The sequence below is a fragment of the Marisediminitalea sp. genome (assembly GCF_984433645.1).
This window is the reverse complement of the sequence record NZ_CFIDRX010000012.1, coordinates 1-46,539: the sequence shown is the minus strand read 5'-3', so window position 1 is coordinate 46,539 and position 46,539 is coordinate 1. Positions and strand designations below refer to the sequence as shown.

The following is a 46,539-nucleotide window of genomic DNA, read 5'->3' as shown; positions in this document are numbered from 1 at the left end:
TGAGTGCCCACACAGATTGTCTTGTTATAAATTGTTAAAGAACAGTGCAAACTCATTTGCTTGCTGCTTCAGAGTTCTTTTAGAACCTGCCGAAGCGGGATGCGTATAATACGCTGTTAGTTTAGAGTGTCAAGCTTTTTTCATAACTCTTTTTGAGTTTTTCCAAATCGCTTTAGGTTCCGGCTTTTGCCTTGGAGCCCCTCAGAACTGGCGCGCATTCTACATCCCTGAGAGTTTGCGTCAACACTTATTTGTAATTTTAAGGCGTTTTTATTGAAATTCTTTTTAAACGCTTATTTTCACAACAATTCTCGATTATTTAAGCATCAAAGCAAGGAATTTGTGAATCAATATTGTTCATTTTGTTATAAATGAGTAAAATTTCCGATGCAAACCTATTCTCTATAACAATATTATTAAGGTAGCATTATGAAAGTCAGCTTAATGCAATGTGTTTTGATCAGTCTCGTTCTGGCACTTGTTGGTTTCCTTTTCACTCATCAGTTTCCTTTAGATGCGTACACACCGGCAGTGGTAGCGGGTTCTTTATTAGTTAGCGGTATCGTTACACCATGGATAGCTTCGCTGTTAGCTACGAGTAAACCAGTATCATCTTCCTCTGACACAGTAATGGATGACAATGTCTCAACGCTTTACGTGGGTAACCTACCGTATAAAGCAAACGAAGATGCAGTAAAGGCCTATTTTGAAAATCATATTCGGGTTCAATCTGTCCGTTTAATGAAGGATAAGAAAACCGGAAAACGAAAAGGCTATGGATTTATTGAGGTGGTCGATGGCGATGTAGACGCTATCATCGGTCAGTTTAATGATTCTGTTTTCCAGGACAGAACATTGAAGGTCAGGCCGGCGAAAGACAAAGTTCCCGGTTAATCCTTTCCAAACTTTTCTTCCATAAATACTAAGCCCCCAATTGGGGGCTTATTTTTTAGTTAGTTTGGGTGTTGTCAGTTGGCTTACTATTAAACTGATGGAAGCGATTTATCGCTGACACCACATCCGGAACATGGACATCTGTCATTTGATTGATCACCCCGTTGATCATTTTTGAGTAATCGGTACCTACTTCGAGTGTCTTGTCTAACAGGTCCTGCATAGACTTCAATTGTTCTACGTAAGCTTTTAATGGCTCTAACTGTTTACGCAGAGCTTCTTTGTTATCTACTTCACTCTCGTTTTGTTGGTAGGCCGAAATTTTCTCACTGACTTGCTTGCGGTCCAACTGTAAAGAAAATCCTGCCAACTCTTTTTCGTCAAACCCTAGCTCAAGGGCTTTATTGAAAGCAGATTCCAAATCGCCATCGAAGAACGAACGACTTACATCGGTAATTTGTTTTAACAAATCACTGATCGCTGTCAACTCACCTTCGTCTAAGTCGCCTTTAACCGCAAAGCTCACCCCGCTGTATTCGGTATACTGCAAAGACTGGTTATAACTGAACGACGCTGAATCTGAAGTTGACGACGTGCCGCTTCCTGTATTTATTGGCGCATTATAAGTGTAGGAAGCATTGTAGCTAACTTGTCTGGCCTGACCGAAATACAAAGAGACTTCATCGCCGTCTTTGGTTCTTATAACCAGGCCCGCCTGCTCAGCATTCATGTTCTGCGCGAATAGCTGTTGGGCCATAATACCTGAAGCCGCTTCACTTTTGCCCAGGACTTCATCTTCCAGTTCATTTATGCCATTTCCGATAGCCTCACGGCTTTTTTCTATGCCTTGCGAAATCTCGCTGTTCATGAGCCCGGCAAGATCTTTTTGCGCCATCGCGATACCTTTAGCGACACCGCTGCGAGCTTGTCCAATCAGGTCGGTTAACGTTTCGTCATCGGCACCACTTTTCGCGGCTCCACGCACTACACCGCCAACGAATTTCAGTACGTTGTTGGCTACGGTTTCAAAATCAAATAGTGATTTAGATGCCTCTGGCGCCGCATTAGTATACTGACTATTGTCAAAACGACGCTCGTTCACCACCACATTCTGTTCCATGGCGGTCACCACCACTTTATTCGACACGGCAGTTTGTGAAACGCTTAGCTGAACAGACTGTGTGGATTGCTGAAACTCACGCGCCTGGCGCAAGCCTTCTTGCTGAAGCTGTTTGTTTAAGCTTGTTCTGGGACTCTCAACTTTCCCAGGATCACTCTTTCCAGCTGGAATTGAATCAACTGTCATAATAAAAACCCTCTCTCACCTCATAGATCTTATCGGCGAGTTTGTGAGTTTATTTAGCGTCCTTTCACTATTTTCGCTTATTTTTTAAACTACCGTAAAATAGCAGAAGCGTGAAAGTGGAAGTTTTGACAAAACTCACTACAATGCCGCCTTTAATTGTAGGGGGAATTTAAGACTATGCAGGCAAATATGCAGAAAGACTATCAGGCACAGCTCGACAATAAAGCAAATACGTTGTCCGCTATGCTAGCTCCTTACTACCGCGACGATCTTGATGTATTCGCTTCGCCACCCCAGCATTATCGTATGCGTGCAGAATTCCGCGTATGGCATGAAGGCGATGACCTCTACCACATCATGTTTGATCAGACGACTAAGCAAAAGTACCGGGTAGATGCATTCCCACCAGCATCAGAAACAATCAACGCACTAATGACGCGCGTACTGGAACTCATTACTCCGTCTGAAGTGTTGCGTAAAAAGTTGTTTCAGATTGATTACCTGAGCGGCCTATCAGGCCAGTGTGTGATCAGTTTACTTTACCATCGCCAGCTCGATGACACTTGGGAGCAAGCCGCCAACGACATGCGCGAGACACTGAATCAGACATTTAATGTCAGTGTGATAGGCCGTGCCCGAAAGCAAAAAAGAATAATCGGTAATGACTTTATTATTGAGTCACTGCCAGTAAACGGTAAAACCTATCAATTCAAACATATCGAAAACAGCTTTACGCAACCCAACGCTGAAGTTAACTGTAAGATGCTGGAATGGGCCATTTCACAGTCGAAGCCGTTATCTGGCGATCTACTGGAGCTTTACTGTGGTGCGGGTAACTTCTCCATTCCATTGGCAAGTGAATTTGACTCTGTTGTAGGCACAGAAATCGCCAAGCCGTCGGTTGAAGCGGCGCAATACAATATTGCGGTTAACAATATCGATAACGTGCAAATTGCACGCTTGTCCAGCGAAGAATTCGTTCAAGCGATGGAAGGCAAACGCGAGTTTGAGCGTCTGAAAGGCATAGACTTAACCAGCAAGAATTTTACTACCGTATTGGTCGACCCACCCCGGGCCGGATTAGACCCTGATACGTTGGCCATGATCAGCCAGTTCGAGCACATTATCTATATCTCATGTAACCCAAACACGCTGGTCGATAATTTGTCGGCATTATCGAAAACCCATGAAGTTACGCGGGCCGCTTTATTTGATCAGTTCCCGTTTACCGATCACATGGAATCCGGCGTCTTTTTGCGACGCAAGAAGTGATTCACACGGCCCGGTTAGTCGGGCCACTTTTGCCAAAAAGCCAAACTGCCTAACTGAATAAAGCGCAATTGCTTCTTCACTCTTTCACTGATAGCGGCTTTCAATATCGCGTCAGCTTCCAATGCATCTGCACCGGCGCTGAAGACTAATCGCACCATGGCCTCAGCCTGGAGCACGGCAATATCGTGTGGGATTTTGAGTTGCTCGATAATGTAATCACTCAACTCATCGGTGAAATGCTGGATCTCTCTCGAAACCGCCAGACGATAGGCCGCTGACGTACCTGTGTGTTCGCGCAGGAGCAATCGAAACACATTGCTGCTGGCTGTAATGAACTCCATAAACGTATCAACCGACGTATCAATAACGCCGCCACCCGACGCAATACGTCGGCGAGCCTGACGCATTAACTGACGCAATGCTAACCCGGCCTCATCAACTAACGTCAGACCCAATTCGTCCATATCCTTAAAATGGCGATAAAACGACGTAGGGGCAATACCCGCTTCCCGAGCGACTTCGCGCAAACTTATAGCCGATAATGTGCGGTTTTCGTTAAGCAGTTGAAATGCCGCATCAATTATACTTTGGCGCGTTTTTAATTTCTGTTCCTGGCGACTCAACAGCAGTCCTCTCTTTATTCTTAGGGTTAATATTACCCCTATTTTCCTTGCGAAACACGCGATTTGAGGCTAAATTAGCGTACAGTTGTAAGCTGAGTTGTATCATATGAAAAAGCCACGTTTAATCATCACCAATATTCTGGTGTTTGTTATCACCGGACTCATCGCATTTGTTGGTGTGCCTTATTGGGCAATGACACAGGGATTTGACACCACCGAAATCGTAACCACCCTAGTGTTGTTTTACGCAACGGGCATGTCTATAACAGCGGGATACCACCGTTTGTGGTCACACAAGACCTATGATGCTCACCCTGTCGTAAAAGTTGTGCTGGCAATTGGTGGCGCAATGGCGCTGCAAAACAGTATTCTCCACTGGTCATCTGATCACCGGGTTCATCACCGTCACGTCGACGAAGACGACAAAGATCCCTATTCTGCAGGTAAAGGGTTATGGTTTTCACACATTGGCTGGATGCTGCGTGAATACCAGTCACACCGCTACGACGACTACAGCAACTGTAAAGATTTGCAGAAAGACAAAGTGGTTATGTGGCAACACAACCACTACCTGCCAATTGTGCTGATTGCTAACTTTGGCCTGACTGGCTTTTTGGGTTGGTTAAATGGCGACATTTTCAGCATGATTTTACTCGCTGGCGTGTTTCGCCTAGTCGCGGTTCACCACGTTACATTCTTTATTAACTCTCTGGCTCACTTTTGGGGCAGCCAGCCGTACACCGACACGAACAGTGCGCGTGACAATGGCATTCTGGCCTTCTTCACGTTCGGTGAGGGGTATCACAACTTTCACCATATTTTTGAATATGACTATCGCAACGGTATTCGCTGGTATCAGTTTGACCCAACAAAATGGCTAATCAAAGGTCTGTCATTTGTAGGTCTGACAAAGAACCTGCGCACCTGCCCGGAAGAACGTATTGAAAAAGCTCGCGCGGCGATGCAATTAAAACGTGCAAGTCAGAAAGTCTCCAAGCTACCAAACGCGGAAGAGGTCATGCAAACCTTGCAGAAAGAGTACGACGTTCTACTCCAAAAAATGACCGATTACTACACCACGAAAAAGCGCATAATGAACCTGCGTAAGAAACATCTGATGCGAAGTATGGAACGTCTTGAGCTCGACTTTAAATACAAAGAACTTAAGCAGTCTTTGGTTTTACAGAAGGAGAAATGGCTGAAAGTGTCTCAACTCGAAGTTCAGTTCGCTTAAGCACGCCACGTTCTAGAAAGCGGCAATCCCCTATAGGGCATTGCCGTTTTTTATTGCCTGAAACTTGAATTCCTGCCAATACCGATAATACTTTAGTCTAAGAAGGCGCCGGATTCTTGTCGTAAAAGAGAGTTTGGCATTTACCTCACTCACACAGGGAAATGTGCAAACGAACAGCGTACCGCGCCCACCAGTTCATCCATCAACTGGATCAGTGTTTTGCTAACTTTTTGGCAGGTATGCTTACATGAATGAACTATTTGAATTCTCAGCGTCGCCAGGTACATCAGTCGAGGGGACAACAGAAACCTGGAAAGTGCTCAGTGTCGAGGACGACCAGTCTTACCAGGACGTTATTGCACTGGCTTTAGCCAACTTCACGTTCATGGGCAAGAAAATAGAGCTCATAAAAGCCAACTCCGCAGCACAAGCCGCAACCGTTCTCTCCAGGCATCGTGATATCAGCCTTATTCTACTCGACATTATCATGGAAACCGATGATGCAGGCTTTTACCTGATTGACACTGTCAGGAATATCCTGGGTGACTCACTGGTAAGGATCGTGTTACTTACAGGCCAGCCTGGCATTAATCCCCGACAGAAGGCGGTACAAGACTACGATATTGCCGAATACTGGAACAAAGCCGATCTAGATGCCGAGAAGCTAACCAGCATCGTAATGAGTAACCTGCGTACCTGGCAAATGTCACATGAACTCTATGCGGCGCGTCGCGGCCTTCAAATGATCGTAGATGCATCGAGAGCGCTTACAGCGAAACAAGATGTCGATGCGTTCGCCCAAACGGTGCTGGAAGAAATTGCACAAGTTATCAGCGTTCCGAATTCTGGCGGTATTATTTGCGCTCTAACAAGTGATGGAGAACAACCCTATACGGACATCCCTATCGTTGCCGCCAGTCAACATTTTCGTCCCTTGATTAATACTGAATTAGCCCACGTTTTTTCACTGTACCCCACTATCGTACGAGACACTATTAAAGAAGCGATTGCGACATGTATCGACACAAAACAACACGTCTTCGATAAGAATTTCTCAGTCTTGTTTTTTGATACCAGTCAGTTTGATGACCGAAAATACCTGATGCTGATTGACTCGCCCAATAGCCTGGATGACAGCCATGTTTCTCTTTTACAGGTGTTTGCTGAAAATATTAGCAGTGGCTTCGTCAATCAGGCACTAATGGACAGGTTAAGTCAGCTTGCTTACCTGGATATGGACTTTAACTTACAAAATCGCAACTGGCTGATACGTGAACTGAATCAACTCAACGTTGCACAGCGCAACGCTTGTTCGCTCTTATTGTTCAGATTACAAAATCTGGACGCCACGGAAATGATGGTCGGCCATCATTACGCTAATGACATCAGAAAAGCGCTGGTAGTTTCGCTAAAAGCTCAATTTCCCACTGGTACGCTAATAGCCAGTTGGGATGAAGATACGGTGGCTGTGGTTTTTTCCAGAACAAAGCTGCCTAAGATCTACGAAATAGAGCAGTTTAGAGCACTTCCGTTGCACGTAGACACGGTAGAAATTCAACAACAGGTCCAGGTAGGGATTCTTCACTTTTCCGACATTCCGTCTTTGTCTATTAATCAGGTTGCTATTGTCGCTAACCTGGCACTAAACAAAGCAAAATTCCGAAACTTACACGTGCTTGAATTCGATACGCACATGCTCGATACCTTAGCTCAGAGAATGAATATCTTATCGGAACTAAAAACAGCCATTTCAGAACAGCAGGGGTTTTATCTCGCATTACAACCAAAAGTAGATATGCAAAACGGTCAACCGGTAGGGTTTGAGGCGTTATTAAGATGGCAAAAGCCCGATGGCACCCTCTGCCCGCCCTGTGACTTTATCCCCATAGCTGAAGCGTCGGGTATGAGTCTGGAACTGTCTGAATTGGTGTTACATATGACAGTTCAAATAATCAGACAGTTTCAAAACGCCGGCTACTCTCTGCCTGTCTCATTTAATCTGGCGTACAATGACGTCTCTCATCCGGCCATTTACCAGGCAATAGAAAGCTTTATAAAGACAGGGCAAGTCAAACCATCGATGCTCGAAATCGAAATTACTGAAAGCCAGGCAACCCAGGACTACCAATTACTTAATCCCGTGCTGAGCAAATTGATCAAGCTCGGTGTTAACGTTAGCATTGACGACTTTGGTACGGGCTATTCATCGCTGTCACAGCTTACCAATTTGGTAGCGACTACCATTAAAGTCGACCGTCAGTTTGTGCATGACCTTACCAGTCCTAATCGCGAAAATGCGCTGCATGTCATTCAGATGATAGCGCGCGTTGCACACAGGTTTAACTTTGATGTCATTGCAGAAGGCATCGAAAGTAAAGAACAGGAAAGGTTACTGCTGGAAAATGATTTTAAATTTGCCCAAGGATTTTTATACGCGAAGCCAATGCCGTTAGCTGACGCGCTGGACTGGTTAACCGATCACTATCGCGGACCAAAATGAAGCTGCAACAGGGAGTTTTACGCTATGTGTGGAGTTTTGTATGGATTGTATTTGTACTTTGCGTTGCCGCGATCGTGGGATATTTTGCCTATTCTGACAAATTAGCCTCGCTGCAACATCCTATCCGAGTTACACAACGCTCCCAAATTGATACTGCATCGGTATTAATTAATCGAAAAATAAGTGAAATCGAAACAGTCATGCGACTGTTTAAACATGAACTTGAGCTATTGCAGCCAGAAGAAAATACCATAAGGCGCGCATTCAGAACGCTGTTTTACGTTTATCCCGAATTGCTTCAGGTCAGATGGCTGGATGAAAATGGAAACGAAAAAATCCGTTTGGAAAAAGCGCCTGACAACACACTGTATTCGGTAGAAGAATCAGCACTTCAAAACAAAGCGGCGAGATACTATTTCAGCGCTGGTATACAGTTAGCCCCCAATGAGATTTTTATTACGCCAATTGATCTGAATATCGAAAACGGGGAAGTACAACGCCCTTTTCAACCAACAATCAGAGCGGTAACCAAAGCCGAACAAGCTGAACTAGGCACGGGTCTGCTGGTTATAAACTTTGATTTAAGGCCTCTGCTTAGCAGCTTGAAGTCTCTCAATACGCCGGAGAGTGCCCTACTTGTCGGTGCTGGCACGTCAAAATGGATTTTGCACCCGATGGAGAGCAAAGAATGGAGCGTCGACCTGATAAAAGCACCAGCCAACATCGTGGTCGAAATCCCCTCTTTGTGGCACCAACTTTCCACCCAAGACAGTATAACGACGCAAACACTAAACAACACAGTGATAACCGCCCAGCGCATAAACTCATCGTTCCTTGAAACCGGAGGTTTACCCGACATCTACCTACTCACCAAAAGCCGTGATGATGTATTGCCAGCCCTGCAAACCAATGCGTTTCAAACAGCCATATTGTATGCCCTAGGGTTATGTATGTTTGGGTTACTTGTGCTGTTTTTATATGTTAAGCATATTCAGCGTCTACAACGTCTTAGCAAAGCAATAAAAGTGGAGAGGGATTCACTGAAAACCGCGCTTGACCAGCAAACCGTCCTAATTGAAGAACTGGCAGAATCACAAAAACTGTCTTCGCTAAGTATTATGGTAGCCGGCCTCGCCCATGAGTTGAATACACCGGTTGGTGCTACCAACATGGCGCTTTCAAATTTAAAAAACTTACTGGATGCACTGCGCAGGCAGGCCAATGAAGGTCTCACTAAAGAACAGTTTCATCATTTTATAAGTCAAACTGACAAAACGCTTTCGTTAGCCAACGACAACAATCATCGGGCAATTAGTCTGGTTAAAGGCTTCAAACGTCTTTCTTTTGAACGCGCCAAAGATGACTTTACCCGCTTCAAGGTACGCCAAACTATTATGGATCTCGAACGCAGTATGGCCGGCCTGTTCAAACAACATCACGTAACAGTGAAAAACGCCATTGGTGATGACCTGGAAATTGAAGGATACCCGGGTGCATTTTCACAAATCATCCAAATATTGCTCAGCAATACCCTGGCCCACGCATTTAATGACAGAAACGCGAATCAGGTCATTATTGAAGGCTCCTCATTTCCCGACAAGGTTGAGATTACCGTGACAGACAATGGATGTGGTATACCCGAATCGATTCAGGAACAGATCTTTGACCCATTTATTACCAGTAAGCGACACAAACAACATACCGGCTTGGGACTACATATGGCGAAGGCCTGGATGTATCAAGCCTTTAATGGCGATATAAAAATTAAACGTACCTCGCACAGAGGAACCCAATTCGCACTAACGTTTCCCGTATCCACCATTCCATCGGATCACTGAATCGATTCAGTCCTGTATTCACACACGACGACATCAGACCAATGGCTACAAATAAATCCCTAAACATATCAGTTATTTTTGGCTAATATGGGACATAACCATCCGAAATATTCCACAACTTCAGGCAAGTGCAGCGCAAAATCATGACAACGAAGAAGACCGCAAAACCCAAATTTCAGTTTGACGCTATTGTAATTGGTACTGGCCCTGGGGGCGAAGGGACGGCAATGCAGCTTGCTAAAGCTGGAAAACGCGTTGCCGTTATCGAGAAATACGATGCGGTTGGCGGCGGTTGTACCCATTGGGGAACAATACCGTCAAAAGCACTCCGACATTCAGTTAGCCGTCTTATTGAGTACAACTCAACACCGCTGTTTGCCGATAACCACGTTTCGCGGAACCTGACCTTCTCTGACATTATGCAACACGCCAGTGGCGTGATCAGAAAGCAAACTCGTCTACGCTCGTCGTTTTACGACAGAAACCGCGTAACACTGATCCACGGTGAAGCCAGTTTTATTGATCAGCATACTGTTGAGATCTTACGCGCTGATAATTCAAAAGAAATTATTACCGGCGAGAAAATCGCTATTGCAACAGGCTCACGCCCTTATTGCCCCAAAGATATCGACTTTTCTCACCCACGCATCTACAACTCAGACACCATATTAAATCTGGATCATGAACCGCAAACCATCATTATTTATGGTGCAGGGGTTATCGGTACAGAATACGCATCAATTTTTCGCGGTCTTGGCGTGAAGGTTGACCTGGTTAACATGCGTGATCGGCTGCTGTCATTTCTTGACGCAGAAATTTCTGATGCGCTTAGCTACCATCTGTGGAACAACGGCGTTGTAATTCGCCATACCGAATCGTATAGCTCGGTAGAAGGGCGCGATGACAGCGTGATCCTGAACCTGGAATCAGGCAAACGGATGCGGGCAGACTGTTTGTTGTTCGCAAACGGCAGAACCGGTAATACAGATATGCTTAACCTCAAGAATGTTGGCTTAAAAGCGGATTCGCGAGGCCAGTTGAAAGTGAACAGCAACTACCAGACCGAGGTTGAAAACATTTATGCAGTGGGTGATGTTATAGGGTATCCAAGCCTTGCTTCTGCTGCCTATAACCAAGGGCGATTTGCTGCTGAAGCGATGTTAAGCGGCAATGCGAATGCCCATCTGGTAGATGACATCCCTACTGGTATCTACACGATTCCGGAAATTAGTTCAGTGGGTAAAACCGAACAAGAACTGACACAAATGAAAGTGCCTTATGAAGTTGGCCGAGCTCAGTTTAAACACCTTGCAAGAGCACAAATTGCTTCTACACAGGTTGGTAGCTTAAAAATTCTGTTTCATCGGGAAACCAAAGAAGTACTCGGTATTCACTGCTTTGGTGAGCGTGCCTCTGAGATTGTTCACATTGGGCAGGCAATTATGCAACAAGATGGCGGCGGTAATACCATAGAGTACTTCGTCAATACCACATTTAACTACCCGACTATGGCCGAAGCATATCGGGTTGCGGCGTTGAATGGACTCAATCGGGTATTTTCAGACTAAGTCCGCTACCTCTTTTCACCAGAAACAAAAAACCGGAGCCAAGCTCCGGTTTTTTGTTTACTATGCTTTAAGCGATTAGCGATTAGGCTGTGCCAGGTTATTTTTTACTAGCAATGCATCTCGGTGAGCAACGATATCAATTGTCATTTTTTTAGCGTCAAACGTCATTGTGGCAATGGCGTATTCAGCCGAGTTTGCGTTGGCGGCCTCAACGATAGATTGTTGAGCGGCTTTAAATTGCACGTTGTTACTGATCGTATCAACCATGCAGCTGCTGTTAATTTCAAACGTTTTGGCATCCATGCATGCAAAAGCTTTATCGTTACCCGCGTTTGCCTGCGCCGTGAAAGCACTTGCCGCCAGCACAGAAGCTACTAAAAATTTACGCATGGGACTTCTCCAATAATTAACGATATGTTAATACTACTGCATTGCTGACGATTTTTCAATCGAAGAACATAGTTTTGTTACAGCTTTATGACAAGCAACACGAATAATAAAATATACTCAGGTACATTCCAGCATACGCTGGAAAATATACGTCACTGCAGCTTGTGCCAATCATCACTCCCTCTTCCAGCCAGACCGGTTGTGCAACTTCACCCTCACGCCAGGATCTTAATTATTGGTCAGGCCCCGGGTCTGTTAGCCCACAACAGTCATACTCCGTGGAATGATCCCAGCGGGGACAGACTACGGGGCTGGCTGAATGTAAGTCGCAGCCAATTTTATGACCCCACCTTGTTTGCCATTATGCCAATGGGCTTTTGCTATCCTGGAAAGAAAAACGGAGGGGATGCACCGCCCAGTCCGGCATGTGCTCCAGCGTGGCATAACCAATTATGGCAATTGATTGAGCCAGACCTTACTATTCTGGTCGGCAGTTATGCACAGAAATACTATTTGCCAACTTATTCGACGCTCACTGAAGCGGTCAATGCCCACGTAGGTGACGAGAGTATGTTTGTATTGCCTCACCCATCAGGCAGAAACAACCGGTGGTTAAAGCAGAATGAAGCGGCGCTTAACAATCAGCTCAGCACCATCAGAAATAAATTACACGCTTATTTGAAATAGCGGACACTAACCGTTATTCGCGTCATGCTCCGCCAAAAACGCAATCAGTTCGTTAAACGGCATGGGTTTGCCAAACAAGTAACCTTGCGCCTCGTCACAGCCCAACTTAATCATGTGATTGGCTTGTTCACGCTTTTCTATTCCTTCAGCAATGGTAACGAGTCCGAGCTTATTACCCAGCGTCACAATGGTCTCGGCGATCAGGGCGGATTCACCCACACCAATATCCTTAACGAAAGAACGGTCCACTTTTAAACGATGCAAAGGAAGCTTTTGTAAATAACTCATAGACGAAAAGCCTGTACCAAAGTCATCGATAGCAATGGTGACACCAAACTCTTTTAAGTCAGTGAGTGCATCAATAACAATTTGTGGCTCATCCATTACCACGCTTTCGGTAATTTCCAGCTCCAACAGGCTGGGTGGCAAATTGTACTCAGTCAGTAAACGCTTCACTTTATTGACGAATTCCGGGTCGCGGAATTGCGGAATAGACACGTTCACCGCGACACGCAAATGTGGGTAGCCCAGCTTTTTAAGTTCTTGCAAACGGCGGCAGGACTCTTCCAGTACCCAATGACCAATATCAACAATCAGCCCGGAATACTCAGCTAATGGCACAAACTCCGCCGGTGAAATATAGCCACCGTTGCCATCAGGCCAACGCAACAACCCTTCCATGCCGATCACTTTTTCACTTGCCAACTCAATTTGCGGCTGACTCCACAGTTCTAGTTTGCGATTAGCAAAGTCAGATCGCAGACGTCGAATAAGGTGTAGACGCCAGGTAGTCTGCTCTTCAATCTCAGGCGCAAAATACTCGTAATTGGTGTTGGGTACCTTTTTAGCCCGATTCAGCGCAATGTTAGTACGCTTCAGCAAATCAACGCCCAACACTTTATTCTTGTCATCCAACTCACACAGACCAATCGTTACATTAAGCGGCATGGTATGGTCGTCTGCGGTAAACGGGTGTTGAAAGGCGGCATTGATTTTATCGGGAGTAACCACATTTGCCGGGCCTAGCAGGCCAAATACGTCCGCGGCGATACGCCCCTTCTGTACATCGGCACCGAAGCTCTCATTTAATCGATTCGCTACGGCTTTGAGTAGTTCATTACCGGTTTCCTGGCCAAGCCCGTCGTTGATATCAGAAAACTGATTAACATCAACCAAGGCTGCACACAGCTGAGTGTTTTGGTTTACCTTAGAATGTGTGTCCAGAATTTTGATAAATTCATTGCGGTTGGGCAATCGGGTAAGCCAATCGCGAAACGCCGCATTGCGAAGTTCGTGAAACAGATATACGTTTTCATAGCCTACAGAAATGCTGGTTAAGAAAACTTCCAGCAATTGTCGATCTAAGTCACTAATATCATGTGACAGATTCAAATACACCGCGGCTTCGAAACCTGAACTGTTGAGATACAAAATCGACACACCTTCACCGAAGATATGCTCTTTTTGACGCAAGCAACGCGATACACTGTCAACAATTAATTCATTGTGCAATTCTTCGATGCGTTCGTTGATGTACGGTGCATAGTCACCTGCTGCGCCCAGTACATAAACGCCATCATCGTCTCTGTCTAACACGGACCCGGCTCTGGCACACACAATGCCCTCAGCTTCCAGGCCAATCAGCGAACTGATTTGAGTAACAATCCCTTCGCAAAAGCCCTTGATAGAATGTTCTTCCAGCAGGTTGGCGGATGAGTGAATAATTTTCTGCAAGCCTAACCGGCTTTGATTAATGGTAAGAATTTGTTGATAAGACCGAATTGAAGAGATGACTGTCGTGAGCAATTTTGCCCGCGTCAGTTCAGTTTTCATCTTGTAGTCATTAATGTCGTAGGTTTTGATGATTTGCTCTTCGGGAGCAAAACCTGGCTGTCCGGTACGTAAAATAATACGCGGCTCATGCAGCTTGAGGGTCTCACGCAGATACTCAACGACGGTTAACCCCGCGTCGTCGGTTTCCATAACAACATCGAGCAATAATATTGCGACGTCGCGCCCGTGTTCATCCAGGACTTCCTTTGCCTGCTTACCTGAGTTTGCATGCAAAAAATTGAGAGTACGATCATGTACAACCAAGCCAGACAACGCGAGCTTTGTGACAGTGTGAATTTCTTCATCATCATCAACAATCAGAATATTCCACTGCCGCTTATTTTTATCATCGAGCTCCTGATGACTATCTTCATCTAGGAAAACCAGCTCGTCGTTATCGTATTCCGCTGACATCAGTACTTTGGTATCTCATACATATTAACCCCATCCTACCGCTTAAAAGCCAATTTGCAAAGCAATCTCGCTATACACTAAAGTAATACACAAGTACGTATCTTCGCCACTTTTAGTGTTCAAATAGATGAAAATACCTTCAAATGCGCCACCTCATCTCGCCGGAGGTATAACGACGCAAAAGCCAGGCGTTAAGCCCGACTCAACATCTGGTCGCAAAAAGGCCGGTTCTCAGCAAAGCAGCGTATCCGGTACCGCAATGCAGCAGCGTATTAGCTATTGGTTTGCGCAAATAGGCGTTACTCCCCATGTTGTCGATTTCAGGGGCTTCGAACCTCAGGAATTGGCTAATTTCAGACGATTAAAAGAGCAAAACCGGTTAAACAACTTAAAGAGTATTATGACAATTGCTATGGGCGTGTCTTACTCAGAAAGTTCAACAGAACAAATTGACCCGGACTGGTTTCACGCTTTTACTGCTATGGCGGAAAATATCTATGCAGCTGAAATGCAGGAGTTATGGGGAAAGATCCTTGCCGTTGAAGTGCAACGACCAGGTAGCTTTTCGCTTAGGACGCTGGAAACACTGACTAAACTGACTCAGCGAGATGCCGAACTTTTCAGCCGGGCCTGTCAATTAGCCTGCCGACGGAATCAGGATCCTACACCTGTCATCATAACCGGGTATCACGTTAAAGCCGGACTGCTGAGCTTGCTGTCTCCTGCGTCGAATGGCGCAGTGCAATTGTCTCAACATGGCCTTACCTACACCGACATACTGGCCTTGAGCAACATGAAGTTGTTATATGCAACAGAGGTCGAAACCGGGCTATTACCAAAAGGGATGTCGCAGTTGCTGAAGTATTCGAAAACGCAGCTACAACTGTCGCCTAAACATGCCAGTCTGTGGTTAACGTATTATCGCTTTACGTCGGTAGGTGCGGAACTTGCGAAATTAATACCGCGCAATGAATCAGCGAACTTGCTGGCTGACATGCAGCAACTGTTTCACCGCTACTTCACGGTGACTAGTTAAGACAGGTTAAGGCCTGTTGACAGGAAGAGGAAAAGGCAGTGACGGCTAAATGCCGTCACCGAATTCATGAAGGCCGCACTCACGTTTCAACCCAAAGAAACGGGTATCCTGTTCGCTCATGCCTTCCTGAAGGGATTGCGTTGTGTGCCAGTCGCCAATCGATACATACCCCTGCTCCCAAAGCGGATGGTAAGACAAGCCATTGTCTTTGAGGTAGTAATGTAAGTCTTTGTTAGACCAATCGATTATCGGATACAGTTTGAACTGCTTTCCGACTTTTTGTAACACAGGCAAACGCTGACGCGTGTCAGCCTGACTACGGCGTAGACCAGCAAACCAAGTACCTACGTTGAGCTCCTTCAACGCGCGCTGCATGGGCTCAACCTTATTCATTTTGTTGTACTGCTCAATGCCCTCAATGCCTTTTTCCCACAAGCGGCCGAAACGCGCTTCTTGCCAGGCAGGAGAGATGTCTGAGCTGTACACTTTTAAGTTCAGGTTGAGTTTTTCAACCAGTTCATCAACAAACTGATAAGTTTCCGGAAACAAATAGCCGGTATCGGTTAGCACAACCGGAATATCAGGTCTGGCCTGGGTCAACAAATGCAGCATCACCGCTGATTGTGCGCCAAAGCTCGACGACACAATGTGCTCACCAGGCAGGTTGGCCATGGCCCAACGTACCCGACTGGCCGCGTCCATTTGCTCCAGTTCCTGATTGATTTCAGCCAGCTCAGACTCGGAAATATCGAGGCTGAGCGGCTGACTAATCTGGCTTAGTTCGTGATTAGTCATAAAAATCCTGAGCGGAATTTACCACGGGTTTAATGATGTCTGCGCGTACCACGTAATCACCAAACGCTTCGCCAGTCTGACGATTTGCCGCCCACTGGCCTAACAGGTCATCCAGAATGTCCAGAATTTCCTGCTCGGTGATGTTCTCCTTATACATGCGAGGAATACGCGTACCTTCACGGTTACCACCAAGGTGCAGGTTATAGCGACCAGGCCCTTTACCAACAAGGCCGACTTCCGCCAACATCGCACGACCACAGCCATTCGGACAGCCGGTAACACGGAAGATAACACTGTCATCGCTCAGACCGTGCTTGGCCATTAACGTATCCAGTTGATCTACCGCGCCTGGCAGGAATCGCTCAGCTTCGGCCATCGCCAACGGACAAGTCGGCAAGGCAACACACGCCATTGAATCCATACGCTGAGGGGTAACATCAGGCTGAATCAGTCCATGTTCTCGAGCAATTGCTTCAATAGCGTCTTTCTGATCCGCCGGTACTCCCGCTATGATCAGGTTCTGATTAGCGGTCATTCGCATATCGCCCTGGTGAATCTTCGCGATTTCGAGACAACCGGTTTTCAGGGTCTTACCCGGATAATCCAGGATTCGGCCATTTTCGATAAACAGGGTCAGGTGGAACTTACCGTCGATACCTTCAACCCAACCAATACGGTCACCACGGCTGGTAAATTCGTAAGCGCGGCTTGGCGCAAACTCAACACCGGCACGCTGTTCAACTTCTTTACGGAAGTTATCTACACCAACGCGTTCAAGGGTGTACTTGGTTTTCGCATTTTTACGATTTACACGGTTACCCCAGTCACGCTGCGTAGTTACTACTGCTTCAGCAACAGCCAGCGTGTGCTCCAGAGGAATAAAGCCAAAGTCATCAGCTTTGCGCGGGTAGGTTGATTTATCGCCATGGGTCATGGCCAAACCACCACCTACCAGTACGTTAAAACCTACCAGTTCACCATTTTCAGCAATGGCTACAAAGTTCAGATCGTTTGCGTGTACGTCCACATCGTTTTGCGGCGGGATCACAACCGTCGTCTTAAACTTACGAGGCAAGTAGTTGTCACCCAGAATAGGCTCTTGATCAGTGGTTTCCAAACGCTCGCCATCTAACCAGATTTCGGCATAAGCGCGGGTTTTAGGAAGTAAGTGCTCACTGATCTTACGCGCCCAGTCATAGGCTTGCTGATGTACCTGAGATTCAACAGGGTTAGACGTACACAACACATTTCGGTTTACGTCACCCGCGGTAGCAATCGAATCAATACCGGCTTTGTTCAGTGTCTGGTGCATCAACTTAATGTTTGGCTTCAATACACCGTGAAACTGGAATGTCTGGCGCGTGGTTAAACGAATACTGCCATACATGGTGTGTTCTTCGGCGAACTTGTCGATAACCAGCCATTGCTCAGGTGTAATGATGCCACCTGGTAAACGAGCACGCAGCATGACATTGTGCAGCGGTTCCAGTTTTTGTTTGTTACGTTCTGCGCGAATGTCACGGTCGTCCTGTTGGTACATACCGTGGAAGCGGATCAGCTGAAAGTTATCGGCGGTAAAACCACCGGTTAACGGGTCTTTCAGATCGGCTTCAATGGTTCCGCGCAAATGACGGCTTTGGGCTTTCAAACGCTCGTTGTCAGCCAGCTTGCCTTCTACAATATAAGGAGACTTAGAATCACTCATTAATAGACATCCTTCTGATATCGTTTTGCTTTACGCAGAGCCAGCAAGTACGCTTTGGCTTCCGAATCGTCTTTGTTACCGTGGGTTTTAATAATGTCCAGCAAGGCGTTTTCTACGTCTTTTGCCATGCGGTTTGCATCACCACACACATACACGTGTGCCCCTTCTTCCAGCCATGCAAAAACATCTTTGCCTTCTTCCAGCAAACGATCCTGCACGTAAATTTTCTCAGCCTGGTCGCGAGAGAAAGCCAGGCTAATGCGGCTTAACAAGCCACTTTTCACATAGGCCTGCCATTCCAGCTGATACAGGAAATCCTGGGTAAAGTTAGGATTACCAAAGAACAACCAATTCTTGCCTTCTGCACCCTGGGCATCCCGTTCCTGCATAAATGAACGGAACGGCGCAATACCGGTACCCGGTCCAATCATAATAACTGGCGTATCCAGGTTCGCTGGCAAGCGGAAGTTATCGTTAGGCTCTACGAATACGTCTACTTCACCGCCTTCCTCAAGACGTTCGCACAGGTAACCAGACGCACCACCCTGATGACGCTTACCAAACGCGTCGTAATCAACGTGTGCAATGGTCAGGTGAACTTCGTCTTCTACTTCAGACTGGCTCGAAGCAATAGAATACAAACGCGGTGTAATTGGACGACATGCGTTTACAAAAGTTTGTGCCGCAACCGCTGCAGGATAATCGCGAACAATATCAGCGATTTGTCGGTCTGCCAGGTATTCACGCAACGCCGCTTTGTCTTCCAGTAATTTAGCCAGCGCTTCAGAGCCTGTGGCTTCCTGATACGCCTTCACAAATCCCGGGTAGCTTAGCGTTAATTCCAATTTACTGATTAACGCCTCGGCCAGTGTCAGCGACTGTCCGTCGACTTCCACACTTTCGTCAGCATTGGCTTCAATTAAACCGATCAGCTCTTCTACTAACGCAGTGTCGTTTTTGAACCATACACCCAGTGCATCACCCGCCTGGTACTGAATACCAGAGTCTTCGAGGCTGATTTCGATGTGGCGAATATCTTTCACCGAGTCACGACCAGTAATTTTCTGTGACGTCAGCAAAGTCGCAGTATAAGGTGCTTTTTTGGTGTAAGTTTGTGCCGCAGCGACCGCTTGTACCGCACTACCTTGTTGCATAGCTACTGCCGCACCGGCTTTTGCCGTGAAGTCACTTTTCAGCGACTCAATAAACTTCTCGCACCAGGCTTGCGCTTCGCTTTCATAATCAACGTCGCAGTCCACACGAGGTACGACTGCTGTGCCGCCAAGCTTTGCTAAACGCTCATCGAAATCTTTACCTGTCTGGCAGAAGAACTCGTAGCTGGAATCACCCAACGACAATACCGAGTATTTCAGATTGGCATTCTTAGGCGCTTTTTTGCTTCCGAGGAATTCGTGCAGTTCAATAGCGTCATCTGGCGGCTCACCCTCTCCGTGAGTACTGGCAACAATCGCTACGTGGGTTTCTGCTTTGATTTGACGTGGCTTGTAATCAGCCATGCTTAGCAATTTGCTGGTGTAACCTGCCGCTTCTGCTTTGGCTTGCAAAGATTGTGCAATGCCTTTGGCATTACCCGTTTGCGAACCATACAGAATAGTCAGAACCGGTGCATCACCTGCAGTTTCTGCGCTGGCAACGGTACCTGCCGATTGCGGCAACGCTTGACCAGATGCAGCCAAACCGGCCAGATAGCCACTTACCCAGCTAAGCTGCTGTGCGTTTAACCCGGCAATAGCCTGCGTAATGGCATTCCATTGCGGCTCACTGATAATCGGCCCGGGTGCGCCGTTTGTTTGATTAGAATTTGCTGACATAACTCATTAGCCTTATTTGCATGCTACAAGGCTAATGAGTTTTACTGATAACTGGAAAGAATAAAATTAGCTTTTTTATTACTGAATGGACTAGAAGTGAATTTCCAGTCCGGCAAACACACCGTCATAGCCTAAATCGGCGTATACATCGTCAAGATCTTCGATATCAACAGTGATATCGCGATAGCCAACTTGTAGTGTCATATCGATTGCCAGGTTCTCTACAAATGAATAAGTTAATGCAACCTGGAAGTCGCTCACCTTGTGGTCGTCAAACGACAAGTAGCTACCTTCGGCATACGCAGACAAACCGGTAAATGGCAGACCAACCTGCACACGGCTGTAGGCCATTGGAATAATACCCTTGAATGCCGTTTCACCACTTTCGCCACTGTCGGCATCTTCTACATACAAAGTGCCATCAATGTATTTACCGTTTACACCAATATCGAAGCTCACTAAATCATTGTCGAAAATCTCGTAGTACAAGATAAAGTCAGTGGTATCAATGTTCGTTTCGGTCAGCAACGTCGTATTTTCTTCATACGTATTACCGTCAAAGTCGAACGACGCCTGTAGATCGGTGTTCCCTTTGCTGTCCAGACTGGTGTAGTTGACTTTTACGTTCGGTACCAGCGGCACGAAATGTTCAAAAGCGACATAAAAAGACGTATTAGTCTCATCGTCAAAATTAAATGTAGCACTCCCTGTCGAGCTTTCAGAAAAACCGCCCGTAGTGGAAGTATTCCAACCCTGAGCCCCGGCATAAATACCCAGCAACATATCTGCTTTGGCAACAGGCGCTAAAAACAGGCTTCCCATTACGGCCGCTAATACACGTTTTTTCATCGTTTATCCTTGATTGAGTAATTCAGACAACTCAATTATGGCTGCATTTGCACGAGAAATATAGTTCGCCATAACTAACGAGTGATTAGCTAACATACCAAAGCCGCTGCCATTGAGGATCATGGGGCTCCAAATTGTCTGCTGCGTTGCCTCTAACTCTCTGATTATCTGACGTAAACTAACTAACGCATTCTTCTTGTCAAGCACGTCGGCAAAATCCACTTCTACCGCTTTTAACAGGTGTAAAAGTGCCCATGTTGCACCACGCGCTTCATAAAATACGTCATCCAACTGCCACCAGCTGGTTTTATTTTGTAATGCACTGGGACGCGGTGTAGAGTTTGATGCCGCTGAGTCGCCGGCCAAATCAGTATTCACCCGTTCACTGCCAACACTGGCACTCAGGCGTTGCGACATACTGCCCAAACGCTTTTCAACCTGCTTTAACCATTCTCGTAAATTATCGGCACGGGTATAAAACTGGCTGTCGCCCTGGGCAGGGTCTGCCAATTCATTTCGATAGTCGGCTAAAAACTCAATGGCTTCTTGATATTGCGATTCTGCAGAAGGAAACAGCCAACTGCGGCTGTCGATATTGAACTTAGGCTGGGCTTTGATTAACTGTGGGTTTTCCAGTGATTGTGACTGAGAACGACTGAAATCCTTGCGCATCGACAGCGCCATGTCACGTACCATTTCCAGCGCGCCGAATTCCCAGCTTGGCATATTGTCCAGTAATACTGACGGTGGTGTAACGTCATTAGACAAATAGCCACCCGGTTTATCCATCAGGGTTTCTGCAACGGTAATTAAGGTAGCGGTAACAGTGTAGCCGGGCACATCTTCAGGCACACCACTGGTGGTTGTTGAGCTCAGTTGCGCTTTTGCATTTGCCCTGACATCGAACGTTGAAGGTTCGAAACTCCAATACACACCAATTAACCAGAAAACAACAATGAGGATGCCTGCGGTTAAACCTACGGACTTTGCATTGAGATACTGTTTCATAAAAATCCTTATTTGCTGCCGAAAAGTCAAAGAGGCAGATACTGCCTCTTTTTTCAGAATATGCCGACTATGCTATTGCGTAACGCATTCAATGTAAATCGCTTCGCGTTAATCACAGTTTTACAGCAATTCGCGTATTTTAGACTTAGTGAGCTACCGAATTTTTATTCCGGCCAAGCAACATTACCACACCAATGATAAGTAACACCGGCCAAAACACACTCACGCCAGCAAACAGCAGACCAATTAGCGTAGCGACAACCGCAACACCAACCGCAGCAGCGACACTAATTGCAACAATGAAACCGACTACCACTAATAAAACGCAAACACCTGCCATCACTATCCACTCCAATGAACCACTCAATAAGTCATCTCCCATCATGATGTGTAGGTCAAAGAACTCTTCGCCAATACCGCCCAGAGCCTGACTCAACAACACCGCAATGAGTATTGCGATAATCAGATTTTTCATTACGACCTCCGGGGCAACAATACAACGGCTGCAATGTAAGCCGGCAACGTGATCATAGGTACGAACACTAGTCCCAGCGCGGCGCCTGCACGAACCCATACCGGGTCTACTTTGAAGTAACGTGCAACACCTGCGCACACACCTGATATAACGGCGCGGCTTAAATCCCGGGTAACTCTGTCGTTGTCATAAATCGTTTTCATGGCTTACATCCTCAGTGAATAGGTCAGGGTTGTGGCCCGGCACCTTGCCGGGCCTGATATCTGCTGCTTAAGCGACTTTTTTCGCTTTCAGCTCGGCTAATGCCTTATCGATATCGTCATCTTTCTTCAGCGCGTCAATTTCGGCCTGAAGTGAGCGTTTTGGCTCTGATGCAGTTAGGTCATAGGCATCTACTTTTGCTTCCAGCTCGTCCACGCGTTGCTCATAGTGTTCGAACTTGGCCATGACGCCTTCCATTTTGTCGCTGTGTGAAGCTTGCTTGGCCTGCATACGAACAACAGCTGACTCGCGACGCATTACCAGAGATTTTTGCTTTGCTTTGGCTTCGCTTAACTTCTCATTCAAACGGGCCGTATCGTCTTGTACAGAACCCAGGATTTCGTCTAATCGGGTCAGTTGCTCTTCCAAAGCCGCCTTCTTCGCTTCGATACTTTGTTTCTCGACCAGCGCAGCGCGGGCCAAATCATCTTTACCTTTACTCACTGCAAGCTCGGCGTTTTCCTGCCAGTGTTGCGCTTGCTTCTCAAGCGCCTCGACCTGACGGTTGAGCGTTTTTTGCTCTGCCAGGTGTTTTGCTGCCAGGCTGCGAATTTCTACCAGTGTTTCCTGCATCTCCTGAATGATCAGGCGAATCATCTTTTCAGGGTCTTCAGCCTTGTCCAGTAGTGCGTTGATGTTAGATTGGATGATGTCATTGATTCTTGTGAACATTCCCATGGTGTAGCCTCCAGTTTGATTCAATTCAAAATTACTTGATACTTGCTATAGGGATTACAATTCACGTGCCAACTTTTAACCTATTGTTTTTATTGAAAATTATTAATTCCCGATGTTCTAGCCGTTCCGTTTCATGCTGAATCGTTAAACAGATTAGTCAAATTGACCAAGCTATTAGCGATATTCACCAACGTATAAATTCGGCAGCTATTAATGAGAATTTGTGTGAGCTCACTCAGCGTAAACATGCGTAGCCAAAATTGATTTTGACCCAGCGCGTTCAGCTAATGGGTGCAAAGTGATATGCCTTCACGCAGCCGGGTTCTGGTTGGGATCCAGCAAAAACAGAGGTTAAAGAATGTGGGTGATCGAAGAGTACTGACAGGGAAGTTAACGAAGCAGCTTGCGGTTTCCGCACATAAAAAAACAGGTAACGTTTGACGGTTACCTGTACCTTCGGGAGAGTCCCGGATTGCCTGCATGATTAGCAAAATGCGGCTTAATTTTTTGTTTTACCGTTGTTATCAGCGACAGCGCAAAAGCAAAGACACTGAAACTCACTACCGGCAAAAACAATACATAGCTGATGAGTAAGGGCTGAGCGTACATCATGCTTACCTTGGTACTTATTCGTCAGCCGTGTTGCTTTCTTTCACTTCTTCTACTTTTGCCAGGTCTTGCACAGACACAGAGCCTACCGGAGCGTCAGACAGTGACAAATGGTAAGTCACGTTTGCGATGTTTTGTTGAACGCTGTTTGAAATCTCTGCCTGTGTTGTACTGACTGCACTTGAAATCAGGCTACCCATTAAACGTTGCAGGGCTGATTCATTAGCGTTTGCCTGAGCACTCATAGTTAAGCCTAAAGCGATAACTGAAGTCACAACGATTGATTTAAGTTTCATGATAATTTCCTTTTCAATAATAAATAAAAGATTAAGTTGCTTACGCTATAACTGATTGCGAAAGCTGTGCCAGCTTTGAAAAAACTCATAAACAACTGTTTTTATTGCGTTTTATTGAATTTTAAATTTTCTAGGACGTATTCCTCTAAACTAAACAAATCAACGAGTAGTGAAATTAACCACTCGATTGGTTAATTTAACCACAGCTAAAAATCAACGTGCCAGGCTCGCCACGGCGCTGCTGGGACTATTATGTAAAACCAGGCTAAAAACGTTGGAACAGGTTTGGGAATGCAATGGATAAACAGCGAATGGACTATGTGCAGAAGTGTGAAATCAGATAGGGAGGTTTAAAGCAATGAGAGCTAAATCTACAACGTTGTTAGGGCTACAAACAAAAACAGGTAACGTTTTTACGGTTACCTGTGCCTTCGAATCTGTCTTAATTTGCTGGTGAAGTGCGGTTTTATCTTTTGCTTCACGGTATTTACCAATGAGAGCAAAAACGCAAAGATACTAAATATCAACACCGGCAGAAACAGTACATAACTGATCAGTAATGGCTGTGCGTACATCATGCGCATACCAACCATTACTCTGCAGTGTTCTTGTCTTCCTCGCTCACCTCGTTAGAGGCAATTTCCTGTACCGACACTTTACCTACTGGCATGTCATTCAGTGACAAGTGGTAAGTAGTATTGGCAATGTTTTGCTGAACTTCCAGTGCAATCTCAGCCTGCGTAGCAGTGACTGCGTTTGAAATTAAGCTTCCCATTAAACGCTGTACCGCAGATTCTTCAGCATTTGCCTGAGCACTTACAGCAAGACCTAACGCAACAACAGCTGTCATAACAATTGATTTAACTTTCATGGTGGTTTCCTCTTCGTTTAGTTGAACAATGTCTATGTTGCCAACTTAATAGCGAAACCTGTGCCAGATCGTCTTTAAAATTTAACCGATTGTTTTAACTAGTTAATTTAGATCCCGTACCGAACCACCCAGACTGTACAAAAATCACACGATCCATTTTTTAGCAAATTAGACCAACCTTGTGGTTAAATTAACCAACAGAGGACGATTGATAGTCGTTAGCCCGTTGCGCAGTTTCTTTCATTGCTGCTAAGGCGTTCGTGAGCAGCTGGGGATCAGGCTGTTTGCCAGTGCCATTTTGACTCAGGTAACGGCGCCATACTCGTCCACCGGGCTGGCCCTGGAATAAACCGAGCATATGACGCACTGCGTGCCAAGGCTTGAAGTAAGGAGCGTCCTGGCGATCAATATACGACTGCATCGCCGCAACAATCTCCTCCCGGGTCAATACCGGCGTATCGTCCTGATAATAACGCTTGTCTACTTCAGCTAAAATATAGGGATTTGCGTAAACTTCACGACCAATCATTACGCCATCAACATGTTGCAGATGCTCGTCAGTTTGTGCCAGTGTTGTGATTCCGCCGTTAATGTCGATGGTGAGTTCCGGATGAGACTGTTTGAGCTGATACACGCGCGGGTAGTTTAGCGGCGGAATGTCACGATTCTCTTTAGGACTTAATCCCTGCAGCCAGGCTTTGCGCGCGTGCACAATAAACGTATCGCAACCGGCATTGGCAACCACATCAATAAAGCGGCTGAAGTCCTCGTATTCGTCCATGTCGTCTATACCGATGCGACACTTAACCGTAACCGGAATATCCACTGCCTTTTGCATGGCGCTAACACAGTCGGCAACCACCTCCGGTTGTGCCATTAAACACGCACCAAAACTGCCATTTTTAACACGATCAGACGGACAACCAACGTTGATATTCACTTCGTCATAGCCGTAAGCCTGTGCTTTTTCAGCACAGCGGGCCATGTCGTCAGGGTTACTGCCGCCCAATTGGACGGCAACAGGATGTTCTTCGTTGTTAAAGCCGAGATAATCGCCTTTGCCAAAGATGATGGCACCGGTTGTCACCATTTCAGTGTAGAGCAATGTATGACGAGATATTAATCGCAGAAAATAGCGGCAATGGCGGTCAGTCCAATCCAGCATGGGGGCGACAGAAATACACCGGTTAATGGCTTGCCTGCCGATATTTTCCTTACTTTTCTCAACTTCAGACACTGCGTTTATCTCTCATATCTCAGGTTAACTTACAAGACGCAAACTGACACCAGCGGGCACAGTTAAATGCGGGGCGCGAATACTAGCACATTTACCTGGCGCACGACATGGTCGAAAAGCAGGCAATATGTCGCTACACCCCAGTAACATGAATGTGAGTAGGATCCTGTCTTTGGTTAGCGATCGCGAGCAGTTTTAGTAGTTGTTTTATCTGAAGTTGCATACCAGACATTGAATTCGTCGTGTTCTCTAACCTTGTCCCTAAACGTTCATAAAGCGCCTCACGCCCCTTTAAATCAACAAATCGTCCTGCATTCCGTATCCGATAATAATCATAGGCGAGTGTCATTGCCGGCATTTCCAGTGTTTTTTTATCTGCTATGTCGATGGATACTTCCCCGAATAAAAGCGTAATAACATCAGCGATTGAATGCTCAGAAATGTATTTTGCCAAAGGTTTCGGCCATTCTTTACCAACAAAGCGATGATGAACAACACCTCGTAAATGCGCATCGGTAAACATCAGGTAATCATCCGCTTCAAGTATGTCGGGCCACCAAGCTGAATCTGTGCTTATCCTAAGTTGCTCCCGTTCCTTCCTGTATATTGGAAACAGGCTGTTGAACCCCGGAACTGAAGACTGAATAACAGTATCGACATCAGCAGAGTTGTCGCTGTTCAGGGTAACCAATGAATAACCCGGCACCCACGCTGCTAGAGACGGAACCTGAACATTTACCAGCCCTGTTGCGGATCCGGGCGTATGGGTGTCATATAAATGCATATGTCCGGCCATGTGAAGACGCAAACCCGTTTGCGCCAGCGCAGCTGTCGTCTCCGGCGTTGGCATTCGTTTCAACTGCATACTCGTTTCGCCGAATAAAGTCACCAGTTCATTTTTGGTGTCATCGTAGAAATCAGCCATGGGAAAGTGACTGAAAGAAACCAACCGTTTACCCTTTCGACGAGCTCGTTCAACGACACTTTTTATCCACTTTATAAGTTCAGGTTTGTAAACCATTAAGGCGTTATAGCCTGCATTTCCTGAGCCTTTGAATTTTCGGTCTGAAAGTTTCCCAACAGGTTCATAAACATTGGCATCTATAGCCAATAGCCATATGTCTTTTTGAGGCTCTACCACGTAACTCATATCGGGCATAAAAACACACGCGTCGTCGCTGTCGTTCTCACACCACTGCCACCCTCTTTTATCCAGATCAGTTGTGCCAAAAGGCGTTTCATAATACTGATCTTCGGATGAGGGAGAGAATCCATGTTGAATCAGTGTGCGAGCAATTTCTCTATACCCCCACTCGCGAAACGCATCAGAACATTGCCAGGCAGTATTACTAATACACTTTGGATGGTCATTACTGGCTACAACGACCTCTTTACCGTGCTTGTCGAGAAAATCTACTTTACCACCTGGCCGGGTGAAAGGCCTGACAGGATCGTGATTACCGTTAATAGCAAAAAAGCGCATACCGTATCGAGTGTGATACTCATCAAGTAAATTGGCCAACGCTTCAGTATTTGCGGGCTGACCGTCATCCGAGAAATCACCGGGGAGTGCGACTAACTCAATCCCCTTGTTAGCAAGCTCATCCAGGATCGCTCTAAGGACGAAATAATTTTCGTTAAACAGCCTGGTAGAGTGCAATTGCGCCTGCATACTGCGGATCAACACTGGCGACCCATTTGCAAGACGAGGTAGATCCGACGTATCCAGCTTTTTTGCACTGGCAACGACATCATGTAAATGGATATCAGCCAGAAAAGCGATTGTTGTTTTTGGCTGTTCTTCAATCACCCCACTTAGTTCATGTTGCGGCTCTGCATTATCAATAGCGCAGCCAGTCAAAACAAAATATGAAATTGCCACATACAAAGTTCGAATCAAAATGCGTCCCATTTCTCATGCCCCAGATCACCAATAAAGCACTATCAGATACCCAAAAAGTACCTGCCCAACTAACATTGACTTAGGTATTCCAAAAACGGGGACAGCTGTCGCTGTATGTAATAAAAATTTAATCTCAAATATGACAATTTCATTAAAATTAATGATTTAGCAATATATACCTGTCCCCGAATTGGTATTCCGCTCCTCTTCCTCGCACATGACCTGTGAGGAGGTATTCATGCAAATTCCGACAATTCTGCTTTTTACTTTGAGCTTTGTTCACACTGTTAGTGCTGCAAGTTTGAATGACTATCAGTGGATTGGATCTCATAACAGCTACAAAAAAGCATTACCCGAATCGGTTTATCAGTATTTAGTAGGTTTGGATAAACATGCGGCAACTCAGCTGAACTACGGTCACATTTCTCTCGAGGCTCAGCTTGACTCAGGTCTTCGTCAACTCGAAATTGACGTTGTGAATGACGTACATGGAAACCGGTACAGTCATCCCGAGCTCGCCGTTCGTTTTGGTGAAAACTGGTTAAATGACCAGGAAATCGAACAGCTTTCAAAGCCAGGATTCAAAGTACTTCATATTCCGCACGTCGACATGAAGTCCCACTGTTTCGACTTAACGCGCTGCCTTTCCAAACTTGTTCGATGGTCCGATGACCACCCTAAGCACTTTCCCATTGTTGTCATAATGAATGCGAAAGAAAGCCAACCGTCATTTATTAAGCGCCCGGCGCCCTGCCCATTCACAGCGCAGACTTTTAACGACCTGGACAAGGTTATCCGTGAACAGATGAAAGATAAACTCATTACACCAGACGCAATCAGGGGCAGCAGAGGAACTTTGCGAGAAGCAATAGTCAATGCAGGCTGGCCGGACGTGTCGGTCTTGCGAGGAAAGTTTCTGTTTCTATTCGACGGCAACAAATCGCAGACCAAGCGTTTTATGCAAGGCCATGCCGGACTCGCTGGCCGCGCAATGTTCACGTCGTTGCCTGCAGACGACTCTGGCGCAGCCATCATGATTGTGAACGATCCTGTCATCAACCACGGCGAAATTCTTCAATTGGTGTCTGATGGATTTTTGGTACGTACCCGAGCAGATGCTGATTTTTCAGCCTCCAGACAGGAAAAAAGCAAACAAAGAAAGGCCGCGTTCAGCAGTGGCGCTCAAATAATTTCTACCGATTTTTATCCCGGTTCTCCCCAGGCTTTGCGAGACAAATACGAAGTCAGTTTTGCCAAAGGGGCAGTACTGCGCACAAACCCTTTTTTTACTAAATCCCAAACTCAACATTTAACTCAGGAAAAACGATGAAAGCTCCATTCAAAAAACACGCACTGGCTGCTTCGGTAATCAGTGTACTGGGCAGTGTCTCAGGTATCACTCTCGCACAAGAACAAGCAGGTGAAGAGATTATAGAAAAAATCGAAGTGTCCGGCTTCCGAAGCTCTCTGATTAAAGCGAAAGACTTAAAAAAGGACGCATTAGGCTCTCAGGACACAATACTCGCAGAAGATATTGCCGATTTCCCCAGTTTGAATCTGGCCGAATCCTTACAGCGGGTTCCGGGTGTTACCATCACGCGTGAAGCTGGTGAGGGACGTCAAATATCACTTAGAGGCCTCAACGCAGACTTTACCCAGGTCCAACTCAATGGCATGGAGGCACTGGGTACATCATCTTCTCCAATGGACAGTCGCGGCACTACCAACAACTCGAGGTCATTCGATTTTAATATCTTTGCCTCTGAATTGTTCAATCAAATCGATGTGAAGAAGTCATATTCTGCCGATATGGATGAAGGTGGTATAGGCGGAACAGTTGGGCTACATACCGCCAAGCCATTTGACTATGACGGATTTAAAGGGGCAATCAGTGCTCAGGCCGGTCAGAACTCGAATACTGACGATACCAGTCCACGTATTGCCGCTTTGGTCTCAAACACCTGGGATACGTTTGGCGCCCTTTTTTCCATCGCCTATAGCAACCGGGATACCAGTGAACAAGGTTACAATACTTATCGTTGGCGACCTCGAGATGCACAAGGCTCAGATATTTCGGCCTTGTCAGAAGACGATCAAGCCGCCGTAAACAGCGGTAAACTGCGCTTCTCTCGGGGTAGCCGTTATTCGCTTTTCAACAGCGACCAAACCCGCATTGGTGCGACCGTTGCGTTACAGTATCGACCGTCTACCGAGCTGTCTTTTGGTTTGGATGCCCTGTATGGCAAACTTGAAAACGATCGGGCTGAATTCCATCTACAGAGCCGTGGCTCAAGCTCCACAGCTTTAGGGTGCACAGGGCCCGACTATGATGAGGGGGCTCGCTACTATTGCTCTGCGCTTACCAACATTGAATACAATCAGAATAATGAAGTGATTTTTTCTGAATGGAGTAATACCGCATTGCATTCAGAAAGCCGTGATCAATCCGCTGAAACTGAAATTACCCAATTGGTATTTAATTCTGACTGGACTATTAGTGCAGATCTCGCAGTGTCAGCACTTGTCGGTCATATGAAAAGTGAGTATGAAGATAATAGCGCCAAGGTATATCTTGAATCATTTGCCAATATGACGATAGATTATCGCCCCGACCGCTTCTACGGTAAAAACACCTACATTGACGGCTATGACCCAACAGATATCAATGCATTCCGGTACCATGAAATCGATTTGTTGGAAAACTATGTAGAAAACAGTTTTGATGTAGCCAAAATTGACGCCGACCTATTTCTGAATGAGGACAGCAGTATTAAGTTCGGATTGTCGTACAAGCAATTCAAACATACCGACAATTATCTGCAAACCGATAACCTGATGCGTAGCGCTTGGCAGTCAGGCGACGTTGACGATGTCATTGATGCTGCAAACGTTTACGTTAACAACAGTCATGAACGCCAGTCCTGGCTGAGCACTGATGTCAATGCAGTGTTGTCTGATTTCAATATTGATCGCAATGGCACGATGAGCCGCACGCCTAACAATGTAGAAGAAGAAACCAAAGCTGCCTATGCACTCTATGATCTCGACATGATGTTAGGTGAAACGACTCTCCGAGCGAATATTGGCATTCGTTACTATGAAACAGACATATCTTCTACCGGACTGGTGAATGACACCAACTACGTCACGATAAACAGTAACTATGATGGCTTTCTGCCATCAATGAATGTTGCCTGGTATGCGAACGATAACCTGGTACTTCGCGCCAGCGCAGGAAAAAACCTGACCCGTCCGACGCTGAACAATCTGGCAGTAGGCGGTAGCATTAATACCGATCCTCTGGCTGGTTCAAGTGGCTTATCAATTAGCTCGGGCAACCCGTCACTGCAACCATTCGAAACACTGAACGTTGAAGCAGGCATCGAATACTACTTCGATGATGTCGGGTATGCTTCACTGTCTTATTTCCAAAAGAATATAGATAACTTTATCGCCACCGTTACTATACCAACGCCTTATGGTGAAACCGGCTATCCGTCTGCTTTGATTGAAGGTGCGGTAGACGAAAACGGCGACCCACAATCAGTCAGCACGCTGTATAACGTCTCTCAGCCACAAAACCTGGAAGACAGTGACTTTAATGGCTGGGAAGCAGCTTTCCAAAGAGATTTTGATTTTCTTCCCGCTCCCTTTGATAAGCTTGGAACGATAGCCAATTACACCTACGCCGATGGTGAGTCAGTCCACAATATTCTGGTAGACGGGCAGGCAGTTCAGGTTTCGCGACCATTTTATGGGTTATCTAAAAACACGTACAACTTAACTGTTTACTATGAGACTGACAGTTGGGGCGCGCGCGTATCTGCAGCGCATCGGGATGAGTACCTGACTCAGGTTGAAACATCAAGTAGTGACCAGGATGAAGCAGGTTTTCACGGCACAACGTATTGGGATTTTTCAGCGTTTTATAACATCAATGAGAAGCTCAAGGTTAGCCTTGAAGGCATAAACCTCAGCGATGAACGCGAAGAACAATATTCAGACTCAGATAACCGCTTATACAATACAACGCTTAGCGGTCGTACTTTTTATCTGGGTGTGACTTACTCACTGTAACCAGATTACGCACGCGTTAAAGGGTCTTATTTAAGGCCCTTATCTCAATAACAACGAGTTCCCACCGGCAATAAACAAATTCAGTTAGTATCGATAAGTTATCCCAACATAGTAATCTCTTCCACTTACAGCGGTATTGTAGGGGCGATGGGCTGAATCTGAATATTGAATTTCTCGCTGATTTGTCAGGTTTGTTGCCTCAAACCGCACTTCCCATTTATCGCCTATATGCCAGGCCACTACCGCATCCACATACATACTGTCTTCAAAACCTGTTTCATCTTCGTCCTGAAGTGTTCGGCTGTCCACGCGCGCAATATAGTCATCCCGATAGGTCACTGACAGCCTTACACTCAGGTCGTAACTTTCCCAATATGTAGTCAGATTCGCGAGCCAGGGAGATAAAAAGGGCAACCCTTTAACCGATAATAGTTCACCAGTGTCGGTATTGTAGTATCGTACTTTACCCCGTGTATAACTCACAATTCCAACAACACCAAAGTGATTTTGCGGATTCCCAGGCCAGGTCATGTCAATTTCTGCACTGGTTTCAATACCGTACAACCAGGACTGCTCTGCGTTTTTTGCACTCACCAGAGTGACTTCACCTGCATCTGGAAGAGATATACTTCCATTGTAAGCAGCTAGTTCAGAAACAGGCTTAGTTTCGTTGACATAAACAATGTAGTCGTCAAGAAACTTCGAAAATGCATTAATAGCGAATCGATTATTGTCAGAAGCATATTCTTCCCACGCTATGTCCAGATTGTAAGCACTGTAAGGCCTGAGTTTTTCATTGTAACCATAGAGAATATTCTGTTCTTCGTCGAACCGGACGCTGGTGGTAAGATCGTCCAACTGCGGTCGCCCCAATGTTTTGCTCAAGGCTAACCGCAGCATGCTTTCCGCCGATATTGAATATCGAAGATTAAGAGCCGGAAGCCAATGTGTTCGGCTCAAGTAGCGATGCAATTCAGGCTCGGTATCTGATGCACTTACGGCTATGTTTTCGTGCTCAATTCTCAAGCTGGGATTCACCTTCCAGTTACCTGAACCTAGAGTTAAAGACGAAAACAGGCCCAACCTATGCTCGTTAATTTCATCCCGCTCTGCTCTCTGCTCAGCCCGCATAGCAACATCGGATTCCTTTAAGGCGCCTATATTGTTTGGCAACCCAAATGCATTAAACACGGCACTGGTGTCTAACGTCAGCCAACTCAGTCTCGGGTGCGAGTTTAGTGGACGACTCAATTCAATTGGTACAGTGCTCTTCAAGCTCCCTTTTTCCCAGTCATTCATTAACAGGTCCTGAATATCAAACAGATCTGTCTGGTTGTTGAAAGACACCCAATCAACGCCAACCTTCCATTCTCTACTGACATCTTCTGCGTATGAAACTACGTAACGCGCATTGAAGAACGCTGTGGTCGCAAAATAACTCTCGGCATCCAGTTCTTTCATTCGCCAAAAATCAGCCTGAGTAAGATCCGCCTTGTAATTAATGTTGGCAAAACGTGAGTATTTTCCGCGGTAATCTACTGAAATATCAGTAGCGCCCTGCATGTAAGCCTTGTTACTTTGAGGTATATCGTAACGCGCTTGCTCCCAGCCAATAACGCCTTTACCTTTTAACGTCGGTCCCCACTGGTTAGCCAGATTTATTACCCATTGATTGTAATTGGTCGCCACCTGCTGATAACGGCTTTCCGTGCCCACTTGCCCGTTTAAATAGTCGGCATAAACAAGTTCATTTTTTTCATTAACAACAGCATCAACAACCCGCGTTTCATTTTCGATGACCGGAGTGGAACGATAGCCCCTTGGGTAGAGATGATATTCGAATCGCTCCCCACTCAGCCTGCCATAAAGCCAATCTAGCGAAACATGAGCAAAGTCAGATTTATATTCAATTGAAGCGCCAATGCCTGTGCGATCCATGTCGCTTTGCCAAACCGAATAGCGATTTCCCCGAGGAACGAAAAGCTCGCCATTCTGCCACTGTTCTGCAATGTTGGCGCTCAGTGCTGATATATCAGCGCCATCCGGTCTGATTTGTCGCCAGCGGAAGGTATTCGCCCCCATTTCCTGATAGTCGCGCGTCCCATAGACTACAGAAAATAGCGCGCCCCAGTGTCCACGAGTATTCGACACCATGGCAGATATTCGCTTGGACAAAGAGTTTACAAACTGATTATTCCCTCCCTGGGCAGACACATTCCAATGTAGTCCTGGATGATCAAAAGGATGGGCGGTTGAAAGTGCAACAATACCTGCCATGCCGCCAGTGGGAAGCTCTGCATCGTAGGTTTTTAACACCTGAATTTCACTAAACAGATCGGTAGCAAATAAATTCAGGTCGAATGAGCGATCTCTTTGCTTTTGCAGACGACTGTCCATAGGTGAATCATTGTTAGCGAGCACTGTCATGCCGTTTAGCATCACCAATGTAAAATCCGGACTCAGCCCCCGCAGCATTATTTGCCGCCCTTCACCAGCCTCACGGGTAATTGACATCCCTGGGATGCGTTGCATGGATTCGGCGAGATTACGATCGGGATAGCTTGCTAAATCACTTGAAACGATGACATCAGAAATAACATCATTACGACGCTTTTGTTCACGAGATGCCCCCAAAGATGCCCGAAGCCCTGTTACCGAAACCTCTTCGATTGGTGTTTGCGATACCGTATTTTCTACACGTCCGACAATGACACCATTGCTGGTAATTCGATACTGTAAATCGGTAGACTTCAGTAATATTTCTAGCGCCTGGGAGAGCGTATATTCACCACTAAGAGCTGGTGCGGTGACGGCGTTGTATTCGGCACTCTCTGTCATAACAGACTGCCCAAAACGCACTGACAATTCACGCAAGCTTTCGCCCAGACTTTGGACTCGAGTATAGATGCGCTTAACGGGTTGCTTATCGTTCGAAGATCCATTGGCATGTGGTGCCACTATGAAAAAAGCGGCGGCCAGTACCATGAAGAACAAACGATTTACACCGGCCCGCAATGAACACCTCTCCATTACAAGCCGGTCAGTCTGACACCGTAAGTACGAATATGTCGCTGCGCTCTTCCAGTGTGAAACCATCTGAGGCAGCCAGCAGTTTTAGACTTTTATCAGCATCTACTAAATTAAAACGTCCTGCTATGCGCTTTCCTGTTTGACCTTCGACACGGACAGGCTTTGAGAGATACCTTGAAAGTTGCTCAGCAACAACATCAACAGGTTGATTGTCTACATCCAGCCAACCACTGCGCCACTCCGGCAACAGTTTGTCATCGATACGAAAAGTATGATGCCAATTCCCATCCATAAGGACGACGCCTTCCCCTTTAATGACCGTCAGTGACTTGTCAGCAAAAACGCGTACCACACCTTCATAAACTCTAATCACGGTCTGGTGCGCCAACTTATCTATATCAAACGCCGTCCCCACAACCTGAATTTTAGTTTCATTGACATTCACGACAAAAGGTCGCTCTGTTGAATGTGCTACATCAAAATACGCTTGCCCTTTGTTGAGTCTTACTTCTCGTAATATCTCGGTGTGATTTACTTCAAGTGATGAATTTCCGCTGAGATAGACCACAGATCCGTCTTTTAATACGGTAGAGTTTGGCGATGCATTGGGAGTGAATAGCGTTAACTCCTGACTGTGTTGGGCTTTTTTTACCGGCAACGGCATGTCTTTGGTCGCCTCGTTAACTTCTCCCAGTCCAACTATCAGCATAACGATTGCCGCACTGGCAGCCAAGCCATACCAGACACCAGCAAAACGGCGTTTTCTGCCAGGCGTAGTAACAGCAACAGGCGTGTTCGATCCGTGCTCTGTGCCGCTTTGCTTAGCCAACTCAATGGCCGCCAACGCGACATCAGGCTGCCCGATTGCAGTGGCAATACGGGTAAAAGCCAACTGATGCTCAGGTACAGTTAACCAGAGTGACAATTCCTGTTTGCCATGTTCATCCAATTCTTCAACGCGATCAAACCAGTCTGCAGCCTGTTCTAAATGATCCTTACTTGCCATCAGTGCCTCTGTTGCCCTATACCCATTTTGTAGAGGCGATTTTTCACCATTCGGGGACATAAATTAAAGTTATTCTGTACCATCAGCCCAACCCGCTTCTTCCAATCGCAAAGTGAGTTCAACCATAGCTCTGGTCAGGTGCTTTTTCACAGCTTCCACACTGATATCGAGTGCCGTTGCAATATCGTCGCGACTCATACCGTCGACCCGGCGCATGATAAAAACATCTCTGCGCAAAGCGGACATATTCGCTAAAACTGTTTCGATAAAAGCCAATTTACTCGCATTTTGATACTGGGTATCCGGGCTATCATTGGCGGCCTCCATATCTACGCAGTGCCACTCTACCGCATTCGGTACGGCTTTCCGTTGGAAATCATAAAGTACTGACTTGGCAACAGTAATCATGTATGCCAGAGGGTTTTCAAGCTCTGCAAATTTCACACTTTTACTGGTGCGTAATAAAGTTTCTTGTAACACATCCTCAGCGACAACAGGGTCGCTCGTCAAACCACAAATAAATGCTTTTAAAGCATTTTGAGTGTGGTCTGTCGTTGATTTTACCAAGCCTTGCCAATCAGCCTCATTTGGGGAGTCTTTCAAGGTAGTCTTCACCCGAAAAATACAGAATCGGCAACATTAATACAGATTTGTGACAATGAGATGATCAGGGCTCTATGAAACCTCAACCTGTCTTGCCCGTTGCTCGATGCCACACAAAGTTTGCAATGCCGCCATGTAAATTTTATGTTATTCGATACCACTTTATCTTTTTCTTGTTTTACAGGCTGGTAACATTGCCCAAGTCGTCTCATCACTGCATTATGCCAAGCTAACATCAGTAAACATTCAGGGAGCGTGTTGTGACGTTTCAACATTCTTACAAATTAACTTTTTCCGCAGTAGTATCCGCGTTAGTCCTTAGTGCTTGTGGACCCGCTAACCAGGCAGAGACTGCTGCCAGTAGCGCAGCAGCGCCAGCTACACAAACAGCAAGCAAGGATAAAAGTGGTTTAGCCGAACCACTGGTTGAGCATATCTACACTGCCGACCCTTCAGCGCACGTATTCGAAGGCCGTCTCTACATTTACCCTTCACATGATGTGGAGTCTGGCATTCCGGAAAATGACAACGGTGATCACTTCGACATGCGCGATTACCATGTGCTGTCTATGGACGAAGTGGGTGGCGAAGTCACCGACCACGGTGTCGCGCTTTCAGTAAAAGATATTCCTTGGGCAGGCCGCCAGTTGTGGGCGCCTGACGCAGCCTATAAAGACGGTACTTATTATCTGTACTTCCCGTTAAAGGACAAACAGGATGTATTTCACATCGGCGTAGCAACCAGCGACAAGCCTGGTGGTCCGTTTACCGCACAACCAGAGCCCATTGAAGGCAGCTTCAGTATGGATCCCGCCGTCTATAAAGACGACGACGGCAGTTACTACATGTATTTCGGCGGCATTTGGGGTGGGCAATTGCAGCGCTATGAAGGCGGCACCTACAACCCAGAAGATGTATATCCGGCTGACGATGCGCCTGCAGTAAAACCGCGCATTGCCAAGATGGCGGACGATATGTTGTCATTCGCCGAAGCGCCAAAAGAAGTGGAAATTCTGGATAAAGACGGCACGCCTATTTTACAGGGTGACAACGACCGCCGTTTCTTTGAAGCCGCCTGGGTGCATAAGTATCAGGGTAAGTATTACTTCTCCTACAGCACCGGTGACACCCATAAAATTGTTTATGCCATTGGCGACAACCCGTATGGCCCATTCACCTATCAGGGCGTCATCCTAAAACCCGTACTCGGTTGGACAAACCATCACTCTATCGCCAAATTTAAAGGTAAGTGGTACCTGTTCTATCACGACAGCTCGCTATCTGGCGGTAAAACGCACCTGCGCAGTGTGAAAATGACTGAACTTACTTACAACCCGGATGGCACCATCGTGACCATCGATCCGTACCTGGAGCCGTAATCATGTTGGAAACGACTATGAACTCATCCGATACCACCACCAGCAATGACAACATTGGTTTTGTGGTATTCATTAGTATTGTTGCGACCATCGGCGGTTTTTTGTTTGGCTTCGACAGTGGCGTTATTAATGGCACTGTCGACGGTCTGCAAAAAGCCTTTAATTCGGCGAGTGCCGGTACGGGTTTCAATGTATCCAGTATGCTATTGGGTTGTGCGGTGGGCGCGTTCTTCGCCGGTCGCTTTGCCGACAAATATGGACGTCGCACGCTGTTAATTGTAGCCGCTGTATTATTTATTGTGAGTGCCTGGGGTTCCGGCATTGCAACGTCGTCATTTGAATTTGTTATATACCGCGTGCTTGGTGGCCTCGCCGTGGGTGCTGCGTCGGTGATGGCGCCGGCCTACATTTCCGAAGTCTCGCCAGCCCGTTATCGCGGCATGCTTACCAGCATTCAACAGATCGCAATCATCAGTGGCTTGTTCGCCGCCTTTTTGAGCAACTACTTGCTGGCGGGCGAAGCGGCTGGCTCAACCAACACGCTGTGGATGAATTATGAAGCCTGGCGCTGGATGTTCTGGATCGAGCTCGTCCCGGCATTCTTGTTTTTCTTTATGCTGTGGTTCATCCCTGAAAGCCCGCGCTTTCTGGTATCCAGTGGTGCAACAGATAAAGCTACGCAGGTACTGACTAAACTTCAGGGCAGCGAAGCCGCCACACTAAAACTGGCGGAAATAAAGCAGTCTCTGGCTAGCGACCACCAGCCGCGTTTGTCAGACTTAAAAGAAAAGGCAACGGGTAAAGTCCGTCCGATTGTATGGGTAGGTATTGGCCTCGCCGCGTTCCAACAATTAGTGGGGATTAACGTGGTATTTTACTATGGCGCGGTACTGTGGCAAGCCGTTGGCTTCTCCGAATCAGATGCTCTGCTTATCAATGTTTTAAGTGGTGCCATTAGTATTGCAGCCTGTGTTATCACCTTGCTTGTTATCGATAAAATTGGCCGTAAACCACTGTTAAAGTGGGGTTCGGTTGGTATGGCAATTACCTTGTCGGTAATGGTCATTGCGTTCCTGAATGCCAGTCAGTCACCTGATGGCAAACTGGTACTGGGTGACTGGGGCACCACAGCACTGGTAGCTGCCAATATGTACGTGTTCTTCTTTAACCTGTCCTGGGGACCTGTGATGTGGGTAATGCTGGGTGAGATGTTCCCGAATCAGATCCGGGGTTCAGGCCTGGCCGTCAGTGGACTGGTGCAATGGGGTTCTAACTTCGTGATCACCATTACTTTCCCAATGCTATTAGCGGGTATTGGCCTGGCGGGTGCTTACGGTTTCTATGCGTTGTTCGCACTGCTCTCCGTATTCTTCGTGGTGAAGTTAGTCAACGAAACCAAAGGCAAAGAATTGGAGCATATGGAAGGGTAACGACGCTCCTGTTTCCAAAGCCCGGCCATGACTTGACCCCATGCGCCGGGCTTTTTTATTTTCGCGTTCCGCCCGATTATAACGTTTCTATGTCATTATCGTATTTAAGGCCCAGTGTGTTACGGATACTATCCAGTGTATCCATGACACCCACACTGTCGGTATGAGACATACGTTTATCGCTGCTCTCCTGCTCAGCAATCAGTTGCATGGTTGCTTCTATTTGATATTCAAACCCGTTAGCACGATGGGTAAACGATTGTGCTTCAATACACTCGTCATCCACAAACAGACTGCAACCGAGGCCTTCCCAGAAACGCCCGGGAATATGAATAAACCCTTTGCTGCCGTGAATGGTCATCACGTTACTGCACTGGGCATTAATGGTACTGACAAACTGGCTCACCGCACCAGAAGCATACTGCATGGTCACAAATGTATTGTGATCCACTGGTGCGCCTGCTGGTGTGGTTATAGCACTCACCTGAACAGGGTTTTCCTCCAACAGGTACTGACTGATACTGACACTGTATACCCCGAGATCCAGCAAACTGCCACCTGCTAAAGCGGGGTTGAGTAATCGGTGCGTAGCGTCGCCACTGAATTCAAAGCCAATTTGCGAGGTAATGTATTGCAACTGGCCAATTCGCCCCTGTTGAATCCACGCTTTTACCGTTGCGAAACAAGGCATAAAGCGGCTCCATAACGCTTCCTGGAACACGCATTTATGTTGTTCTGCCAACGCCACGAGTTCACGGGTTTGGGATGCATTAACCGTAAGCGGTTTCTCCAGCAATAAGTGTTTGCCGGCAGCCAGTACTTGTCGCGCGACCGGATAATGATGGCTATGCGGTGTGGCGATATACACAACATCAACCATAGGATCGTCCACCAATGCCTGATAACTGCTGTGCAGCACGCTTGCGCCATTCTTGTCGGCAAAGGCCTGACCACGTTCGGTATTTCTGCTAGCCACCGCGTAAAGCTCACCTTGCGGTAATACCTTTAACGCATCGGCAAATGTTTGGGCAATATTACCCGGGCCTATTACGCCCCAACGGCATGTCATGTTGAATTTCCTGTTCTGTTTACACCCACTAAAACACCAAGCTTACCTTGCCTTTTACCGGGAAAGGAAAAGGTCGGTTTCAGAAATTTCGTATTGCAATTACTTAATCTGCAATTGCCTTTTATATGTACGCCATGCCTGTATATTGGCAACAACTACTTGTATTACAAATGATAAAAGGAACAAGGCATGCCTGATAACACGTTTACCAAATGGCTGTGTGCTTGCGTCGCTATTATTGCAAGTTCTAGTCTAACAGCGTCTCCCCGGGAACGGGTAGACCTGAATAACGACTGGCGTTTTTACCGGTATGCCGACAACCAACAAGCCGACGCGCTAATCTATGATACACGTCCGGCGGTAGAGGGGTTTAACGATAGTCAGGCTGCCGATACGCGTCCCACCGATGCAGTCTCCATTTCCAGTCAGGCAGATATTTTAAAGCCCTGGATACTGCCATCCGGAAACGCATTTATTAATGATCCAGCCAAGCGACACACCCGTCCGGCAGGTAACCCGGGTGAGGATTTCCCGTTCGTTCAGCACGACTTTAACGATGCCGACTGGCAGGCAGTCACCTTACCCCACGACTGGGCAATAGCAGGTCCGTTTTACACCGGCGACAACCCAAAAGTCGGCGGGGGTATGGGGCGTTTACCCAGTCATGGTGTGGCCTGGTATCGCAAACAATTTACCCTTTCAGATACCGACAAAGGTAAGCAAATTTACCTGCATATTGACGGCGCAATGTCTTATTCCATGGTGTGGTTGAATGGAAAATTAGTGGGCGGCTGGCCTTATGGATACAGTTCGTATCGTTTGGATCTTACCCCCTATGTGTCAACCACCCGCCCAAATCAACTGGCTATTCGCTTAGACAATCCGCCTCAGTCTTCGCGTTGGTACCCCGGAGCCGGCATCTACCGCAACGTGTGGTTGGAAAAAACCTCACCGGTACATGTTAGCCAGTGGGGCACACAAGTTATTACGCCCCATGTCACTGCTGAAAGCGCGGATATATCCATTAAGACCGGATTAACAAATAATACTTCATCTGCCCGCACGGTCACTATGCAACACGCCATTTATGAACTGTCCGTCGATGATCAATTAAGCCGCACACCAGTGCAAACGCTGACATCCGAAATAGTCACTGTGCAGCCGGGCCGGGATCAAACATCAACCTCATTCACTAAGCTGGCTAATCCCAAACTGTGGGGACCTGCCCCGCAACAAACACCGCATCGTTATGCCGTTGTCACCACCCTTAAAGAAAACGGCAGCGTGCTCGATCAGTACACCACGGCATTTGGCATTCGGGATTTGCAATTTGATCCGAATAAAGGGGTGTTTATTAATGGTGAGCACATTCCTCTGCAAGGCGTCAATCAACACCACGATTTAGGCGCATTGGGCGCGGCGTTTAACTTACGTGCCGCAGAGCGTCAGTTAGAAATATTGCAGGAAATGGGCGTGAACGCGATTCGCATGGCGCACAATCCCCCCGCCCCAGAACTGCTAACGCTCACCGATAAAATGGGTATCCTGGTATTAAACGAATCCTTCGACAGCTGGTATAAGAAAAAGACGCCGCTTGATTTTCATCTGATTTTTGCCGACTGGCACGAACAGGATCTACGCGCGTTGGTGCGTCGGGATAAAAATCATCCTTCCGTGATCATGTGGTATATCGGCAATGAAGTCGGTGAGCAGTACACTGGCGAAGACGGCGCAAAAGTGGCGCTGGCACTAAAAGCCATTGTAAAAAGCGAAGACCCGACACGCCCTGTCACTGCATCCATGAACTGGGCGAAAGCAGATTTTCCTTTCAGTGCAGCAATGGATTTAATCAGTCTCAACTATCAGGGCGAAGGAATACGACAGGCACCTGAGTTCGAAGGGACTAATCGCATTCGCACGCCCCCCTCTTACCCGGCATTTCACAAGGCCCATCCGGACAAAGTTATCTTGTCGAGTGAAACTGCTTCAGCTTTCAGTTCCCGCGGTATTTATTTATTCCCTGTTACACCGGAATTCAGCGCGCCTGTGCGCGACGGGCGAGGTGGAGACTCCCGTATTCATCAGGTCAGTAGCTATGAATTACATGCCGTCGACTTCGGCTCATCTGCCGACAAGGTATTCCGCTATATCGATACACATCCATACGTTGCGGGGCAGTTTGTGTGGAATGGATTCGATTATATCGGAGAGCCCACGCCTTATTATTCAGCGCGCAGTTCCTATTCGGGCATGATCGATCTTGCTGGTTTCAAGAAAGACCGGTTTTATTTGTATCAAAGTCAGTGGCGGCCAGACCTCCCTATGGCGCATATTCTGCCTCATTGGAACTGGCAGGGCCGTGAGGGCGAAATCACACCTATTCATGTATTTACCTCAGGCGATGAAGTAGAGTTATTTATCAATGGCGAGTCCAAAGGGCGTAAAAAGAAAGCGCCACTGGCATACCGCATTAGGTTCGATGACATTCGCTACACACCTGGCAGTGTGGAAGTGGTTGCCTATAAAGACGGTAAGCCATGGGCCCATGATCGGGTTGAAACCACTGGCCCTGCTGCAGCTCTTTCAGTATCTGCCGACCGCAAGGTAATCCATGCCGACGGTCACGACTTGTCATTCGTTACGGTAGATATTGTTGATGAGGCAGGCCGCTTCGTTCCTACTGCGACCCACAACATTGCCTTTACCCTTAGTGGACCTGGGCGCATTGTGGCCACCGACAACGGCGATTCCACTGACTTTACGCCATTTGTGTCACACCAGCGCAATGCGTTTAGTGGCAAGGTACTGGTTATCATTCAGAGTGAAAACCACGACAGTGGAGACATCATTCTTACCGCGACCAATAAGGAACTGGGCACCACGTCACTGCGGATTCGGTCGAAATAGCCTGCATATGAAACAGAGGCAGCCACAATGATCGGTTTTTATAAGCGGGCTCTCTACGGCCTGCTTATATTACTTGTTACCAGTATTGTTCTGGTTCTGATTGCTCTCGACCAGACGTTTCTGAGCAGTCCGCTCATGCCTCGGCAAGCAAGCACCTATGATTGGTTCAGTGAGACGGATACCGACCAGTATGACGGCGGCAGTTCAACCGCTTTCCTCAGTGACGACAGCTTTTTACTGGATGCTGAATTGCGCTTGACCGAGACGATAGAACGCCCGTATACCGCCGTATCCATGGTTTTTCACGATGCCAACAACCAGCGTATACACCGTGATCTCAGCGCCTATCAACAAATCACCTTTCAAATAAAGTGCTCCACCAACACTGTACTGACGATGCTTGTGTACACGGTAGATCCGGTCATTACCCAGCCTCATAACTATCTGACTTACCGGGCACCCCATAGCTATTTCAACTGCAGTAGCCAATGGCAACCCGTTACTCTGGACCTTACCGATATGACCCTGCCGGCGTGGTGGCTCCATATGTTTAACCTGAATCTCGCCGATAACGGATATTCACTGGAGCAGGTCGCGAAAATTCAACTCGGCACCACGGCACAAAGCCCGCTCAACGAAACGATTCGGGTACAGGTAAATTCCCTGACCCTGCGCGGTGAAGATTGGCAAACGTTGTACCTTACAGCAGGCCTGTTGATACTACTTTGGCTGGGCTATATCGTTTGGTTTGTGCGTGCCCATGGCCACGCGTTGGTGTCGGGGTTACAACACAAAATCCTGAGCGAGCGCCCACTGGTTGCTTATCAGCAACTCTCGTTAGCCCCACATCGCAATACACCCAGCGATGCCATTATCCGGTATCTGGCTGAACATTTTTCAAACCCGGACCTCAATGTGGAAATGGCTGTTAATGCCCTCGGTATCAATCGCACCAAAATGAATGAGTTGTTAAAAACTGAACTTGGTCTGACGTTTACGGGGTACCTGAACAAACTTCGCTTAGCCGAAGCCAGTCGCTTACTCTCGGAATCCGACAGCTGTAATATAGCCGATATTGCCTATACGGTAGGCTATAAAAACATCTCTTACTTCAACAAACTGTTTAAAGAGGAATACGGCTGCACACCGAAATCCTTTAAACAACACTTCGATAAAGCCAGCTCTCCGCAAAACGAACAGAATAGCCACTAACATTAATCGCAAATAAACTAACATTATTTGCAAATCACAATAAATACAGTGAGCTACGTGTATGTTAAGACAACAACATTGAGTACCCTGACATCCTCATACCAACAAGTGAGTTGACATAAAAACACGAAACACAACTCGCCAAAACAATAATCAGAGGCCTGTTCCATGACATATCGCAGCGGTATTGTGCTACTCCTCACCCTGTTCCTCTTTGCCTGTGGCGGTGGTGGCGCGAGTACACAAACGCCTCCTACGCCTAATACGCCGGCTCCGTCCAATCCTGGCAACGGCGGAACGCCAGATACCTTGTATCCGGACTACAACACCACACCACAGCCTGCCGATATGACGGGCATGGAAAAAGATGCGCAGCAAATTGCCGCTGATATCAGACTCGGCTGGAACATTGGTAACACCATGGAGGCCACCGGTGGTGAAACGGCCTGGGGAAACCCGGAAGTCTCTGCTGCGCTCATTAAGCTGGTCAAAGACAGTGGTTTTAATGCCATTCGCATTCCTCTGGCGTGGGATCAATACGCCGATCAGGACAACGCAAAAATAGACGACGCCTGGTTAGACCGCGTGCATGAGGTCGTGCAAATGTGTATCGATGAAAATCTCTATGTACTGGTAAACATTCACTGGGATGGCGGTTGGCTGGAAAATAACGTCACCACTGAACAACAGGACAATGTGAATGCCAAACAACGCGCATTCTGGCAGCAAATTGCGACTAAGCTTCGCGACTTCGACCAAAAGCTCCTGTTTGCCAGCGCGAACGAACCCGCCGTTGAAGATGCTGAACAAATGGAAGTGTTACTGACATACCATCAGACCTTTGTCGACGCGGTGCGCGAAACCGGCGGTAAGAATGCCTACCGTACCTTAGTGGTTCAGGGCCCCACTACCGATATTGAAAAAACGAACGATCTCTGGACCCATATGCCGGTCGATACCATTACCAATCGCCTGATGGCAGAAGTCCACTTTTACACGCCCTATCAGTTTACTCTGATGCGTGAAGACGAAAGCTGGGGGGCACAATTTTACTTCTGGGGCGAGGCTTATCATTCAGATACTCAACCTGAACGCAACGCGACATTTGGTGATGAAACACTGTTGGAAGAGCAGTTTGCGTTAATGAAAGTGCAGTTTGTTGATATGGGCATTCCGGTTATTCTGGGGGAATTTTCGGCCATGCGACGCACCAACCTGACCGGCGACGATCTTCAACGTCATTTAGACAGTCGGGCCTATTACCATCAGTACGTAGTTGAAGCGGCGTTACGTAACGGCCTGCTACCCTTTTATTGGGACAACGGCAGTCTTGACGCCCTGAACTCAGGTATATTCAACCGTCAGCAGAATACCGTTTCCGACCAACAAACCCTGGATGCGCTGTTAGCCGGTGAACAAGCCGCCCCGTAATACCAGTTTGGGAAGGGTAACCCACCTGTGGGTTACCGGACATAGCCTGCCACGTCCTGTTGGCAGGCTATTTTCTTCGCAACGTTAAATTCACTCCACCGGGCTTTCAATGCTCTACGTTTTCAGCGCTTTGCAATCGAAACAACCAGCCCCGGCTGACTGCGGTTGCTACGGCATACTGACCCATTCAGGGGATACGGCAAAAAGCGCCGCGTTACCAGTCTAACAATCGGTTGTAATCCAGATAACCAAACTCCAGAGGGTAGCGCGCTTTATACCAT

Annotated in this window: 35 protein-coding genes; 15 read left to right on the top strand and 20 right to left on the bottom strand. The window is 46.9% G+C overall.

Annotated features, from left to right (window positions below):
* The first annotated feature begins 429 nt into the window (after positions 1-429).
* Positions 430-894 (top strand): RNA recognition motif domain-containing protein, encoded by a 465-nt coding sequence (locus AC4MRN_RS03205; protein ID WP_073325244.1) that lies wholly within the window; start codon positions 430-432, stop codon positions 892-894.
* Positions 895-949: 55 nt separating this feature from the next.
* Here AC4MRN_RS03205 and AC4MRN_RS03200 read toward each other — a convergent pair whose 3' ends face one another.
* Positions 950-2,200 (bottom strand): DUF5610 domain-containing protein, encoded by a 1,251-nt coding sequence (locus tag AC4MRN_RS03200; RefSeq protein ID WP_491202501.1) that lies wholly within the window; start codon positions 2,198-2,200, stop codon positions 950-952.
* Positions 2,201-2,377: 177 nt separating this feature from the next.
* Here AC4MRN_RS03200 and trmA point away from each other — a divergent pair, with 177 nt between their 5' ends.
* The gene (gene trmA, locus AC4MRN_RS03195; protein ID WP_491202500.1) at positions 2,378-3,472 is read left to right on the top strand and encodes a tRNA (uridine(54)-C5)-methyltransferase TrmA; all 1,095 of its coding nucleotides are present in this window, start codon (positions 2,378-2,380) and stop codon (positions 3,470-3,472) included.
* Between the two features lie 14 nt (positions 3,473-3,486).
* Here trmA and fabR read toward each other — a convergent pair whose 3' ends face one another.
* Positions 3,487-4,095 (bottom strand): HTH-type transcriptional repressor FabR, encoded by a 609-nt coding sequence (fabR, locus tag AC4MRN_RS03190; protein ID WP_073325241.1) that lies wholly within the window; start codon positions 4,093-4,095, stop codon positions 3,487-3,489.
* Between the two features lie 106 nt (positions 4,096-4,201).
* Here fabR and AC4MRN_RS03185 point away from each other — a divergent pair, with 106 nt between their 5' ends.
* The 4 genes from AC4MRN_RS03185 (at position 4,202) to sthA (ending at position 11,235) form a co-directional block, all read left to right on the top strand.
* A complete protein-coding gene (locus AC4MRN_RS03185) occupies positions 4,202-5,329 on the top strand; it encodes an acyl-CoA desaturase (RefSeq protein ID WP_490711689.1) in 1,128 nt (375 codons plus the stop codon).
* 247 nt (positions 5,330-5,576) lie between these two features.
* Positions 5,577-7,829: an EAL domain-containing protein gene (locus AC4MRN_RS03180; RefSeq protein ID WP_073325239.1), complete on the top strand. Its 2,253-nt coding sequence runs from the start codon at positions 5,577-5,579 to the stop codon at positions 7,827-7,829.
* A complete protein-coding gene (locus tag AC4MRN_RS03175; RefSeq protein ID WP_491202499.1) occupies positions 7,826-9,667 on the top strand; it encodes a sensor histidine kinase in 1,842 nt (613 codons plus the stop codon). Before AC4MRN_RS03180 ends, AC4MRN_RS03175 begins: the two co-directional genes overlap by 4 nt.
* A 143-nt stretch (positions 9,668-9,810) precedes the next feature.
* Complete coding sequence (gene sthA, locus AC4MRN_RS03170; protein ID WP_073325257.1) at positions 9,811-11,235, top strand: Si-specific NAD(P)(+) transhydrogenase; 1,425 nt, start codon at positions 9,811-9,813, stop codon at positions 11,233-11,235.
* Between the two features lie 75 nt (positions 11,236-11,310).
* Here sthA and AC4MRN_RS03165 read toward each other — a convergent pair whose 3' ends face one another.
* Positions 11,311-11,625, bottom strand: coding sequence for a pyridine nucleotide transhydrogenase (locus AC4MRN_RS03165; RefSeq protein WP_255051901.1), 315 nt, complete (start codon positions 11,623-11,625; stop codon positions 11,311-11,313).
* Between the two features lie 201 nt (positions 11,626-11,826).
* On the opposite strand from AC4MRN_RS03165, the gene AC4MRN_RS03160 reads away from it, so the two are divergent.
* Positions 11,827-12,312 carry a uracil-DNA glycosylase family protein gene (locus tag AC4MRN_RS03160; protein ID WP_491202498.1) on the top strand — a complete coding sequence of 162 codons (486 nt, stop codon included), beginning with the start codon at positions 11,827-11,829 and terminating at the stop codon, positions 12,310-12,312.
* 6 nt (positions 12,313-12,318) lie between these two features.
* Here the strand turns inward: AC4MRN_RS03160 and AC4MRN_RS03155 are convergent, their stop codons facing one another.
* Positions 12,319-14,559 carry a two-component system response regulator gene (locus AC4MRN_RS03155; RefSeq protein WP_491202497.1) on the bottom strand — a complete coding sequence of 747 codons (2,241 nt, stop codon included), beginning with the start codon at positions 14,557-14,559 and terminating at the stop codon, positions 12,319-12,321.
* A 127-nt stretch (positions 14,560-14,686) separates the two neighbouring features.
* Between AC4MRN_RS03155 and AC4MRN_RS03150 the strand changes: the two genes are divergently transcribed.
* Positions 14,687-15,595 carry a TIGR03899 family protein gene (locus tag AC4MRN_RS03150; RefSeq protein WP_491202496.1) on the top strand — a complete coding sequence of 303 codons (909 nt, stop codon included), beginning with the start codon at positions 14,687-14,689 and terminating at the stop codon, positions 15,593-15,595.
* Positions 15,596-15,640: 45 nt separating this feature from the next.
* Here the strand turns inward: AC4MRN_RS03150 and AC4MRN_RS03145 are convergent, their stop codons facing one another.
* From AC4MRN_RS03145 to AC4MRN_RS03090, 12 genes are all read right to left on the bottom strand, one after another.
* Positions 15,641-16,390 carry a phosphoadenylyl-sulfate reductase gene (locus tag AC4MRN_RS03145; RefSeq protein WP_491202495.1) on the bottom strand — a complete coding sequence of 250 codons (750 nt, stop codon included), beginning with the start codon at positions 16,388-16,390 and terminating at the stop codon, positions 15,641-15,643.
* Entirely contained in the window at positions 16,383-18,095 is a 1,713-nt protein-coding gene (gene cysI, locus AC4MRN_RS03140; protein ID WP_491202494.1) for an assimilatory sulfite reductase (NADPH) hemoprotein subunit, read from the bottom strand. The genes AC4MRN_RS03145 and cysI overlap by 8 nt, the downstream gene beginning before the upstream one ends.
* Positions 18,095-19,927 carry an assimilatory sulfite reductase (NADPH) flavoprotein subunit gene (locus tag AC4MRN_RS03135; RefSeq protein WP_491202493.1) on the bottom strand — a complete coding sequence of 611 codons (1,833 nt, stop codon included), beginning with the start codon at positions 19,925-19,927 and terminating at the stop codon, positions 18,095-18,097. The genes cysI and AC4MRN_RS03135 overlap by 1 nt, the downstream gene beginning before the upstream one ends.
* A 90-nt stretch (positions 19,928-20,017) precedes the next feature.
* Complete coding sequence (locus tag AC4MRN_RS03130; protein ID WP_073325231.1) at positions 20,018-20,776, bottom strand: TIGR04219 family outer membrane beta-barrel protein; 759 nt, start codon at positions 20,774-20,776, stop codon at positions 20,018-20,020.
* A gap of 3 nt (positions 20,777-20,779) precedes the next feature.
* Positions 20,780-21,784, bottom strand: coding sequence for a DUF2333 family protein (locus AC4MRN_RS03125; protein ID WP_491202492.1), 1,005 nt, complete (start codon positions 21,782-21,784; stop codon positions 20,780-20,782).
* A 145-nt stretch (positions 21,785-21,929) separates the two neighbouring features.
* Positions 21,930-22,259 carry a hypothetical protein gene (locus tag AC4MRN_RS03120; RefSeq protein ID WP_370240082.1) on the bottom strand — a complete coding sequence of 110 codons (330 nt, stop codon included), beginning with the start codon at positions 22,257-22,259 and terminating at the stop codon, positions 21,930-21,932.
* Positions 22,259-22,462: a PspC domain-containing protein gene (locus AC4MRN_RS03115; RefSeq protein WP_073325228.1), complete on the bottom strand. Its 204-nt coding sequence runs from the start codon at positions 22,460-22,462 to the stop codon at positions 22,259-22,261. The genes AC4MRN_RS03120 and AC4MRN_RS03115 overlap by 1 nt, the downstream gene beginning before the upstream one ends.
* 67 nt (positions 22,463-22,529) lie before the next feature.
* Positions 22,530-23,198 (bottom strand): phage shock protein PspA, encoded by a 669-nt coding sequence (gene pspA, locus AC4MRN_RS03110; RefSeq protein ID WP_073325227.1) that lies wholly within the window; start codon positions 23,196-23,198, stop codon positions 22,530-22,532.
* 626 nt (positions 23,199-23,824) lie between these two features.
* Complete coding sequence (locus AC4MRN_RS03105) at positions 23,825-24,103, bottom strand: hypothetical protein (protein ID WP_073325226.1); 279 nt, start codon at positions 24,101-24,103, stop codon at positions 23,825-23,827.
* 592 nt (positions 24,104-24,695) lie between these two features.
* Positions 24,696-24,974, bottom strand: a complete 279-nt coding sequence (locus AC4MRN_RS03100) for a hypothetical protein (RefSeq protein WP_073325225.1) — start codon at positions 24,972-24,974, stop codon at positions 24,696-24,698.
* A gap of 190 nt (positions 24,975-25,164) precedes the next feature.
* Entirely contained in the window at positions 25,165-26,211 is a 1,047-nt protein-coding gene (gene dusA / locus AC4MRN_RS03095; RefSeq protein ID WP_073325224.1) for a tRNA dihydrouridine(20/20a) synthase DusA, read from the bottom strand.
* Positions 26,212-26,344: 133 nt separating this feature from the next.
* Positions 26,345-28,123: a metallophosphoesterase family protein gene (locus AC4MRN_RS03090; RefSeq protein ID WP_491202491.1), complete on the bottom strand. Its 1,779-nt coding sequence runs from the start codon at positions 28,121-28,123 to the stop codon at positions 26,345-26,347.
* A 229-nt stretch (positions 28,124-28,352) separates the two neighbouring features.
* On the opposite strand from AC4MRN_RS03090, the gene AC4MRN_RS03085 reads away from it, so the two are divergent.
* Both AC4MRN_RS03085 and AC4MRN_RS03080 read left to right on the top strand, forming a co-directional pair.
* Positions 28,353-29,444, top strand: a complete 1,092-nt coding sequence (locus AC4MRN_RS03085) for a Ca2+-dependent phosphoinositide-specific phospholipase C (RefSeq protein WP_073325222.1) — start codon at positions 28,353-28,355, stop codon at positions 29,442-29,444.
* On the top strand, positions 29,441-32,191 hold the full coding sequence (locus AC4MRN_RS03080) for a TonB-dependent receptor (protein WP_491202490.1): 2,751 nt from the start codon (positions 29,441-29,443) through the stop codon (positions 32,189-32,191). The genes AC4MRN_RS03085 and AC4MRN_RS03080 overlap by 4 nt, the downstream gene beginning before the upstream one ends.
* 84 nt (positions 32,192-32,275) lie before the next feature.
* Here AC4MRN_RS03080 and AC4MRN_RS03075 read toward each other — a convergent pair whose 3' ends face one another.
* The 3 genes from AC4MRN_RS03075 to AC4MRN_RS03065 form a co-directional block, all read right to left on the bottom strand.
* Complete coding sequence (locus tag AC4MRN_RS03075) at positions 32,276-35,221, bottom strand: TonB-dependent receptor (RefSeq protein ID WP_491202489.1); 2,946 nt, start codon at positions 35,219-35,221, stop codon at positions 32,276-32,278.
* Positions 35,222-35,231: 10 nt separating this feature from the next.
* Complete coding sequence (locus tag AC4MRN_RS03070) at positions 35,232-36,227, bottom strand: FecR family protein (protein WP_073325219.1); 996 nt, start codon at positions 36,225-36,227, stop codon at positions 35,232-35,234.
* Positions 36,228-36,296: 69 nt separating this feature from the next.
* Positions 36,297-36,830 (bottom strand): RNA polymerase sigma factor, encoded by a 534-nt coding sequence (locus tag AC4MRN_RS03065; RefSeq protein ID WP_162359764.1) that lies wholly within the window; start codon positions 36,828-36,830, stop codon positions 36,297-36,299.
* Positions 36,831-37,090: 260 nt separating this feature from the next.
* Between AC4MRN_RS03065 and AC4MRN_RS03060 the strand changes: the two genes are divergently transcribed.
* Positions 37,091-38,209, top strand: coding sequence for a glycoside hydrolase family 43 protein (locus AC4MRN_RS03060; RefSeq protein WP_073325218.1), 1,119 nt, complete (start codon positions 37,091-37,093; stop codon positions 38,207-38,209).
* 17 nt (positions 38,210-38,226) lie between these two features.
* The gene (locus AC4MRN_RS03055) at positions 38,227-39,639 is read left to right on the top strand and encodes a sugar porter family MFS transporter (RefSeq protein WP_370241556.1); all 1,413 of its coding nucleotides are present in this window, start codon (positions 38,227-38,229) and stop codon (positions 39,637-39,639) included.
* 76 nt (positions 39,640-39,715) lie between these two features.
* Here the strand turns inward: AC4MRN_RS03055 and AC4MRN_RS03050 are convergent, their stop codons facing one another.
* Positions 39,716-40,708 (bottom strand): Gfo/Idh/MocA family protein, encoded by a 993-nt coding sequence (locus AC4MRN_RS03050; protein WP_491202488.1) that lies wholly within the window; start codon positions 40,706-40,708, stop codon positions 39,716-39,718.
* Positions 40,709-40,897: 189 nt separating this feature from the next.
* On the opposite strand from AC4MRN_RS03050, the gene galB reads away from it, so the two are divergent.
* The 3 genes from galB (at position 40,898) to AC4MRN_RS03035 (ending at position 46,258) form a co-directional block, all read left to right on the top strand.
* Positions 40,898-43,615 (top strand): beta-galactosidase GalB, encoded by a 2,718-nt coding sequence (gene galB, locus AC4MRN_RS03045; protein WP_491202487.1) that lies wholly within the window; start codon positions 40,898-40,900, stop codon positions 43,613-43,615.
* A gap of 27 nt (positions 43,616-43,642) precedes the next feature.
* The gene (locus AC4MRN_RS03040) at positions 43,643-44,827 is read left to right on the top strand and encodes a helix-turn-helix domain-containing protein (RefSeq protein ID WP_491202486.1); all 1,185 of its coding nucleotides are present in this window, start codon (positions 43,643-43,645) and stop codon (positions 44,825-44,827) included.
* 168 nt (positions 44,828-44,995) lie between these two features.
* Complete coding sequence (locus tag AC4MRN_RS03035; RefSeq protein WP_491202485.1) at positions 44,996-46,258, top strand: glycoside hydrolase family 5 protein; 1,263 nt, start codon at positions 44,996-44,998, stop codon at positions 46,256-46,258.
* The last annotated feature ends 281 nt before the right edge of the window (positions 46,259-46,539 follow it).

What these genes read in the sequence shown, in the direction of transcription:
- AC4MRN_RS03185 (WP_490711689.1), top strand. Translation starts at nt 4,202, where the DNA reads ATGAAAAAGCCACGTTTAATCATCACCAATATTCTGGTGTTTGTTATC.
- AC4MRN_RS03040 (WP_491202486.1), top strand. Translation starts at nt 43,643, where the DNA reads ATGATCGGTTTTTATAAGCGGGCTCTCTACGGCCTGCTTATATTACTT.
- AC4MRN_RS03070 (WP_073325219.1), bottom strand. Translation starts at nt 36,227, where the DNA reads ATGGCAAGTAAGGATCATTTAGAACAGGCTGCAGACTGGTTTGATCGC.
- sthA (WP_073325257.1), top strand. Translation starts at nt 9,811, where the DNA reads ATGACAACGAAGAAGACCGCAAAACCCAAATTTCAGTTTGACGCTATT.
- AC4MRN_RS03120 (WP_370240082.1), bottom strand. Translation starts at nt 22,259, where the DNA reads ATGAAAAATCTGATTATCGCAATACTCATTGCGGTGTTGTTGAGTCAG.
- galB (WP_491202487.1), top strand. Translation starts at nt 40,898, where the DNA reads ATGCCTGATAACACGTTTACCAAATGGCTGTGTGCTTGCGTCGCTATT.
- AC4MRN_RS03180 (WP_073325239.1), top strand. Translation starts at nt 5,577, where the DNA reads ATGAATGAACTATTTGAATTCTCAGCGTCGCCAGGTACATCAGTCGAG.
- AC4MRN_RS03130 (WP_073325231.1), bottom strand. Translation starts at nt 20,776, where the DNA reads ATGAAAAAACGTGTATTAGCGGCCGTAATGGGAAGCCTGTTTTTAGCG.
- AC4MRN_RS03055 (WP_370241556.1), top strand. Translation starts at nt 38,227, where the DNA reads ATGAACTCATCCGATACCACCACCAGCAATGACAACATTGGTTTTGTG.
- AC4MRN_RS03155 (WP_491202497.1), bottom strand. Translation starts at nt 14,559, where the DNA reads ATGTCAGCGGAATACGATAACGACGAGCTGGTTTTCCTAGATGAAGAT.
- AC4MRN_RS03135 (WP_491202493.1), bottom strand. Translation starts at nt 19,927, where the DNA reads ATGTCAGCAAATTCTAATCAAACAAACGGCGCACCCGGGCCGATTATC.
- AC4MRN_RS03035 (WP_491202485.1), top strand. Translation starts at nt 44,996, where the DNA reads ATGACATATCGCAGCGGTATTGTGCTACTCCTCACCCTGTTCCTCTTT.
- cysI (WP_491202494.1), bottom strand. Translation starts at nt 18,095, where the DNA reads ATGAGTGATTCTAAGTCTCCTTATATTGTAGAAGGCAAGCTGGCTGAC.
- pspA (WP_073325227.1), bottom strand. Translation starts at nt 23,198, where the DNA reads ATGGGAATGTTCACAAGAATCAATGACATCATCCAATCTAACATCAAC.
- AC4MRN_RS03175 (WP_491202499.1), top strand. Translation starts at nt 7,826, where the DNA reads ATGAAGCTGCAACAGGGAGTTTTACGCTATGTGTGGAGTTTTGTATGG.
- AC4MRN_RS03125 (WP_491202492.1), bottom strand. Translation starts at nt 21,784, where the DNA reads ATGAAACAGTATCTCAATGCAAAGTCCGTAGGTTTAACCGCAGGCATC.
- AC4MRN_RS03075 (WP_491202489.1), bottom strand. Translation starts at nt 35,221, where the DNA reads ATGGAGAGGTGTTCATTGCGGGCCGGTGTAAATCGTTTGTTCTTCATG.
- AC4MRN_RS03150 (WP_491202496.1), top strand. Translation starts at nt 14,687, where the DNA reads ATGAAAATACCTTCAAATGCGCCACCTCATCTCGCCGGAGGTATAACG.
- AC4MRN_RS03200 (WP_491202501.1), bottom strand. Translation starts at nt 2,200, where the DNA reads ATGACAGTTGATTCAATTCCAGCTGGAAAGAGTGATCCTGGGAAAGTT.
- AC4MRN_RS03105 (WP_073325226.1), bottom strand. Translation starts at nt 24,103, where the DNA reads ATGAAACTTAAATCAATCGTTGTGACTTCAGTTATCGCTTTAGGCTTA.
- AC4MRN_RS03115 (WP_073325228.1), bottom strand. Translation starts at nt 22,462, where the DNA reads ATGAAAACGATTTATGACAACGACAGAGTTACCCGGGATTTAAGCCGC.
- AC4MRN_RS03205 (WP_073325244.1), top strand. Translation starts at nt 430, where the DNA reads ATGAAAGTCAGCTTAATGCAATGTGTTTTGATCAGTCTCGTTCTGGCA.
- AC4MRN_RS03165 (WP_255051901.1), bottom strand. Translation starts at nt 11,625, where the DNA reads ATGCGTAAATTTTTAGTAGCTTCTGTGCTGGCGGCAAGTGCTTTCACG.
- AC4MRN_RS03085 (WP_073325222.1), top strand. Translation starts at nt 28,353, where the DNA reads ATGCAAATTCCGACAATTCTGCTTTTTACTTTGAGCTTTGTTCACACT.
- trmA (WP_491202500.1), top strand. Translation starts at nt 2,378, where the DNA reads ATGCAGGCAAATATGCAGAAAGACTATCAGGCACAGCTCGACAATAAA.
- AC4MRN_RS03145 (WP_491202495.1), bottom strand. Translation starts at nt 16,390, where the DNA reads ATGACTAATCACGAACTAAGCCAGATTAGTCAGCCGCTCAGCCTCGAT.
- AC4MRN_RS03050 (WP_491202488.1), bottom strand. Translation starts at nt 40,708, where the DNA reads ATGACATGCCGTTGGGGCGTAATAGGCCCGGGTAATATTGCCCAAACA.
- AC4MRN_RS03080 (WP_491202490.1), top strand. Translation starts at nt 29,441, where the DNA reads ATGAAAGCTCCATTCAAAAAACACGCACTGGCTGCTTCGGTAATCAGT.
- AC4MRN_RS03100 (WP_073325225.1), bottom strand. Translation starts at nt 24,974, where the DNA reads ATGAAAGTTAAATCAATTGTTATGACAGCTGTTGTTGCGTTAGGTCTT.
- AC4MRN_RS03090 (WP_491202491.1), bottom strand. Translation starts at nt 28,123, where the DNA reads ATGGGACGCATTTTGATTCGAACTTTGTATGTGGCAATTTCATATTTT.